The organism is Phycisphaeraceae bacterium, from assembly GCA_019636655.1.
Taxonomy (GTDB): domain Bacteria; phylum Planctomycetota; class Phycisphaerae; order Phycisphaerales; family UBA1924; genus JAHBXB01.
Map to the genome: position 1 here is coordinate 1,093,481 of JAHBXB010000001.1, position 57,671 is coordinate 1,151,151.

Sequence of the window (57,671 nt, forward strand, 5' to 3'; positions counted from 1 at the left end):
GCTCGCCCCGGGTGGGTGAGGCGACGGAGTAGAGACGCACCTTGTGCGGCCGGCCGTTCTCATCAACGCCGGGCGGGATCACGCCGAAGGACTGGCCGGGGATGAACGTGCCGACCAGCGGTGTGCCGGAGACGTCGAGCTCGATGTGCCGGACGACGCCCGCGGCCTTGCGGGAGGTGCAGAGTTCGGACTTGACGACCCTGGCCTGCACGGGTTCGACCGGGCGCACGATGTGCATGCTGACCTCGGGCAGGTCGATCTTCTCCGAGTGATCGCCGGCCGCGTGGGGCTTGGGGGACGGGGGGTTGGTCATGCGGCAAGCGTTGCGAGGCAAGGGGCCCGGGTCAATGCGGCGAGATCAGAATCGAGACAGGGCGAGTTCGAAGATCTTGATTCGCTGCGGTTCCTCGAGCGCTCCGTAGATCTCGCGGGCGAGGGCGGCCCGCTGCTCCTCGGTGGGCTGGAGCCTGGAGGTGGCGATGAAGCGGACGACGATCTTGAACAGGGCGGCACGCTGCTCTGGGGTCGGATCGACGGCCTGGTTCACGCGGTCGAGGCGGTCGCGGTAGGGACGGAGGGAGGAGTCGTACGCCGCGCGGAGTTCATCGAGCAGGAGCGACCGGATGAGGCGCTGCTCGACCTGGGCGGGAGTCTGGTTCGCCCGCTTCTCGGAGTCGATCCACGCGGTCCAGTAGTCGTCGGTGAGCGTCTTGAGCTCCGCGGTCTCGTCGGGAGAGAGGACGGCGGAGAGTGGTTCAAGGAGTGGATCGCGGACCGCATCGGGGTCGATGCGTTCGATGATCTCCGTCGAGACTTTCTGGATCGCCGCGCGGTCGCCGAGGATGAGGGTTTCGATGGTCTCCTCGCTGGCGGTGACGCTCTCGATGAGTCGAGTGCGGAGGGTGGCGGTGCGGTCGGCGATGACCTCGCGGGCTTTCTCGCGCCGGTCGGGATCGATCGACATCTGCACGAGGGCGGCGGACTCGGGCCGGCCCTCGATGCGGACCAGCCTGCCGCGGGCATCGCGGCGGACGAGGGTGTGGGTCATGTCGTCGGGGACATGGGGGCCGCGGAGGGCGTCCTGCATCTCCCCCACTTCTGTCGGGGATTGGGGGGTGGGCTGCGAGGGGCCGGAGGCAGCTCTATTCTCGGGCGGCTGTGGCCGGGCGACGGTGGGCAGAGTAAGAGCCGAGACAATCGAGAGAATACAGACGCCAGCAGACATACGAGACAGGTTTCTGGGACGCCAGTTGGTCGTCATGTGGCACATGTGGCAATAGTAATCAGGCGGCGGTAGTAGCCGCTGCTGCCACAAACGACCGCGGCGATTCGCCAAAAACGCGGGCCGCCCGTGAAGGCGGCCCGCATCAGTTGACACCGACTGCAGCGGGCTACTTCACCAGTTCGATCTCGCTGGGGCGCCACTGCTTCGTGAAGAAGGGCTCGAGGGGGCTGTACAGGCGCAGGATGATGAACCAGCCCTTTGACGGGTCGGTCTGGATCCAGTTGCCGCGGCTGACGCCCTGGGGCTGGGTGGGGCCGAAATAGACGGTTGTCGAGCCATCGGCGTTCGTCTCCGCCGCGGGGGAGGGGTAGCTCTGGCTGCCGGCGCGGGGGAACCGCTGCGGGGTGGCGAGCATCGAGCGGGTCATGTTGTCGTAGAGGGTGAACGACCAGAAGTTCTTCTCCGGGATGTCCCTGGGGAGCGTGCACTTGTAGGTCTTGGCGCCGTCGAAGTACCGCTTGTCCGCATCCAGGTAGGCGAGGAGGTACTGCGAGCCGATGCCGGGGAGGCGCATCGCCATGGCCGGGGTGATGCCGGTGACGCCGTAGAAGAAGGAGGTGCGCGCGTCGAGCTGGCGGTAGCCGGTGGGCGGGAAGGGCTTCACACCCTCCCTGGTGATGAGCGGGATGGGCGTCTCGAACTCGTACCCGCTCTGGAAGAGGAAGTTCATCCACGCCGAGCCGGGGTAGTAGAACCAGCTCGGGTCGCGGGGGCTCATGAAGATGTTGCGCGAGGCGGCGTTGGCCACCGCGACGGCATCGGTGAGGATCTTCTTCATCCGGGCATCGGGGGCAAACGGCTTGCCCTTGATGATGCCGATCGACGCAAGCGGGCCCATGAGTTCGGGGTCGAGCGATGTGGCGGGCTCCTGCTGCACGATCTCGTTGATCATCTCGTAGAAGGAGTAGTCGCTCGGCGGGACGGTGTTCATCACCTTGCCGCTGCCGTTGTGGAACACTGTCGCGGGTGGAGGCTCGATGCGTCCGAGCCGGGCCTTGCCGTCGAGGAAGTCGGCGATGGGCGTGCCATAGCCGCCCACCTCGTAGGGGTACACCTTGGTGAATTTCTTGATCGCCTCCGCGGCGGGCTTGGGGTCGTTCCGGTTCTCGAGGAACATGCGGCCGAACCAGGCGACGCGGTTGGTCCTGGAGCGGGAGATGAAGAAGCCGCCCTCGGGGACCGTCCCTTCGTAGCCCGGGGGAAGGACGAGGTACTTCCCGCCCTCGCCGCGATCGCCGCCGGGGAGGCCGAGGTCGGTCACCCAGCGGAACCAGTAGTCGTCGATGGCGCCGAGGAACCGCGGGGGCACCTCGAGGACCATCGGACCCTTGGTGAGATCGATGATGCCGATGGCGTAGACCGTGTCGGCGTTGGCCGTCAGGAACAGCGAGTTCGCATCCATCAACTCTTCAAAGACGATGACCTCGTTGTTCTTGACCCCCACGCTCTCCAGGCCCTTGTTGAGGGCGTGGATGCTGACACCGCAGAGGGTGTTCATGTACGCCTCGTAGGCGTGGGTGAAATCGATGTAGTCGTAGAGCCGAGCCGAGGTCGCCTCGGCCGGCACCCCGTCCTTGAACTGGAGCGTGCCGATCCGCGTCTCCACCGTGTCGGGCGTAACGAGGGAGAGCGGGATCGCGTTGGTCCCCTGGGCGTTTGCCGCGAGGGACGCGGCGAGCGATGCACAGACCGCGGTGGCCGCGGCCGGAAGAGTGGACAACTTCATCAAGAACATCATGCCTCCCATGCGCTTGGTGCGTGCGTCGGAGCGGCCGGCGTGAGGCCGCGGTGGAGAGGCATCGTACTGCTGTGGGCTGGTGGGAGCGCGGGGGGCCTTGGCTCGTGTGTGTCAGCGAGCGTGCGAGCTGGCGACGGCTCTTGGCAACTCCCCAGCTTCTGGTATGCTTCTCGACATGAGCACCGGGCGAAGTACGACTTCGCGGATCTGGGCATGTGTTGGCGCCGTCGGCAGCTTGGTGGCGATGGCCGGATTCGTTGTCGAGCCGTTCGTTTCGTGGCCCACGATTCCCTTTGTTTGCGGCTTATGCGGTCCACATTGCTCCCCCCGGAACCCGACCGCAACCGATGCGCAAGAAAACCAAACCACAAGAAGTGATGCGCCTGTCGTATCTGGAGACGGACGTTGATCGGTTGATCTGATGCGGCATCAGGCCGGGCTGACGCGCCGATCGATGAGTACTCCCGTTTCGCCCGATCCCCGGTCACGGCGGCGCGACATGGTCATGTAGAATCGGTGGCTCTCCCCACTACCACCCATCCTCGCGGGCCCGTGGCGGAACTGGCAGACGCAGCGGACTTAAAATCCGCGGCCGTGTCACAGCGGCGTGTGGGTTCGAGTCCCACCGGGCCCATTGATGACCTCAAACTGCCGGGGAGAGGACAGAGGGCTAAGGATGCAGCATGCTGCTCGCGGGTGACATTGGCGGGACGAAGACTGACCTGGCGGTGTTCGAGTCCGGTTCCGACCTGCGGACGCCGCTGTACCGGAAGGAGTTCGTCAGCGCCAAGTACGAGACGCTGGAGTCGATGGCGAAGGAGTTTCTGGATCAGGCGGGGGCGCGCGTGGAGAGGGCGTGCTTCGCGGTCGCGGGGCCGGTGATCGGCGGGCGGGCGTCGCTGACGAACCTGAAGTGGACGCCGGAGGAGCGGACGCTGGCCGCGGCGCTGGGTGTGCGGCAGGTGCGATTGATCAACGACCTGGAGGCGTTCGCGTGGGCGGTGCCGGCGCTGGGGCCGCGGGATGTGGCGGTGCTGAGCGAGGGGACGCCGGTCTCGGGGGGCGCGATCGCGGTGCTCGCGCCCGGGACGGGGCTGGGAGCGTCGTTCCTGACGTGGGAGGGGAACCGGTACGTGGCGCACGCCTCCGAGGGGGGGCACACGAGTTTTGCGCCGGCGGACCCGGACCAATGGAACCTGCTGCGGTTCCTGCAGGAACGGCACGGGCACGTGAGTTGGGAGCGGGTCTGCTCGGGGATGGGGATCCCGAACATCTATGACTACCTGCGTTCGGTGTCGCCGGAGAAAGAGGACGCGGAGGTGGAGCGGAGGCTCGCCGCGGGGGGCGACCGGGCGCCGGTGATCTCCAACGCAGCACTGGACCCGGCGCAGCCGAGCGTCCTGTGCCGAAAGACGATGGAGTTGTTCGTGTCGACGCTGGGTGCGAAGGCGGGGAACCTGGCGCTGGAGGTACTTGCGACGGGGGGCGTGATGCTCGCGGGGGGGATCCCGCAGCGGATCCTTCCGCTGCTGCAGACGGGGGCGTTTGTGGAGGCGATGCGCTCCAAGGGGCGGATGAGCGACCTGCTGACGAGAATTCCCGTGAAGGTGATCACCTCGCACCCGGCGATCACGGGGGCGGCCAGGTGCGGATTTGAGACGATCCGGTGAGCGATTCGCTCGCACAAGCGGGCGATTGAGGGTACAACACGGGTCGGCCCCACTTGCACGCGCTGGTGCGCTGGAAGGTGGCCGCCCCCGACGCGATCCAACACGCGGCAACGGCAGGAGTCCGCATCATGGCCAAGAGCACCCCGACGGTTCAGAATCCCGTTTCGGCTCCCAGCCCTGCGGGCGACCAGGCCCGAATGGACCAGTTGTGTATTAACACGATCCGCACACTGGCGATGGACGCGGTGCAGGCGGCGAACTCGGGTCACCCGGGGACGCCGATGGCGCTGGCGCCGGTGGCGTACTGCCTGTGGCAACGGTTCCTGCGGTTTGACCCTGCGGACCCGATCTGGCCGGACCGCGACCGGTTCGTGCTGAGCAACGGGCACGCCTCGATGCTGCTGTATTCGCTGCTCCACCTGACCGGTGTGAAGGCGGTGAACCCGCAGTACGAGACGCTCGGCGCGCCGTCGGTGACGCTGGAGGACATCAAGCGGTTCCGCGCGCTGGACAGCAAGTGCCCCGGGCACCCGGAGTACCGCTGGACGTCGGGGATCGAGACGACGACCGGGCCACTGGGGCAGGGGATCGCGACGAGCGTGGGCATGGCGATCGGCGGGCGATGGATGGGAGAGCGGTACAACAGGCCGGGGTTCGACGTGTTCGCGTACCGCGTGTACGCGATCTGCGGCGACGGGTGCCTGATGGAGGGGATCAGCCACGAGGCGGCCTCGCTCGCGGGGCACCTGCGGCTCGCCAACCTGTGCTGGATCTACGACAACAACCACATCACGATCGAGGGGCACACGAGCCTGACGTGCAGCGACGATGTCTCGGCTCGGTTCGAGGGGTACGGCTGGAACGTGCTGCGCGTGGGGGATGCGAACGACCTCGGGCTCATCTCGCGGGCGCTCGAAGAGGCCCGCGCATCGGATCGACCGACGCTGATCATCCTCGACAGCCATATCGGCTACGGATCGCCGCACAAGCAGGACACCGCCGAGGCCCACGGCGAGCCGCTGGGCGAGGAGGAGATCCGGCTGACGAAGGAGGCCTACGGGTGGCCGCCGGATGCGAAGTTCCTGGTGCCCGACGGCGTGTACGACCACTTCCGATCGGGGATGGGGCGTCGCGGCGGAGAACTTCGGTCGGCGTGGTTCTCGATGTTTGACGCCTACACGAAGGCGCATCCGGCCCTCGCCGACGAGGTGTTCCGCATGCAGCACCGTCAGCTGCCCGACGGGTGGGACAAGGACCTGCCGACGTTCCCCGCGGACGCGAAGGGGATGGCGTCGCGCGAGTCATCGGGGAAGGTGCTGAACGTGATCGCGAAGAACGTGCCGTGGCTGATCGGCGGGGCGGCGGACCTGTCGCCCTCCACGAAGACGCGGCTGGTGTTCGACGGAGCGGGGGATGTTGAGCCGGGAAGCCCTGGGGGGCGGAACTTCCACTTCGGGATTCGCGAGCACGCAATGGCCGCGGTGTGCAACGGGCTCTCGCTCTCGAAACTGCGGCCGTTCGGGTCGGGGTTCTTCATCTTCAGCGACTACGCGCGGGGGTCGATCCGCCTGAGCTCGCTGATGGAACTGCCGGTGATCTACATCTGGACGCACGACTCGATCGGGCTCGGCGAAGACGGGCCGACGCACCAGCCGGTGGAGCAGCTCGCCTCGTTCAGGGCGATGCCGGGCCTGGTCGTCCTCCGGCCGTGCGATGCGAACGAGGTGGTCGAGGCCTGGCGCGTCGTGATGCAGCAGCGGCACCGGCCGGCGATGCTCGTGCTCTCGCGCCAGGCGCTGCCGACGCTGGACCGATCGATGTTCGCGCCGGCCTCGGGCGTCGCGAAGGGCGGGTACGTGGTGACGGACGCGGCGGACGGAACCCCGGAGGTCATCCTGATCGGGACCGGAAGCGAGGTGCACGCGTGCCTCGCCGCGCACGGGCTGTTGCAGCGCGACGGTGTGAAGTCGCGGGTGGTGAGCATGCCCTCGTGGGAGCTGTTCGATTCCCAGCCGCAGGACTACCGGGACTCGGTACTGCCGCCGGGGGTCGGGGCGAGGATGTCGGTGGAGGCGGCCTCGACATTCGGCTGGGACCATTTCGTGGGCCCGCGCGGCGCGGTGGTCGGGATGCGCACGTTCGGCGCCTCGGCGCCGCTTAAGATGCTGCTCGACAAGTTCGGATTCGAACCCGAGCAGATCGCACGGACCGCGAAGGGCCTGCTCGGGCCGTCGAGGTAGGCGGCGGCGGCGCCGTGAGGCCGGCTGGGCTCCCTACCGTGCGGTGAACCGGTTCTCTCACGATTGAAGGAGGGTGTATGCAGCTTGGAATGATCGGCCTCGGCCGCATGGGCGCAAACATGGTCCGCCGGCTGATGAAGGCGGGCCACTCGTGCGTCGCGTACGACGTGTTCCCGCAGGCCGTCGCGGACCTGGCGAAGGACGGTGCAACCGCCGCCGCGTCACTCCAGGAGTTCGTGGGCAAGCTGGCCAAGCCTCGCGCGGTGTGCCTGATGGTGCCCGCCGCGGTGGTCGACACGACACTGGAGGGCCTCGTGCCGCTGCTGGAGCGGGACGACACGATCATCGACGGGGGCAACTCGCACTACCACGACGACCTGCGGCGCTCGAAGTCGCTCGCGGCAAAGGGCATCCACTACGTCGACATGGGCACCAGCGGCGGCGTGTGGGGTCTGGAGCGAGGCTACTGCCTGATGATCGGCGGGGACGACACCGCGGTGAAGCGGCTCGACCCGATCTTCTCGGCGCTGGCGCCGGGCAAGGGGGACGCCCCCCCCACTCCCGGGCGCGAAGCCGGCCGCGGGACCGCCGACCAGGGGTACCTGCACTGCGGCCCGAGCGGCGCGGGGCACTTCGTGAAGATGGTCCACAACGGAATCGAGTACGGCATCATGGCCGCGTACGCCGAGGGCCTGAACATCCTGCACCGCGCCAATGCCGGGAAGTCGAAGCGAGAGGCCGATGCCGAGACGGCGCCGCTGCGTCACCCGGAGCACTACCAGTACGACATCAACGTTTCCGAGGTGGCCGAGGTGTGGCGCCGGGGGAGCGTCATCGGGTCGTGGCTGCTGGACCTCACCGCGGCGGCCCTCGTCGAGGACCCGCAACTCAAGGACTACGCCGGGCGTGTCTCGGATTCGGGAGAGGGCCGCTGGACCGCGACCGCGGCGATCGACGTGTCCGTGCCGACGCCGGTGCTCTCGGCGGCGCTGTACGAGCGGTTCGCCAGCCGCGGCGAGGACGACTTTGCGAACAAGGTGATGTCGGCGATGCGCATGGAGTTCGGCGGTCACCACGAGAAGAAGGCCTGACGAACGCCGGGGATCGCCCGCACCGATTTCTCCGGAGGACCGACCCATGTCGCAGCCCGCCGCACCGTCGCATCAGGCCGCCGCGCCGTCCGATGCCCTTGTCTTCTTCGGCGCCACCGGCGACCTCGCGTTCAAGCAGATCATCCCCTCGCTGCAGTCGCTGATCCGGCGCGGCAAGCTCGACATACCGATCATCGGTGTCGCCAAGGCGGGATGGAACCTCGAGCAGATGCAGGCCCGGGTCAAGGAGAGCCTGCAGGCGCACTCCAAGATTGATCCCAAGGCGCTCGACAAGTTCCTGTCGCTGCTCTGCTATATCGACGGCGACTACCGCGACGTCGAAACGTTCAAGTCGCTCAAGCAGAAGCTCGGCGGCGCGAAGCGTCCGCTGCACTACCTGGCGATCCCGCCGAGTTTTTTCGGCACCGTTGTGGAGGGACTCGCCAAGGCCGGGTGCGCCGCCGACGCCCGAGTCGTCGTGGAGAAGCCCTTCGGGCGCGACCTGGCCTCGGCCCGGGCGCTGAACGCGACGCTGCAATCGGTGTTCCCCGAGGAGAGCATCTTCCGGATCGACCACTACCTGGGCAAGGAACCCTCGCAGAACCTGCTGTACTTCCGCTTCGCCAACCCGATCCTCGAACCGGTGTGGAACCGGCTCCACATCGCCAGCATCCAGATCACGATGGCCGAGTCGTTCGGGGTCAAGGGGCGGGGCAAGTTCTACGAGGAGGCCGGCGCCATCCGCGACGTCATTCAGAACCACATGCTGCAGGTGGCGGCGCTGCTCACGATGGACGCCCCCGTTCGGCCCGACCCCGCCGCGATCCGCGGCGAGCGCACCCGACTGTTTGAGGGCGTCCGCACGATGTCCGCCTCCGACGTCGTGCGGGGGCAGTTCCGCGGCTACCGCAGCGAAGACGGGGTAGCAACGGATTCCACTGTGGAGACGTACGCCGCGGTGCGGCTGTGGATCGACACGCTCCGATGGAGCGGCGTGCCGATCCTGATCCGAGCCGGGAAATGCCTGCCGGAGACCTCCACCGAGGTCATGGTGTTCTTCAAGCGGCCGCCGCCCACGGCGTTCGGTGATGGTGGGAAACTCGGGGCCAACAACTTCCGCTTCCGGCTGAGCCCCGACGTGGTCATCGGCATGGGCGCCCGGGCGAAGAAGCCCGGCGAAGGAATGGACGGCGAGGCGATCGAGCTGATCGCCAAGGACGAAACGCCCGACGAAATGCCGCCCTACGAGCGACTGCTCGGTGACGCCGCGAACGGGGATTCGGAGCTGTTCGCGAGCCAGAGCAACGTCGAGGAAGCGTGGCGGATCGTTGACCCGATCCTCGGCGATGCCTCGCCGGTCCATCAGTATGATCCGGGCACCTGGGGTCCGGCGGAGGCCTCGCGGCTCACCGAGGGGTTCGAGGCCTGGCACGCCCCGGCCGCGCACGGAGCCAACGCGTGAGCACACCGAGCGAGACGGTCTTCCTTCTCGACGTCGACAACACGCTGCTCGACAACGACATGGTGCAGCGCGACCTGCGGGACCACCTGGAGCGACAGTTCGGTGCCCGGCGTCGGGAGGAGTACTGGGCGGCCCTGGAGGATCTGCGGTCCGAACTGGGGTATGTCGACTACCTCGGGGCCCTGCAGCGGTACCGCCTGCGGCACATGGACGAGCCGCGCCTGCTGGATATCTCGGAATACCTGCTCGGCTACGCGTTCGCCTCCCGCCTGTACCCAAGGGTGCTGGAACTGATCGGTGCGCTCCGGACCATCGGACCGACCGTGATCCTGTCCGATGGAGACGTGGTCTTCCAGCCCCACAAGGTCCGCCGCAGCGGGCTCTGGGAGGCCGTCGACGGCAGCGTTCTCATCTATATACACAAGGAAACGCAGCTGCAGGATGTCGAGCGGCGGCACCCCGCCATGCGGTACATCATGATCGACGACAAGCTCCGGATCCTGACCGCCATGAAACACGTCTGGGGGGACCGCCTGACCACCGTCTGGCCGCGGCAGGGGCACTATGCGAACGACCCGGCGCACACCAAGGGCCTGCCCGCCCCGGATATCACAGTCGATACGATCGGCGACCTGCTTCACACAAGCCTTGTACAGCCCGTGGCGGGCCGGTAGGCCGCCACGCCGCTTGAGCCCCGCACCCGGCCCCACCGGCCCGCCTTCACTACACTGATCGAGAGTCGCACGCGGATAGACCCACGGAAGGAGACGCCGATGACCACCCCGACCCGCCAACTCCACGATGCCGGCCAGAGCCTGTGGATCGACAACATCACCCGGGCCATGCTCGCCAGCGGCACGCTCCGGAAGTACATCGATACGCTCTCGGTCACCGGCCTGACGTCGAACCCGACGATCTTCGACCAGGCGATCAGCAAGAGCAGCGACTACGACACCGCCATCCGCACCAAGTTGAAGCAGGGCCTCTCGGGCGAGACGCTCTTCTTCGATCTCGCAATCGAGGACCTCACGCAGGCGGCCGACCTGTTCCGCCCGGTCCACGACCGGACGGACGGGGTCGATGGCTTCGTCTCGCTCGAGGTCTCCCCGCTGCTGGCGTACGACACCGCCAAGACCATCGACGCGGCGAAGAGCCTCCACGCCAAGGCCGCACGCAAGAACCTGTTCATCAAGATCCCGGGGACGAAAGAGGGCCTCCCGGCCATCGAAGAGGCGATCTTCTCGGGCATCCCGATCAACGTCACGCTGCTGTTCTCCAGCGAGCACTACACGGCCGCCGCGGAGGCGTACATGCGGGGCGTCGAGCGTCGCATCGCTAAGGGCCTGAACCCCGATATCGCGTCGGTCGCATCGGTGTTCATCAGCCGGTGGGACAAGCCCGCCTCGGCGAAACTCCCCGGCGACCTCGCGGAGGGGATGGGCGTCGGCGTCGGCAAGCGCGTGTACAAGGCATACCGCGACCTGCTCAACTCCGACCGCTGGCACCGCCTCGCGAACAAGGGAGCCCGCCCCCAGCGGCTGCTGTGGGCCAGCACGGGGACGAAGGACCCGAAGTTCTCCGACACGCTCTACGTCGAGTCCCTGGTCTCCCCATTCACCGTCAACACCATGCCGGAGCAGACGCTGCTCGCCTTCGCTGATCACGGCAAGGTCGGGGCGCCGCTGGCCGCCGACGGCGGCAACTCCGAGGCCATCCTCGCGAAGTTCGCCAAGGCGGGCGTCGACTATGCCGCGCTGGCGGCGACCCTGCAGAAGGAAGGCGCCGAGTCGTTCACCAAGTCCTGGAACGACCTGATGGCGGTCCTGGCGAGCAAGAGCGAGAAGATCCTCCAGACGGCCTGACCACCCGATCACCACCAACCCCGCGCGAGTCGAGGGAGACTGCTGATGACGTCGACACCGCTGACCCAGCGGCCGCAATGGAAGGCCCTGACCTCCCACTACGAGTCCATCAAGTCCGAGCACCTGCGCACCCTCTTCGCCAACGACCCGTCGCGGGCGGACCGCTTCTCGGCCCAGGCCGCGGGCTGGTTCCTCGACTACTCCAAGAACCGCATCACCGATGAGACGATGCGGCTCCTGCTGGACCTCGCTTCGAGCGCCGGCCTGCGAGAGCGGATCGACGCGATGTTCCGCGGCGACAAGATCAACATCACCGAGCGCCGCGCCGTGCTCCACATCGCGCTGCGCGCGCCCAAGACCCAGCGCATCCTCGTCGACGGCCGCGACGTGGTCCCGGATGTCCACGCCGTTCTTGACCGGATGTCGGCGTTCGCCGCAAGGGTCCGCTCCGGCGAGCACACCGGGCACACCGGGAAGCGGCTGCGCAACATCGTCAACATCGGCATCGGCGGTTCCGACCTCGGGCCGGACATGGCCACCGAAGCGCTGCGGTTCTACAGCGACCGCTCCCTCACCTGCCGCTTTGTTTCCAACGTCGACGCGACCAACCTCGCGGAGGCCGTCCACGACCTGAACGCGGAGGAGACGCTGTTCATCGTTTCCTCCAAGACGTTCACCACGCTCGAAACCATGACCAACGCCCGATCGGCGCGCGAGTGGTGCCTCAAGTCCCTCGGCAGCGAGAAGGCGGTGGCCAGGCACTTCGTCGCGGTCTCGACCAACGCCAAGGAGGTCGCGGCCTTCGGAATCGACACGGCGAACATGTTCGAGTTCTGGGACTGGGTCGGCGGGCGCTACTCCTACGACTCGGCGATCGGCCTCTCGCTGATGATCGCGGTCGGGCCCGACAACTTCCGCCGCATGCTCGCCGGCTTCCACGAAATGGACGAGCACTTCCGCTCCGCCCCCTTCGAGAAGAACCTGCCGGTGATCCTCGGCCTGATGGGCGTGTGGTACAACAACTTCTTCGGCGCGCAGACCCACGCGGTGCTCCCCTACGAGCAGTATCTCTCCAAACTCAGCATGTACCTCCAGCAGCTGGACATGGAGAGCAACGGCAAGCACGTCGATCTTTCCGGCCGCGCGGTGGGCTACCAGACCGGGCCCATCATCTGGGGCACGCCCGGCACCAACGGCCAGCACGCGTACTACCAGCTCATCCACCAGGGGACCAAGCTCATCCCTGCGGACCTCATCGGCTTCCAGAGCTCGCTCAACCCCTGGGGCGACCATCACACGCTGCTCATGGCGAACATGATCGCGCAGTCCGAGGCGCTGGCGTTCGGCAAGACCGCCGACGAGGTGAACGCCTCCGGCGGCGACGCGTTCCAGACCCCGTGGCGCGTCTGCGAGGGCAACCGGCCGACCAACGTGCTGGTCGCCGACTCCCTCACGCCCGAGGCCCTCGGCCGGCTGATCGCCCTCTACGAGCACAAGGTGTTCGTGCAGGGGTGCATCTGGGACATCGATTCCTTCGACCAGTGGGGCGTCGAGCTGGGCAAGGTCCTGGCCATGAAGATCATCCCCGAACTCAAGGCCGCCGGGACCCCGGAACTCGGGCACGATGCCTCTACCAACGCACTGATCAGGCGATTCCGCGCCCACCGGGCCGGCGGAACGAAGGGGTAGTCCCCCCTCCCTCCGCTTCCCCCGAGCGGCTCCCCGCCTACACTCCGCGTCCCATGTCACCCCTCCGGCCCCGTTGTGGGGTCGGCTTTGGTCTGGTGGCCGTCGCCCGGTACGGCAATCTCACCGGTGCAGCCTTCCTCGGAGATCCGCTCAATGGTTCGTATCCGCATGCAGCGTCTTGGCCGCCGCCGCCGCCCGTTCTTCCGAATCAGCGCCATCGATATCGGCACGAAGCGCGACGGCAAGGTGCTCGAGCAACTCGGCTGGTACGACCCGCTCGCGGCCGAGGGCAAGCAGCTGCACCTGGAGGACGACCGCGTGAAGGACTGGCTCGCACGCGGCGCCCAGCCCAGCGATTCGCTGAAGGACGTCTTCGCGAAGCGCAACCTCATCAACGCCGACGAGTGGAACGCCGAGCGTGCCGCCCGCGTGGCGCGCAAGCAGAAGCTCGCCGCGGCCAAGCCCGCGCCGGCCGAGAAGAAGGCCTGAGTCGATTCCGCAGTGTACTGAATCACCCGACCGCGCCGGCTCACCCGGCGCGGTTTTTCGTTCCGTGCCACTACGGCTTCCGAAGCAGCGAGTGACGCAGGATCGCCATCGTCGGCATCGGCGGGTACTTCACGCGCATCCGGTAGCCCTGGAACTCATCGAGCGAGTACCCCAGGCTCTTCGTGGCCGCCTCCGCCATTTCCCGATAGTGCGGCAGTTCTGTCGTCGTCGTGTCGGGCGGCGACGAACCGAGGTCGGTGACTTCCACCGGCACGGGCAGGAGCCCGGCGTTCAGGCCGTGCTCAGGATACCGGGGCCCCCCGGGCAGTTGGCTGTAGAAGTGCGCCGTCGGGTTCATCGCAAAGTCGAGGCTGCGATGGACCAGCAGATCGTGCACGAGCGACTCGACCGGCGTCACGATCGTAACGACGTGCTCACCGAACTCGCCCGGATGAGACTCGTACTTCGACGCCACCGCCTCGTGCCGCCACCCGAACACCACGGTCGCCGCGGCGGTGTTGCCGACCGGCCCCTCCTCCAGAACAAACCGTACGGTGCCGTCACGCTCCCGCTCCTGACGCAGTTGGGGCAGCGGGTCTGAGCAGTACTGAGCCAGAAGCGGCGACTCATCCAGGCCGACCGACGGATCAATAGGGCCGAACGATTGTTGCTCCGGAGCAATCGAGCCCCATCGCCTCAGCGTCGCCGCCGACCAGGGCACATCCGGCCGTAGCCGCCGAAAGTCCGCGAGGCCGCAGATCGTCGCCATGCTGACCGCATCGCCGGGCCCGGCGCTCGGCGCCATCACGTGGAGGCTGACCTGGACGCGGGCCTGAACACCCCAGATCGCCGAGTTGGCCTGGAACCCCGACTTGCGAAAGGCCTCGATGCGCTTCGCCGTGGCGCGGCTGTTTCGGACCCCGAGCATCATCTCCAGCGTTTCGCGGTCGCCCGCATGAGCCTCGACCATCCGGTCGAACCCCGCCAGTGCATCCTGCACCGCGATCACCGATTCGTCCGGCGCTCCGGCATTACGGAGCGATTCCAGCACGATCTTCACGCCGCCCCGCCCCGGCAGCATCGCGATGGCGCCGCACGGATCCTCTTCCGTGACAATCCTGCAGAGTTTCCAAGCAAGCGTCTTGTCCAGCCCGAGTTGACGCGAAACCCCCGGCGGCTTCGCCGCGTCGCACCCGATCGCGGCCAGCGATTCGGCCAACGCGCGGCGAACCTGCTGGGCCACACTCCGGGCCTCGATCACAAATGCACCACCACCGCGGGTTGCGACGCTCATGAGATGATCCCGCCCAACCCCATCCAGAATCCGCACAAGCCGTGGGTGGGTATCGGGTTGAACCAGAGTATACCCAAAAAACTGACAGTTTGCACGTTACCAAAAATATCTCTAGAGATATCCTTGCAGGAATTGCCGACATCGTATAACATCGTGATCAGCCGCCCGAGTTCTCGGTGTCTACGTACATAACACGAACTCTCGGGCCCATCGGTTTGTTTCTGACCCCGATTGTCAACCTCTTGGAGAAAACCGCCGTGGCCCGACTGATCACCTCCATCTCGACAACCGCGATCCTCGCCGCCGCGAGTGCCGCTGTGGCCCAGCCGCAGATCACTTCGCTCGGCACGGGCACGCCCGCAAGCGTGAGCAACCCCGTTTCGGGGACCAACTACATCACCGGCACCTCGTCCTCCTCAATCGCCCGGTGGACACTGAGCGGCGGCACGTTGACCCTCGACAACCTCGGCGGCACGGGCAGCGGCGTCACCTCCGCCGACGGCTCTCTTGTTGCCGGCGCGGTGCTCAACGTAAGCCCTCAGGCTTCCGGCAACGCCGCCACTGGCGTCTCCCCCCCATTCAGCACCACGCCGACGCTCGTTCCCACGCTGATCGCCGCGACCGAATCCGCCGGCGCCCGCTGGGACTCCACCTCGATGACCTGGCAGCGGCTTGGAAGCCTGCCGATTGATCCGAGCCTGATGGTCTACGGCTCCGGCTCGAGCGGCAGCTCAAGCGGCAACTTCCTCATTACGACCGCCATGTCCCCCAACGGCCGGTTCATCGTCGGCCGGGGCTACATCTCGACGTACAACAGCGCCGCCGGCACCACTATCGCCGTGTCGTCTTCCCAGTGGCGGCCCTTCATCTGGGACGCCCAGGCCAACGGCGGCAACGGTGGTCTGACCGTCCTCCCCACACCCTTCCGCACGTCCTCCAACACGTACCGCCGCCGCACCGGCGTCGCCTACGCCGTCAGCAACGACGGGCTCGTCATTGCGGGGACACAGGAGCACAATGTCTCTGCAGCCGCCGCGCCCGACCCGGACGGCGCTCGGCCGGCCGTCTGGCGCTGGAACCCCGGCACCAGTTCCTACGACATGACCTATCTCCCCAACGGGGTCAACAGCAGCGGCTTCCCCTACACCTACAGCATCTCCTCGGGCATGCTGATGAACTCGGACGGCACGGTCGTCGTCTGCCGCGCCGTCGCCGACCTCACGGGCAACAGCTATGTCGCCAAGTGGACATGGAACAGTGGCACCTCGTCGTGGAGCGCCCCGGTCGTCATTGGTGCCGACCTCACAACCCCGGCATCTTGGCTTCCCCTGTCCGTCACCAGTTGTGGCATCCCGCCGACGCTGACACCGACGGGAATGTCCGATGACGGCAACACGGTGGTCGGCATGGCCGTCTACAGCACCTGCGGCAGCTTTATGTCCGGTGGCTTTATCTGGACCCAGTCCAGCGGCCTGGTCGTCGACTGGTACGACCATCTCGTCGCCCAGAACGTCCCCGGCATCACCGCTAACTATGGCCCGATCGGCGACAACGGCGACCCGGCCCGCGGCCTGCCCAAGCTCGGCTTCCCGGCCGCCATCTCACCCGACGGCAGCACGATCGTCGGCTTCCAGGGCGGCAACCAGCTCATCCCCGGTGCGGCGCCGTGGGCCCTCCGCAGCAGCGGCGCTCCCGGTTGCGTCGCGCCCGCCGTGGTCTCCAACCCCAATGCCCTCACCACCTTCTCCCGCTGCTCCTCGTTCGGCGTCATCCTGAACGCCGCCGCCAGCGGCTCGTCCCCCGCTTTCGCATGGTTCAAGGACAACGTCGAACTCGCCGACGGTCCCACCGCCAGCGGCTCGGTGCTCTCCGGGGTTAACACCGGCCAGCTCCGAATCACCGGCCCGAACCTCGGAGACGCCGGCAACTACCACTGCGTGGTGTCCAACGCGTGCGGCAGCGTCCAGACGACCACCGCCGTGGTCCAGCCCGACCCCTCCGTTACGACACCTCCGAACGACACCTGCGCCAACGCAACCAGCGTCGGCGAAGGAACCTTCGCCTTCAACCCCTGCGGGGCCTGGGTGGACGAGGCGGGCGCGATCTGCAACCTCAGCATCGGTCCGGGCACCTCGGATGTTTGGTACAGCTACACCCCTACCTTCACCGGTGAGGCCCGCTTCCAGACCTGCGGCGCCAACTACAACACCGTCATCGGCATCTGGAGCGAGTGCGGCGGCGTCGAACTGGCCTGCAACGACGATGTCGGCTCCGGCGTCAGCGGGTGCTCCTCGAACCGCAGCCGCATCTCCCGCTACAACGTCACCGCAGGTGTTCCGGTGCTGATCCGCGTCGCGGCGTCCACCTCCCCGGGCACCACCGGCAGCCTCCAGATCCTGCAGGCTCCGCCGATCCCGGCCAACGACGACTGCTCCAACCCCACCCCGGTCACGGTCGCCCCCGGCAACCTCCCCGTCACCACTACCTTCGATTGTGCGGAGGCCTCCGATGACTGGCTCGCCAGTTGCGTGACCGCCTCCTCCTACCGCGACCTGTGGTTCACCTTCAACCCGCCGCAGAATGGCACCGTCCGTCTCGCCACCTGCCCGGGCACCTCGTTCGACACCGTCCTGAGCGTCCACTCGGCGTGCCTCACTGGCGACTACGCCTGCAACGACAACGCGGGCATCTCGGGCTGCTCCACGCAGAGCATCATCGATAGCCTCGCCGTCACGCGCAACACGCCGCTGCTCATCCGCATCGCCCAGAAGTCGCTGAGCACCACCACCGCCGGCACGCTCACCCTCAAGTTCACCCCCGCCTGTCCGGCCGACTACGACAACGACGGCGTCTTCACGCCGACCGACATCGCCTCCTTCATCAACACGTGGTTCAACAGCATCTCCGCCGGCGGCCTCGCGGGCGACTACGACGGAAACGGCGTGGTGGATCCGACCGACATCGCCACCTTCATCAACGCCTGGCTGACCGGCGTTCAGTCCGGCTGCTAGTTCCGTGACCTCCCCCGGGGACCGCAGACCCGGAACCTGTTGACCGCGGAGCCGGTCAAAGCCAAGGCCGCACACGCCACGGAGCGTGTGCGGCTATTTTTTTCCCGGTCCGATTCCCGCATGGCACGCGGCGTCCGCACGCCCGGCACAATCCCCGCTTTCCTACCATCTCCCCGAGAGCCGCCCGCCAGCCGGAGCCGTCGTGCCCCCACTTCGCGTCGACATCCTCACCACGTTCCCCGAGATGTTCGGCTCCCAGCCCGGCGGGGCGCTCGCCTCCAGCATCCCCGCGCGGGCCCGGGCCGCCGGCCTCGTGGAATGGCACGCCACGAACATCCGTGACTTCGCCGGCAACAAGCACCAGAAGACCGACGACCGCCCCTTCGGCGGCGGACCGGGCATGGTCATGATGTGCCAGCCGCTGTGGGACGCCGTGCTCGCCGTCGAATCCGCCGATCCCCGCCCAGCGACCCGGATACTCCTCACGCCACAGGGCCGCCCGCTCACCCAATCGATCGTCGAGGACCTCGCCGCACGCCCGAGGCTCCTCCTCATCGCCGGCCACTACGAGGGCGTCGACGAGCGGGTCATCGCCCGCCTTGCCCCCATGGAACTCTCCCTGGGCGACTACGTCCTCTCCGGCGGGGAGCTCGCCGCGATCGTCCTGCTCGATGCCATCATCCGCCTGCTCCCCGGTGCCCTGGGGCACGAGGAGTCCGCGGCGGAGGATTCCTTCTCCGATCTCCCCGCCACCCCCAAGTCGGGGTTCCCGGGAGGCCGCCTGCTGGACTGTGCACACTTCACCAAGCCACGGGAGTGGATGGGGATGCCCGTCCCCGATGTCCTGCTCTCGGGGGACCACGGGGCCATCGCCCGCTGGCGGCTCGAGCAGCGTCTGGCCAGGACCCGCGAACGCCGGCCGGACCTTCTCCCGCCCACATAGAAGCCCGCCCAGGCCCCGCCTATGGTTTGGGCCCTTCCGGGCTCCCAAATCCCGGATCGGCGGTCACTTCGGAGTTCAACGCCATGGGCCTTCAGAGCATCATCGAGAACGTCAACAAGTCCGTCATCCGCACGGATATCCCGCGCATCGACATCGGCGACACGGTCAACGTGCACTGCCGCATCATCGAGGGCCAGAAGGAGCGCATCCAGGTCTTCCAGGGTGTGGTCCTCTCCCGCGCCGGCCGCGGCGTGACCGAGATGATCACGGTCCGCCGGATCGTTGACAACATGGGCGTCGAGCGCATCTTCCCCATCAACTCGCCCCGCATCGCCAAGTACGAGGTCATCCGCCGGGCCGACGCTCGCCGCTCCAAGCTCTACTTCCTCCGCGACCGCGCCGGCAAGTCCCGCCGCCTCCGCGACCGCCGCCGCGGCATGAAGCACGTGGCCGGCGAGGGCGCCCCGAAGGCCTGACCGGTCCTCCAGCAATCTCAACGCGACCCCGTCCGCATGGATGGGGTCGTTTTCAATTGGCGATCTCCACCGCACACCCCGGTATGCTCCATCCATGCTCGCCGTCACCATCATCGCCGCCGGCTCACCCGTCGCCCCCAACGTGAAGGTCGTCACCGACTGGCCCGAGCCGCCGTCTCCAGGCCCAGGCCAGGCCCTCATCAAGACCCTCGCCTCGGCCCTCAACCAACTTGATCTCTGGGTCGGCCGCGGCGTGCCCGGCCTCACCCTCACCTACCCGCGCATCTCCGGCTGCGATGCCTGCGGGGTGGTCGAAGCCGTCGGGCCCGGCGTGGACACGGCGTGGGTCGGACGGAAGGTCATCGTCAACGCGGCGAGCGTCAAGCCTCCGCCGGCGCGCCCCGGCGATCCTCCCACTTCAACGCTCGCCCCCGACTACGAACTCCAGGGCGAGCACCACAACGGCATGCACTGCGAGCGGTTCGTCTCGCCCGCGGCCAACCTCGCCGCAATAGACGATTCGGCGGACCCCGCCGAGGCCGCTGCATTCGGCCTCGTCACGCTGACGGCCTACTCGATGATGGTCACCAAGGCGCGGCTCGTCGCGGGGCAGTCGGTCCTCGTCACCGGCATCGGCGGCGGCGTCGCCCTCGCCGCCCTCTCCATCGCGAAGCACCTGGGCTGCCCCGTCGTCGTAACGAGCCGGCACCAGTGGAAGCTCGACCGCGCCAAACAGCTCGGCGCCGACGTGGGCGTCCTCGACTCCGGCCAGGACTGGTCCAAGGAAGTCCGCGCCTGGACCGGCAAGCGGGGCGTCGACCTCGCCGTGGATTCCTCCGGCAAGGCCACGCACCTCAACTGCATCAAGTCCCTCGCCCGCGGCGGAGCCTACGTCACTCCCGGCTGCACCAGCGGCCCCGATGCCGTGACCGACCTCGCACGCATCTTCTGGAACCAACTCCGCCTCCTCGGATCAACCATGGGGACCAACGCGGAGTTCGGCGAGATCGCCGCCCTCCACCGCGCCGGGAAACTCCGCGGCGTGATCGACAAGATCTTCCCGGCGAGAGAGGCCCCAGCCGCGTTCGCGCGATTGGAATCGGCTGATCAGTTCGGGAAGGTCGTCATCCGATGGGACTGATCGCACTGCGTCGATGGCGATGCGGGCTCAACCTGCCCTGATCTTCCTCACCACCCCCGTCGTGCTCTTCCCATCCACCATCGGAAGAAGTTCCACCCGCCCGCCGCGGGCCAGCACGGTCTCTGCCCCCGGCACCTGATCGATCGAGTACTCCCCGCCCTTGACCAGCACGTCGGGCTGAACCACGCCGATCAACTCCGCCGGCGTGTCCTGCTCGAACACCACCACCGCGTCGACGCACTCGAGCCCGCCGAGCAGTTCCGCGCGGTCCCGCTCGCTGTTGATCGGCCGCTCCGCCCCCTTGAGCCGCCGCACCGATGCATCGCTGTTCACCGCCACGACAAGGTACTCGCCCAGAGCCCCGGCCCGCTTCAGCAGCGACAGGTGCCCCGCGTGCAGGATGTCGAAGCAGCCGTTGGTGAACACCACCCGCTTCCCCTCGCGCCGCACCGCCGAAACCTCGACCGCCAGTTCCTCCCACGTCCGCAGTTTCTCCGCCCCCGAGTGGTGCTCGCCGGTCCGCTCTCGGAGCAGCACCTCCCGGTGGATCGTCTCGATCGGCATCGGAACGACCCCGAAGACCGCGACCTCCAGCCCCGCCGCCGCGTTCGCGAACTTCACCGCATCCGTCCACCCCATCTTGTTCACGCGGCCCGCGGCGAGCGCGGCCAGCACCATGTCGCCGGCTCCCGTCACGTCGTAGACCTGCCGCGCCACGGTCGGCACGACCACCGGCCCCTCCACGGCCCCTCGCTCCAGGAGCAGTGCCCCCTGCCGGTCCAGCGTGATCACCGCCGCATCCAGGTCGAGTTCCCGTTGCAACCGCTGCGCGATCTCCGCGTGCCCCATCGGCGGCGCATCGTCCGCGACCTTCACGCCCGCGGCGAGCGCCGCCTCCGTCCGGTTGGGCGTGATCGCCGTCGCGCCGCGGTACTTCGAGTAGTCCCTGATCGCCGCGGGATCAACCAGCACCTCGATCCCACGCCCCATCCTCTTGCATCGCTCGATGACGCCCTGGGTAAACCCCGGCGCGCACACGCCCTTGCCGTAGTCCTCGATGCACACCACATCCGCACCCTCGGCCGCCCGCTCGAACGCCTCCATCAGCCGCGCCGTCACCCCCTCGTCCACGGGCTCGCGCGACTCGTGGTCTTCACGGAACATCTTCTGCGGATGCCGGTGCTGCGCCAGGCCGATCATCGACCGCTTCCGCGTCGTCGGCCGCGTTGGGTCCTCGACGAGCCCGGTCGCATCCACCCCGGCCTCCTCGAGCAGCCGCCGGAGCGATCTGCCCGCCTCATCCGCCCCCACCACCCCCACCGCCCGCACGCGCCCTTTCATCGCCACCAAGTCCAGGCACACGTTCGCCGCCCCCCCGGGCCGGTCCTCTTCCTTCACAACATGGAGCACCGGCACCGGCGCCTCGGGCGACAGCCGCTCGGCATTGCCGTGAACCAGTTGGTCCAGCATGAAATCCCCGACCACCACCGCCGTAAACGGCCTCCACGCGGCCAACGTTTCCAGAAGCGTGCTCATGCGTCGGGAGGGTAGGAGCGTCCGGTAGACTGCGGTCATGCCACAGCGACGGCGCCGACGAGCCCGCTGGATCAAGTGGGCCTGTCTCGCGGCCACGATCATCGTTTGGGCTGTTTGCTTGGCCAGTACGAAGTGGCGAGTTGAATACCGCTGGGGAGCCCGGTACGTAGGGCTGCTCCACTTTGGGATCAGTTTCGGCACCTACTCATCGCCTGCGCTTCAGCGAGAGGCATCCGGGTGGCACATCGAGACCCAATCCGGTGGGTACCTCTACCCAACCAGTTGGCAGAGGCGTGGCCCCGGCTGGTGGTTCGGCAACATCTCACTGGGCTGGCCGTTTCTGCTGATGCCAGCTCTCACGCTCGCGCTTTTCGTTCATGCAGTGTGGCGCCGCTTCCGCGTTCCACCCGGTCACTGTGCGGCCTGCCACTACGACCTCACGGGCAACACCACCGGCATTTGCCCGGAGTGCGGCGCTTCGGCTGTCCCTCCCACGCCTGATCCCTGAACCGTCAGCGGCCTGCACCGCGGGCTCGCGTCGATTCCTTCCTGTTCTAACAAGCCCAGCGATCACCGCACCAACGAACAGTTGTTGTTAGACTGCCGCACCAGCCCCCTGGATACGGCGATCTCTTGTTGCCGGCTCCCTCACCTTCCGAAGGGATGATTCATGTTCAAGGTGTTCAAGAGCCTCGACGACCTGCTCCGCGGCAAGCGCATCGGCGACATGACAGTCGGCGATGATCCGCTGATCGAGATCCCGCTGCGCACCTTCGTCCCGCTCGCGATCGGCCTCGGCGCCACCTACGGCTTCTTCATGGGCTGGTACCGCGTCGCGATGTGGTGGGGCCAGGATGTGTCCGATGGCTACCTCCAGACGCTCTCTTCGATGATCAAGATCCCGGCGCTCTTCCTGCTCACGCTCGCCGTCACCTTCCCTTCCCTCTACGTCTTCAGCGCCCTGCTCGGCGGACGGCTGCGCTTCGGCTCGCTCCTCCGGTTGCTGCTGGGCACAACGGTCGTGAGCCTCACGGTCGCGGCGTCGTTCGGGCCGATCCTGGCGTTCTTCACCCTCAGCACGACCAGCTACCCGTTCATGGTGATCCTCAACGTTGCGCTGCTCGCGATCAGCGGGTTCGTCGGGCTCGGATTCCTGATCAAGGCGCTGCGACGCCTGTCGCCGCCCCTCACCCCCCCGGCCCCGCCGACGTCAGCCCCCGCAGCCGCGAACTCGCATCCAACCTCCGCGGACGAGGGCTCCACGCTCATCTTCGCGGTCTGGATCTTGATCTACGGCGCGGTGGGCGTGCAGATGGCGTGGCTGCTCCGGCCGTTCATCGGGCACCCGAGCGTGCCCTTCTCATGGTTCCGTCTGCGGGTCGACAACTTCCTCGTCGGCCTCTTCGAGAACCTCCGCAATCTTGTGGGCAACTAGCGTGGACACCGCGCACCCCACCCCGCGCACGCCCGCCCTCACCGATCGCTTTGAGGATCTGTGCGCCCGCATCGGCCGCCCCGGGCGCGACGCCGCGGGCCCGCCCGTGGGCATCCGCGCGCTCCTCGCGGCGATCGCCGTGGGCGGGGCCGTCTTCGGCGCGGTGATGGGCACCTACCTCGTCGGGGAAGCGGGTCGGTGGCCGCTCGTGGCCTACTCCGCGATCAAGGTGCCGTCGCTGCTGATGGTGACGACGGCCGTGTGCCTGCCGGCGTTCTTCGTCCTCAACACCGTGCTGGGTCTGCGGGACGACTTCGGCCACGCCGTCCGCGCCGTGCTCGCCGGCCAGGCCGGGCTCGCGCTCGCACTGGCCTCTCTCTCGCCGCTGACGCGTGTCGCCTACGAGAGCGGCGTCTCGCACGGAACCGCCCAGTTGTTCAACGCCGGCCTCTTTGTCATCGCCACCGGCGTCGCGCAGATCGTCATGTTCCGCCACTACCGCGCGATCATCGACTCGAACCCCGCGGCGGCCACCAAGCACCGCACCATGCTCTGGGCCTGGGTGGCGATGTACGCGTTCACCGGGATCCAGACCGGATGGATCCTGCGGCCGTACATCGGCGTCCCCGACATGGACGTCCGCTTCTTCCGGGCCGATGCGTTCAGCAACGCCTACATCTACTTCCTGCAGCTCGTGCTGAGGCGCGGGCTCTAGCGCCGCACGCAGGCGCTCTCCGCGTCGCCGGGCGGCCCGATGCGGGCCGAAGTCGGGCCCACCGCACCGACCACCAGCGCATCCAGCGCCCCCTCCCCCTCAACGAAGGCCATCTCCAGCTGCGCCCGCGCCACCGGGCACGGCCACATCGGCACCTCCCGCAGCTTGGCCCAGTCCTTCTCCGTCGTCACGATCACCCCCGCCCGCCGCAGCCGCACCGTCTCCATGATCCGGTTCACCGTCCACGCCCGGTACGGGTCGTGGTCCGGCAGCACAACCTCCCCGACCAGCTCCGTCCCGGTCTCGACCACTCCCCTCAGGAATCCAGCCGGGTTGCCGATCGCGCACACCCCCACCGCCCGCTGACCGGCGAGCCACTCCACCGGCTCCGTCACATCCGCCCCGGCGCCCGGCCGCGCCACCAGCAGCCCGGTCCACTCGTGCCGCGCCGTCGCGACCATCGCGCCGGGATTCGTCTCGCGCACGCTCATCTCGATCGCCCGCAGCCGGTCCTCACCTACCATCTCCGCGTGGGTGATTACCACCGCGCCCGCCCGCCGCAGCGAGCCCGCAGGCTCCCGCAGCCACCCCGCCGGCAGCAGCCGGTCCTCGAACGGCGACCGCGAGGCATCGATCAGCACGATGTCGAGATCCCGCGCCAGCCGCCGGTGCTGGAACCCATCATCGAGCACCACGCAGTCGACCATCACGCCCCGCTCAAGCAGCCCCCGCACCCCGGCAATCCGGTCCGGCTGTGCAACCACCGGCACCCCCGGCAGCAACTCCGCGTACATCCGCGCCTCATCGGACCGCACCGTCTCCCCCGGCGCCGCCCCGGAGAGCCTGAAACTCCGCATGTACCCTCGCATTGCGACGCACGGCCGGCGACCCGCCGCGAGCAGCGTCCGCGTCACGTGCACCACCATCGGCGTCTTGCCCGTCCCGCCGACCGACAGGTTGCCGACGCTCACCACCGGCACGGGCAGCCTCGTCACCCCGACGCCGTCATCCCACTTCCGATTCCGGCGCGCCACCGCCCGCGCGTACACCCCCTCCAGCGGACGGCCGAGCCACGCCGGCACAGGGCCGCTGCCGGGATCGCCCAGGCCCTTACGGCGCGCCATCCCCACCCGTCCTGCCGGCCTTGGCCCCCGGCATGCGCTGCGCCAGTTCCTGCCTCAGCCTCCGGCGCGCCGCGGCGGCGATCCGCCACGTGTTCATCACGTCCAGCAGCGCCAGGCAGACCACCACCCCCAGCAGGAACACGATCGACGTCCACACGATGACGAAGACCTGCGGCTGCGACGTCGTCACCACGCACAGGGCGTAGCCCATCAGCGCCGTCACGAACATCATCACCAGGCCGTTGGTCGTCCGGAGCCGCCGCCGGCTCGCCGGCATGTCCGACTTGGGCAGCACCAGCACGTGCGCCGCGATCGCCATCATCAGCGCGCACGCCAAGGGCACCACCAGCAGCGCCGGAAGCAGCGGCGTCGTGCTCGCCGCCATCGTGTTCAGAATCGGGACCGGCATCCGGTGACCGCGCCTCCAGCGCTACACCCGGGTTAGGCCCCATCGGTCCCCCGCGCGGCCGGCCGCGACCCGTTGGGAAAACCGCTCGAGCCGCCCGGGCAGCGACTCCATCGGCAATCCCATGATCGTGGTGGGGTCGCCAACGAAGTCAATCGGCCACCCGTCCTCGATGCGCTCATAGAGGTTGTACGCCCCGGCCTTCCCCAGCCACTGACCGGACGCCACGTACGCCCCGATCCGCTCCCCGCCGATCTCGCCGACCCGGACCGTCGACTGATCTGAGTACATCTCCCGCGCCCCGGTCGCCAGGTCGATCATCGCCACCCCTGTCACCACCCGGTGCTCGCCGTTCTCCAGCGAGCGGATGATCTCCAGCGCATGCTCGGAGTTCCGGGCCTGCCCGATCAGCCGCGTCCCCTTCACAACGACCGTATCCGCCCCGAGAACCACCGCCGCCCCCGGCACAGCGTCGCCGCAGGTCATCGCCTCGCGCGCGACCGCCGCCTTGAGGTACGCCAGCGCCTTCACCCAGTGCTCCGGCGCCACGGCGCCGGACTCAAGCCCGCCGTCGTCGATGATCGCCGCGATGACATCGTGATCGATGCCGTGCTCCGCGAGGAGCCGGCGCCGCCGCGGCGACCTGCTCGCCAGGTATACCTTCGGCATCTGGAGGCCCCGGGCCAGCGCACCGTCCAACGGCCGCGGCGTGGGGCCGCACGAACCGCCCCGGATTGTGCTCTGATGGAGAACCATGCAACAATCTCATTCGGATCCAACCGGCAATCGTTGCACGGGTTGCGAACCCCCTCTGCCCACCCGGCCAGGAACACGGCCTCTATGACACATACGCGCGCCCACCTCGTTCAGTTCGACATCTCGTGGGAAAACAAGCAGGCGAACTACGCCAAGGTCCGCACACTGCTGGAATCCTCGGGTATCGCCCCGGGCGACCTGGTCGTGCTCCCCGAACTGTTCGATACCGGGTTTTCACTCAACCTGAACATCACCGCCGATTCCGACGGCCGCACGCTCGCATTTCTCCGGGAACTTTCCGCCGGACTGCGCATCACTCTCCAGGGAGCACGCACCGTCATCGGTTCCGACGGGCGTGGACGCAACCGCGCCACGATCACGGGGCCCGATGGCGCGGTTCTTGCCGAATACGACAAAGTCCACCCATTTACCTTCGGGCGCGAGGCCGAGTTCTTCACCGGCGGCGACGAGGTCATCACGTTCCCATGGACGCCGGCACCCGCCGGACCCGTCGCCGATTCCACGATCATCTGCCCCGCCATCTGCTACGACCTCCGCTTTCCCGAACTCTTCCGCATCGGCCTCGCCCGCGGCGCCGAGATCTTCACCATCGGCGCCAACTGGCCCGCCGCACGCGCCGAACACCGCCGAGCCCTCTGTATTGCACGCGCCATCGAGAATCAGGCCTGCGTTCTCGCCGTCAACCGCATCGGCAGCGATCCGAACCTCGCCTACGCCGGCGGCACCCTGGTCGTCGGCCCCAAGGGCGAGGTCGTCGCCGAAATGGGGGAGGAGCAGGGCGTCCTCAGCGTTGACCTCGACCTCGCTGCCCTGCGACAATGGCGTGCGACATTCCCCGCGTGGCGAGATCGGCGGCTGACCTCGATCTCATAATCGCCCCGCGACTCGCCCCCTTCGCCCGCCCCGGGCCCGGAGCTCCCACTGATGCGACCCGCCCTGCTCGCCCTCGTCCTGCTCGCCGCGGCCGTCTTCGTCCCCGCATGCCAGAAGGAGAAGCCACCGCCCCCCGGCCAGTTGTTCCTCAGCGGAACCGTCACCTACGCCGACAAGATGGCGATCTCCAAGGACGCCATCGTCGACATTGCCCTCCGCGACGTCACCCAGGCCGACGCCCCATCCAAGACCGTGGCCATCGAGCGTTTCGCCGCGAAGGACCAAGTCCCGATCCCCTTCCAACTCGCCTACGACCCCGGCCGAATCGACCCGCTCCGCCGCTACGCGCTCGAGGCGACCATCTCCGTCAACGCGAAGGTCCTCTTCAGCACCACATCACCAGTTCCCGTGCTGACCCAGGGCGCGCGGGATTCGGACGTAGTCGTCACGGTCACGCGGACGCCCTGATCACCCCCACTCCCCTTTCCCCGCCGCCCGGCTCACCGCACCGTTGCGACCCGGTCGACCTCTTCCAGAGTGGTCACGCCGCGCGCCACCAGCTGCCAGCCGCTCTGCACGAGCGTCGTGAACAGACCGCTCTCGATCACCTTCTTCATCGACTGGATCGTCGCCCCTCCCAGGACCACGTCCCGCAGTTCATCCGTGAAATCCAGCAGTTCGAAGATCGCCCGCCGGCCGCGATAACCCGTCCGCAGGCACTGCTGGCACCCCGTCGCCACGTACACCTGCTTCTGGTTCTCCAGATACCGCCCCATCCGCGTCGCCTGCGCCGGCGACACCGGCACCGCGCGCTTGCAGTTCTCGCAGAGCAGCCGCACCAGCCGCTGTGCAAGGATCACCTCCAGCGAGTTCGCCACCAGGTACGCCTCGACCTTCAGGTCCAGCAGCCGGAACACGCTGCTCATCGTGTCCTTCGCGTGAACCGTCGAGAAGACCAGGTGCCCCGTCATCGCGGCCTGCATCGCCGTCCGCGCCGTCTCCTCGTCGCGGATCTCGCCAACCAGGATCACGTCCGGGTCCTGCCGCAGCACGCTGCGCAGCAGGCTGCCGAACGTGTTCCCCCGCCGCTCATCGATCGGGATCTGCGTCACCCCCTCGATGTGGTACTCCACCGGGTCCTCGATCGTCACCACGTTCTTTGTCGCCCGGTCGATCTCGCGCAGGGCGTTGTACAGCGTCGTCGTCTTGCCGCTCCCCGTCGGCCCGCACACCATCAGCATCCCGGCGTCCTGCTGGCACACCTTCCGGATGCGGTCGTACATGTACGGCGGCAGGTCCACCTCGCCGAGGTTCTTCGGAGCATCCCGCGCATCGAGGATCCGCACCACCAGTTTCTGCCCGTGCATGCTCGGCGTGAACGAGATCCGATAGTCCACCCGCCGCCCGCCCGCGGCCCCGTTCGATCCGGTGCTCTGGATCCGCGTCGAAATATGCCCGTCGAGCACCGCCTCCTTCCCCGCCGCCTGGAACTGGCACGCGTTCTTGATCAGCCCGTACGCCAGTTCGCACACCTGGTTGGGCAGGTCCAGGATGCTCACCATCTGCCCGTCCACGCGCAGCCTCACGTGCGCCGTATCTCCCTTGGGCTCGATATGGATATCCGTCGCGCGGCTCTTGCTCGCCGCCAGCAGCAGCAGCCGCACCGCAACCGGCCCGGCGTTCTCCGCGTGCAACGCCTCGCTGGGCTTCCCGCGACCGTCGATCATCGTGACCTTGTCGTCCAGCCCTCCCTTGGGGGGCAGCATGTCGATCAGTTCCCGCAGATCGCTCATCCACGGCGCATCGCTCAGCGGCGCCTTCAGCCGCGCCTCCGCCTGCCGCTCCTTCAGTGTCGCCTCCGCCTCCACCGTGAACTCGTGGCTCCCCAGTTTCAGCACGTCCCCAGTCGTCAGCGGCGCATCGGTCACGCGCAGCCCGTTGACCTTCGTCCCGTTCCTCGACCCCAGGTCCCGCACCCGGATGCCCCCCTCACCATCGGGCTCCACGATGCAATGAAACCGGCTCAGCCGCTCGTCGTTCAGGCAGACCGCGTTGTCCGCGTGCCGGCCGAAGGTCACCGGCTTTCCCTCCGGCGACACCGTCACGCTCGTCCCGTTTGATCCAGTTAACTGAAAGGTTGGCATCGCTACTCCGCGCCCTCGCCCCTGGCCCTGAACCCATCGCCCGGTCCCCCGCCGCGGTATCTTAACCGCCCGCTGGTCCGCTGCGCCTCAGACGCTTCCCCGACCGCCGGTGTGATCCTCCAGCCGCTTTTTTCCGCAAACCGCTCTCCCCTCCCATTCCATCGTCCCCCCGGCCTCCCGCCCCCGATTCCCGCCACCCCCCGCCTACGCTGCCCCCCGATGATCGACCTCAAGCAACTCCGCGAAAACCCCGACCGATTCCGCGACGGCGCGGCGAAGAAATCCATCCCGGTCGACTTCGACCGTCTCCTCAGCCTCGATGAGCAGCGCCGGGCCCTGATGACCCGCCAGGAATCGCTCCGGGCCGAGCAGAAGAAGATCGAGAAGGACCTCGGCCCGCAGATCGGCAAACTCTCGGGCGCCCTCAAGTCGGCCGCCCCCGACGACAAGCCTCGCCTCGAGGCCGAACTCGCCGAACTCAAGGCCAAACCCGCCCGCCTCAAGACCGAGATCCAGGCCCTCGACGCCCAGATCGCCGAGGTCGATCCCCTGCTCAACGCCATCCTCCTCACCGTCCCCCAGCCCCCCGACGCCGATGTCCCCGTCGGCACCTCCGCCGAGGACAACAAGGAACTCCGCCGCTGGAACCCCGCGCCCACCGCGGCCGGTCCCGGCTTCGACACCGCCAGGTCCTTCGAGCAGAACAGGGGCTTCAAGCCCAAGTCCCACATCCAGCTCGTCCGCGACCTCGGCCTCGCCGATTTCGAACGCGGCGTCAAACTCGCCGGCACCCGCTCCTACGTCCTCACCGGCGACGGCTTCCTCCTCCACAACGCCATCCTCCGCTACGCCTTCGACTTCATGACCCTCAAGCAGGGCTTCAAGGCGATGTCCGTTCCCGTCCTCGTCCGCGAGGAGGCCATGGTCGGCACCGGCTTCTTTCCCGCCGGCCGCGAGCAGGCGTACCACATCGAGGAGTCCCGTCGCGGCGGCGGCTACGACCAGTTCCTCACCGGCACCGGCGAGGTCGGCCTCATGGGCCTGCACGCCGACGAGATCCTCAGCGAGGATCAACTCCCGCTGAAGTACACCACCGTCTCCACCTGCTTCCGGCGAGAGGCCGGCGCCGCGGGCAAGGATACCGCGGGCCTCTACCGCATCCACCAGTTCGACAAGGTCGAGCAGGTCGTCATCTGCCGCGCCGACGAGGCCGAGTCGCGCCAGTGGCACAAGACCATGCTCGGCTACGTCGAGCAGATCCTGCAATCCCTCTCCCTCCCCTACCGCCTGCTCCAGTGCTGCACCGGTGACCTCGGACCCAAGAACGCCGACATGGTCGACGTCGAATGCTGGATGCCCGGTCGCGATGCCGCCGAGACGCCCGCGGGCGCCGACCCCGCATCCCCCGCCGGCGCCTACGGCGAGACCCACTCTGCCTCCCGCCTCTACGACTTCCAGTGCCGCCGCCTCAACATGCGCTACAAGCCCGCGGCGGGCGGCCCCAACGTCTTCTGCCACTCCCTCAACAACACCGTCGCGGCCTCGCCCCGGATCCTCATCCCCCTCCTTGAGATCCACCAGAACAAGGACGGCTCGGTCACCATCCCCGAGCCCCTCCGCCCCTACATGGGCGGCAAGGACCGCATCGGCTGACCGCGCGGGGAGCCTCTCCGCAGCGCGAGTGACGCCGTTGTGCGCCAAATTCAGTCAATGCTGGCATCCGCGCCCGCCGCGTGCCATCATCCCCCATCGCGCCCAGGCATGTCGCCAAGGGCACTCTCCGGGGGACTCATGACCACCGCCACGCTCGACCTCGCCGCCGTCCGATCCCGCGCCATCCTCACCCTTGACCGCATCGTCCGTGCGATCGACCAGCCGATGCGGGACGCCGCCGGCGATGTCATCCCCGCGCCGATCATCGCGCAGGCCCGCCTCGCCGCCGCCGCGATCCTCCGGCTCCCCGAGCCCGACGCTGCCGACAGCCCCGAGACGCCCGATCCCCGTTACGGCGACTCCCGCTCCAGCCCCGCCGGCGCCCTCCCGTGCCGCCCTCCGGAGATCGGCCTCGCCCCATCCTTAATCCGCGGTCAATCGAGCAGCTCCCCAGCGGCCCTCCTCGCCCGCGTCGGCGCCGCCGCCGCCACCAACTCGGAACTGGCCAGGGCCTTCGTCACACTCGGCGCTCTCACGCAACGCTCATCCGCATCGCCAGCAACACCGGCCACCCCACGTACCGCGCCGCCCGCGGCATCCGCCTCGCCAACTCCTCATCCACCGTGTGCTCCGACATCGCCTCGATCCGGAGCCCCGCCCCAACCGCCGCCATCACATAGTCGCTCACCAGGTTCGGCGCACTCGCGAGCCGTACCTCCCGCCCCGTCGCCGGGTCCGTGAATCTCGCCTGCACCCCCTTGAGCATCATCGCGGGGTGCATCACCGACACCACCACCGCCCCATCCCCACGGCACAGCCGCACGAACTCCCGGAAGAGCGCCCCCACCTCGTGCACGTGGTCCAGCACCAGGCAGCAGATCACCCGGTCCGCGCACCGGTCCGCCAGCGGCGACGGCCGCCCGATGTCATGCCGCACCCACGTCACCCTCTCGGCGCCCGCCTTCGTCCTCGCCCGCGCCAGCATCCCCTCCGAAAAGTCCACCGCCGTCACCCTCGCCCCCGCCGCCGCAAGCCGCACCGCGTGACGCCCCGTGCCGCACCCAAGGTCCACCACCTCGAGCCCTCGCACCTCACCAAGAAGCCCCGTCACGACAGGCTCCTCGAGCGCAATCAGCGGATTCCCCTCCCCGTCATAGATCTCCGCCCAGCGGTCGTACCCCTGCTGCGTGTCGACATGTTCCGCCTCGGCGCCTCCGGCCCTTTCGTCCACCGCCATATCGATCAATCTCCTTCCAGCACCTTCAGGTACACCCCCGCGAGCCGCTCCACCGAGGCCCGCAGGCTGAACCGCTCCTCCACGATTCTCCGTCCCCGCTCCCCCATCGTCTTCATCCTCGCTCCATCGCGCAGGATCTCCACCGCCCGATCCCCCATCGCCGCCGCGTCCCCCAGGCCCACCAGCACCCCGCTCTCGCGCCTCCGATCCGTCTCGACAAACTCCCGCAGCGCCGGCAGATCGAACGCCACCACGGCCTTCCCCGCCGCCATCGCCTCCAGCACCGCAAGCCCGAACCCCTCCGAGAGGCTCGGGAACACGAACAGGTCGCACGACGCCAGCAGCAGCGGCACATCGTGCCGGTCCCCCAGCAGCCGCAGGCACCCCCCAAGCCCAGCCGCGCGGAACGCCCCTTCGATCTCTCCGCGCCGCTCGCCGTCCCCGACCAGCGCGAGCACTGCACCGGGTGACGCGGCGACCACGCTCCGCATCACCTCGGTAAGGTGCTCGTGCCCCTTCCCCGCTACCAGCCTCGCCACGTACATCAGCACCGGCCCTGTTCGTTCCCCGAGGATCTCGCGCCGAAGGGCGCCGACCGTCGCCGGCTCGGCGCGGAACCGCCGCGTGTCCAGCCCCGACGTCACCACGCTCACCCGATCCTCCCCCTTGCCGATCTGCCGCAGGTACGCCGCCCACGCCTCCCTCACCCGCTCCGACACCGCGACGAAGTGCCGCGTCGTCATCGCGGTCAGCCGGTCCCGCCCGGTCACTTTCAAGCGGTCCTTGAACCCCAGCGTGGCCACCGCCGCGGCGTCCCCGGTGCAGGTGGGCGGCGGCTCCGCGTGCAGCGTGTTCACCACCGGCAGCCCGCACGCCAGCGCACAGAGCTGCCCGAAGAACCGGTCCGCGCCGGTGTTGTTCGTGTGGACCAGGTCGATCCCCCGTTCGCGCACCACCCTCCGCAGCCTGCGGAGCCCCCCCATCACCCCGGCCACGCCCGCGACCCCGAGAAACTCCACCTCCACCCCGCCCGCCTCGTACTGCGCCAGCATCCCGCGCCCATCCCTGATGCTGCACACCACGTGCGAGAACCTCGATGCCGGGCTCGTCCCCACGCCGCGAAGGTCCTGCATTCCCACGATGTTCCGCAGCACCACCTGCTGCCCGCCGCCGACCTCCAGATCCGGCAGGACGTGCAGGATCGTGTACTCCCGCTTCACGCCCCACCCCCGTTCCGGACCACGAAGAACATCTCCCACCGCCCGAAGAAGTGCCGCAGGAACGCCCGCGGCAGCACGCCCCACCCCGGCTCCCCCGTCAGGTTCTCCATCTGCGATCGGTGCGCCGCGATCGCCGCACGCTTCCGGTCAAGCAGCCCGTCTGTGCTCACCAGTCTCACCCGCAGCGTCACCATCGCCGCCAGCGGCCGCCACGCGAGCCGCACCACCGAACCCACACCCACTCGCCCCGGGCCCATCCACGTGCGAAACGTCCAGAACCACACCGGGTACTCCAGCAGATCGCCCGCAAAGCGCCCCGCCGCCGCGAGGTCTCGCACGATCGCCGCGATGTCGCGGTGGTCCGCGTTGCGGTCAATCCCGCTCGGCGAGTACACCTCCTCCGCCCCTCCCGCCGCTGCCTCCGCCTCGATCACCGCACGCAGCCGCCGAGTGGTTTCCTCCCGCCGCGCTCCCACCTCCTGGTCCGGACACCCGATGAACACCACCGCATCATCCCCCACCCCCATCACGCGGCAGGCCTCGATCGCCTCACGCCGCCGCATCGCCACCAACTCCTCGGCCGTCACCGACTTCGAATCATGCGACCGCCGCCCATCCGTCACGATCACCACCCGCACCCGCTTCCCGGCGCCGACCTTCCGCATGATCACCGCGCCGCACCCCAAGGTCTCGTCGTCCGGGTGCGGCGCGATCACTACAGCCGAACGCTCCGCGGCCCGCAGCGTCGCGTCCCGCCCGCGCAGCGTCAGCACCGCCCGCATCAGGCCGAACTTGAACGCCTCGAATCGCTCGACCACTCGCCTCATGCCGGCCGCACTGCTCCCTTCGCCTTCTCCCATCGCGACACACCCTGATCGGTCCGCCGGGACGATACTCTTGCCCGTCGGGCCCGCGCCGACCGCCACCACCATGCCCCCAATCGTCCCACGCCTGATCGCCCGCGCCAAACGCATGTCCTGGTCGGTGCGCACACTGACCATCCGCTCCGGCCCCGCGGCGGGCCTGCGCTTCCGCCAGCCCGGCAGCCACATCGACTTCTCCTCCGGCCGCGTCGAGCCTGCCGTCCAGGCCCAGTTCCAGCATCTCCTGAGACCCGGCGACGTCGTCTACGACATCGGCTCCAACTACGGGTTCCTCGCGATCCTGGCGGCACGGTGCGTGGGCCCCGGCGGAAAAGTCATCGCCTTCGAGCCCGTCCCCGCCAACGCCGGGCACATCCGGCACAACGCCGCGATCAACGCGATGCCGAACATCCGCGTCATCCAGGCCGCCGCCGCTTCGCAGCCAGGACACCTGGACCTGATCCTCGCCCACCACCCCGGCGGAGCCGTCCTCTCTTCCGCCCAGGCCCCGCCGGATGCCTCCGGCCGCTTGCGGGTCGAGACGGTCACCATCGACGACCTCGTTGCAAACTCGCAGGTTCCCCCGCCTTCGCTCGTGAAAGTCGACGTCGAGGGCGCGGAGTTCGAGGTTCTCGCCGGGATGGAGCAGACCCTCGCCCGCCACGCCCCCAGGCTCATCGTCGAGTTCGACGCCGCCACCGAGCCCGAGGTTCAGACCAAGCGGGACCGCTTCGAATCCTGGGCCCGCGAGCGCGGCTACACGACCGAACTGCTGGAGCGCTCCTACGAGGACTCCAACTGGTGCGTCGTCCACATCCTCGCCACGCAATCGCAATGAACGCCGTTCGGTTACACCGTCTCGCCGCGCCGCGCCCGCGCGATGAACCGGTGAAAGCGCGTCCCGGTGTCGTTCCCGAACTCCCAGTTCACGCACACCCCGACCCGGTTGATCTCCAGCCGTCTCGCCCCCGGGTACACATCTTCCAGCGACCTCCACAGGACCGGCTCATCATCCACGAACGCCAGGTACCGCATCCCGTCGAACGCCACGCGGAGCCGGAACCGCTTCCCCCACGTGACCCGCGCTCCCACGTTGGTCCACACCGCGTCGTACACATCCTCGTGCCCGTTGAGGTAGAAGAAGGAAGAGATCGACGAACCCGCGAACATGTCGTCGAGCCACAGGTTGACGACGATGTAGTTGTCCTCATCCTGCCACAGCACCACCCCGCCGCGGCCCCGCTCCCCCTGCCCCCGCGCCGTGCCGGGCGGGGTCATCTCGACCTCGACATCGGCAAACGCCGGGTCCCCCCACGCCACGGTGTGCAGCAGCCGCCCCGGATTCGGCCTGCTCGTGCTGGCGTCAACACGCGCCCCGACCCCGGCCAGCCCGTCGCTCCCGGCGACCTCGATCCGCCCCGCCCCGAGATCCCGCCGCCACACCACGCCCGCGGCCTCGCGCCCGTGCAGGTCGCCGCCGCCGCCGGCCTCGAAGTCATCTTCGACAACAACAGCCTCCCCCCGCTCGCACCACGCCGCCTCGAAGCCCAACTCTTCGGGGATCGGGATCTCCCGCGGGTGCGCCTCGAACTGCCGCAGCCGCCACCCGCCATCGGCAACGGTGAGCCGGACACCGACCGCCGTGCCCTCGGACAGGCGGGAGTCCCACACCGCCTCGCCGAACACCGGCGCCCCATCGAGCCACACCCGGATCTCCTCGCCGTCGTCGCTGATCTGAAGCGACTGCACAGTGCCGACCTTGATCTTGACCTCCTCCGACGTCGCCACGGTCGACCACAGGCCGTCCCGTCGGATCAGCAGTTCCGACCGGTCGGCCCCCAGCATCACCGACCAGCAGTCCCCCCCTCCACCCCCACTCCCCCCGCCACCTGCGGCGGCACTTCCAACATCGTTCTTCACACCTCGGAAGAGGACGCCCGCGCGACCCTCCGCTCCTCCCTGCACCAGCACGTGGATGAGCCCCGTGGCCCCGCGCGGCGTGAGCGTGAGCACCGACTCGGACATGATCGATCTCGCGCCACCCTCAAGCCGCTGGAGGCTCCCTCGCTCGGCGCGCCACGTGCCTCCGCTCGACGCCTCGGTCCCCTCGACCGCGCCGCCGCCTTCCAGCGCATCCGCGGCGTGCGCTGTGCCCCACCAGTTCGCCAGCGACGGCAGCGGCAGCACCCGCACGCGCGACACCCGTGTGTCCACGCTGAACCCGATCTCGCCCAACACACTCTGGTGCACCCCCGCGTACAACCTCCGCTCCGAGGCCGCGGCATCGATGGCGATCGGCCGCATCGCGGGCCACGAGCCGACCGCGTGGGCTCCGTTCAGCGAGGCCGCGTAGTACGCCGCGCCACGGTCCCGCAGCACGATGACGTACCACATCGGCAGGTTCTGGACGTTCCGCGAGACGCTGACCGATCCCCCGGCCGCGCGGACGCACAACTCGCCGTTCTCGTGGTTGGCCGCGCGCATGACCATGGCCTGCCCCTCGGCGCCGGCGTCGAGGGGGATCTCCGTCGGGAACAGTCCGACGCTGAGGTTGTCCACCAGCCCCGGCTTCCCGTGCCCGCGCCGGCTCTTCCACCAGCACTCAAGCCGCCGCCGCGCCGACTCCCGCGCCATGCGGCCGCGCCAGCGAACCAGCCGCCACAGCAGCGAATCGGTCCCGGGGCACCCGAGCACCCAGCGTGCGACCCGCTTGGGGAACCGGTCGGTCAGCGAGTAACTCTGCGAGGTGTTGTGACCATTCAGGATCTGGACCGCGAACGCGAGCCCCGGCCGGCGCTGGAACGGCCCGTAGACCACCCCCGCCCGGCCCCAGCCCGGCTGGGCGAGCATGCCGATCCGCAGCGCCCCGTGATCGATCGAGATGACCCCTTCGGCGTCGATTCCGCGCCGGCGCAGGCCCGTACCGGCCACGCTGCCGATCACACGGCCCGGCGGCTGGTCGTCCGTAAAGTCATCGCTGAAGCCGACTTCGGCGTCGGGCGCGGCCTGGTGCGCCGGCGTCGTGGCCATCGGGCCCCAATCCCGAGTATGGGAGGCAGAGCGTGTCACGACCCGCAGAATAGCAGACCTCGCGGGACCCATGCGGCGTCCACGCGATCTGTTCCTCCGCCATCCGGCGGCCGATATCTTCACCGGTCACCTATGCCACCCAGCACCGAACAGTTCGACATCGCCGTCATCGGCGGCGGCATCGTCGGCCTCGCGACCGCCATGGCCCTGAGTGAGTCCGCCTCCGTGATCGTCCTCGAGGCCGAGGCCGCGCTCGCGACACACCAGACCGGGCACAACTCCGGCGTGATCCACTCCGGCCTCTACTACAAGCCGGGCTCGCTCAAGGCCACGCTCTGCGCCGCCGGGCGCGACGCCATGTACGAATTCTGCGCCCGCCACAACGTGCCGCACGACCGGTGCGGCAAGATCGTCGTCGCGACCGATCCATCGGAGATCCCGCGCCTCGACGAACTGGAGCGGCGCGGCCGGGCGAACGGGCTCCAAGACATCCGGCGGCTGACGCCCTCTCAGATCCGCGACCTCGAGCCCGCCGGCGCCGGGATCGACGGCCTCCACGTGCCCATTACCGGAATCGTCGACTTCCCCGCCGCGGCCCGCGCGATGGCGGCGGTGGTCTGCACCCGCGGCGGACAGGTCCGCACCGGCGCCCCGCTGATGCACGTCCACCGGACCTCCGGGACCGGCGGCGGCTTCGTGCTCGACACGCCCCTCGGCGAGATCGGCGCGCGGTCGCTCGTGAACTGCGCCGGGCTGCAGTGCGACCGCGTCGCCATGCTCTGCGGATCGGATCCCGGTGTGCGGATCGTGCCATTCCGAGGCGAGTACTACGACCTCAAGCCGCACGCCGTCGGCCTGGTCAAGAACCTGATCTACCCGGTCCCCGACCCGAGATTCCCGTTCCTGGGCGTGCACTTCACGCGGATGATCCACGGCGGAGTCGAGGCGGGGCCCAACGCCGTGCTCGCCCTGGCGCGGCACGGGTACGGCTGGCAGGACGTCTCGCTGCAGGACACGGCCCGCATGCTCGCGTTCCCCGGATTCTGGAAGATGTCGATGGCCCAGTGGCGCACGGGCATGATGGAGTTGCGGCGGTCCTGGTCCAAGCGCCGCTTCGTTGCCGACCTGAGGCGATTGATCCCGGTTCTGACCACCGACGACGTGGTCGCCGCGCGCTCGGGTGTGCGGGCCCAGGCAGTGGACGCAAACGGAAAGCTCCTTGACGATTTTCACGTGGTGACCGGTGATCGGATGGTGCACGTGCTCAACGCGCCTTCGCCGGCCGCCACGGCGTCGATCGCCATCGGCAGGTCGATCGCTGACACTGCTCGCAAGGCGTTCGCCCTCCCCAGGATCGCCGAACCGTCGCTGATCTGATCTGGCTCGCCGGTCTGCAACGGCCCATGCTCGGATCTGTACGAGCGGGATCGGACAATCGTGGCGGCCGGCGCTTTTTGCAGACCTATACGTCAGGAACAGGTCCGCGGCGGTCAGCAGGGCCGTCTCACTCTCAGATCATGCTCGTTTGTTTATTGTTGCGCAAGAACCGCGCAGCGGTGAGCAGCGAAGAGTTGTTCTCCATCTCGCCCAAAGCGCCGAAACGGCTTGCCTTTCGGACCAGTTCTGCTACGGTGACATCACGCGCGTCAGGAGCGGGGTCATCCCCGGAACACGGTTGGGCCGATGTGTAGCGAGAGCCTGTGACTCGTGCATGGAGCGCTCCAGAATGATCAGCAGCGGCACCCGTTGGACGTGGGGATTGGCTGTCAGCGTGCTGCTGGCAGGGCAAGGTCAGGCTCAGACCGTTCTGCATGTCAACGCCGCGGCCCCGCCGGGGGGCGACGGGCTGTCGTGGGTCACGGCGATGAGCTCGCTCGAATCCGCGCTGGAGGCGGCGGCGCTCATCCCGGAGTTGAGCCGCGACGTCGAGGTGTGGATCGCCGCCGGAACGTACAAGCCGACGAACGAGTTGACGCCGGGAACGCCGCAGACGGCGACGTTCTCCATGCTCAACAAGGTCCGCGTGTACGGCGGGTTTGCCGGGAACGAGACGCTGCTCGGCGAGCGGCTCCCGGCCGTGCACGTCGTCACGCTCAGCGGCGACCTCGCGGGGGACGATCTTCCGAACTTCTCCTACGGGCCCGACAACGCGTACCACGTCGTCACCGCGGATGGGGTTGACGCCACGAGCGTGCTCGACGGGGTGACGATCTCCGGCGGCGCGGCGGTGGCCTCCCCCTTTCTCAATCAGCGCGGCGGGGGAATGCGGGTCAACGCCTCGACCTGCGCGGTGACCGGGTGCACCTTCCGTGGGAACACCTCGAACCGCAGTTCCGACATGTCCGGCGGCGCCGTGTACATCTTCGACGGGGCGCCCGTGTTCACCGGCTGCGTGTTCGACACGAACCGGTGCACGAACTTCGGCTTCGGCGGGGCGGTCGCCTCCGAGGGGGCCGCCACGGTCATGAATCAGTGCGCGTTCACGGCGAACCGCGCCTCGGTCGGAAACGGCGGTGCGATCGCGCTCAGCGGCGGCACGCTGCTGCTCTTCGAGTGCAGTTTCGATGGCAACCTGGCGTCGGTCGCCGGCGCCGTCCAGAACTTCGCGGGGGACATGCTGGCACGCCGGTGCACCTTCGCGTCCAACGTGGGCGGCGAGTCCACCGCCGGCGTGGTGACCAGCCCGGGTGCGGCGAGCGACTTCCTGGGCTGCACGTTCAGCGGGCACTCCTCGCCGGCCGGGCCGGGTGCGGTCTCGGGCGGGCGCAACTTTGTTAACTGCGGTTTTTTCGGCAACGGGGCGGTCTTCGGCCCCGGCGCCGTCGGCGGGGGCGAGTTGTTCGTCGACTGCGTGTTCAGCGGGAACTCGGCGGTCGCGTTCCAGGGCGGGAGCGCGCTGAACTGCAACGCGGCGCTGGTCCGCGTCGTCGGGTGCACGTTTGTCGAGAACTGGAGCACGTCGTCCGCCCCCCAGGCCGCGGCGCTGCGGTACTCCGGGGTCGGCTCGCTCGCCGTGGACAACAGCATCTTCTGGCGCAACAGCGCGGGCCCACTCCAACGGACCGATGAGGCGACGCAGGTCGGCTCGTCGGGGCCCGGGCTTGCGGTGAACTCCTGTTTCGTGCACGGGCTCACCGGGTCGCTCGGCGGGACGGGGAACATCGGCGGCGGGCCGAACCCCGATCCGGGGCTGGTCAACCTCGCCGGGGCGGACGGGATCATCGGGACGGTCGATGACGACGTCCGCCTCAGTTCGTGTTCGCCGTGCATCGACGCCGGCTCAAACACCCTGCTCGCGGCGGATGTGCTGGACCTCGACAACGACCTGGACCTCCTCGAGCCGACGCCGTTTGACCACTCCGGGCTCGGACGCCGGCAGGACGACCCCGCGACGCCCGACACCGGCGCTGGAACGGCCCCGATCGTGGACATCGGCGCGTACGAGTACCAGCCCGCCGATCATGCCGTGTGGACGGCGGCCGCGGGCGGCGCGTACTCGAACAGCGGCAACTGGATCAACGGCCCGACGACGGTGGCGACGAGCGGCGCGTTCAAACTGGCCTCGGCCTACAGCGTTACGGTCGCGAGCGACCAGTCGGCGCGGTCGCTCGAGGCCTGCGCCGGGGCGGTGACGCTGCAGATCGCCCCGGGCGTGGTGGTCACCACGGGAGTCGCAGCGGATTACGGCCTGTGCGTGGGTGCTCATCCCAGCGCGGGGGCCTCGGTCCTGGTGAACGGCGGCAGCCTCGCGGCGACGAGGTCGCTGGTGGGCGACTTCGGCACGCTCGGCGGCAACGGTGTTGTCCTGGGTGATGTCGCCTGCGTCGGCACCATCGCGCCCGGCGCCGACGCGGCGTCGACCGGGAAACTCGAGATCGATGGCTCGCTGGCGATGACCGGGCCGAGCACGTTGAACGGGTTCGCACGCTCGGGGCGGGTGCGGGCGAGGATCGGGGGCAAGGGCGCGGGGCAGTTCGACTCCCTGAGCATCACCGGCGGGGCCTCGCTCGGCGGCCTGCTCGACATCACGCTCGTCGGCGGGTTTCAGCCGGGCCCGGGCGTACTGAACCTGCCGATCCTGACCGCCGATGCGCGCCAGGGCATGTTCGACGTCGCCCTGATGCCGGCGCTGTCAGACGGGCGGTACCTCGGCGTGGCGTACCAGACGCTGCGCGGCACGAGCGAGGTGGCCGCGCTGACCACCGCGACGCTCCCCGCGACGATCGCGTTTGTCGGCCCGAAGACCCGGCAGGTTGCCGGCCGGCCGACCGCGATAGCGATCGGCGACCTCAACGGCGACGGTCGGCCGGATCTTGTGATCGCGGTGCCCAACCCGGCCAACCCGACAGGGCTGCCGGGCTCGATCCACATCCTCTACAACGGCGGCAACGGACCGAGCGGGTGGAACGGCTTTGACACCTCGGTCGAGGTGCCGCTCGATTTCGGCCCGTCCGACCAGGGGATGGAGCCGGCGGGGCTCGCGCTTGCCGACTTCAACCAGGACCTGCGGGTGGATATCGCGGTCGCGTGCGCTTCGAGCCACAACGTGATGGTGCTCCAAAACACGAACAACATGGGCGCGTTCTCGCTGGCGACGAGCATCGGCGACGTGGGCGAGGAGCCGCGGGCGATCGTGGCCGGCGACATCGATCAGTTCGAGGGGATCGATCTGGTCGTGGCCAGTGCGGCGTCGGATGTGGTCACCGCCCTGCTCGGCGCTTCGCCGCCGGCGATCTCGTTCACCGCGGCGACCCCGGCGGCGACCGGGCGTCGGCCGGTGTCGATGTGCCTGCTCGATGCGGATGGGGACGGCGATCTGGACCTGATCGTGGGAAACGAAGTGGACTCGTCGCTGACGGTGCTGCTCAAGCAGTCCAAGCCGACGCTGCCGTACCGGACCGAGCGGCGGCTGCCGATGGCGGGACCGGCGGTGCGGCTCGCCGCGGCGGACATTGACGGTGATGGCGCGCCGGATGTGGTCGTGTCGGATGGGACGGGGAACGCCGTGTCGGTGGTGCTGAACCGGACGGTGTCGCTCAACACGCTCGAGTTCGCCCCGCGAGTTGATCTGCCGGCAAGCGGCGCCACCTCTGGGCTGGTGATCACGGACCTGGACAAGGAGTCAGACCGGGACGTGGTGGTGCTGGCGGGCGGCCAGATGCGGGTGCTCCGCAACGACTTGAACTCGGGGGAACAGCTCCAGTTCGCTCCCCTGGCGGGCCTGCCGATGGGCGCCGCGCCGACGCTGCTCGGCACGGCGGACGTCGACCTGAACGGCCTGCCGGACCTGATCGCGGTGAGCGACGCGGCCGCGCCGATGAACGACGTGGTCGTCCGGAGGAACATCTCGACGCTGACGTGTCCAGCAGACCTGGACCGCAACGGCGCGGTGGAGCCGCTGGACATCGCGGTGTTTGTGCAGATCTGGCTCGCCAGCATCCAGAACGGGACCCTGATGGGCGACTTTGACCACAGCGGCGTGGTCGACCCGCAGGACATCTCGGCGTACGTCACGGCGTGGTTGAGCGGGGCGGGCGGAGGGTGCTAAAGGCGGTCGTCAGACCGGCCCATCTGAGGCCGATCGCGGCCCATCCGCGGGCGGAGAAACGCGGGCGGAAGGAGTCGAACCTTCAACCTCCTGATCCGTAGTCAGGTGCTCTATCCAATTGAGCTACGCCCGCAACGCCCTCCGGCAAGGAGGACGGTAACACTAAGCGGGCCGGGGGCAATCGGCAAGGCGGGGACGGCGGGCCGGGCCTTGATTCGACGCGCCGGGGTGCGATACTTCCCTTCCGCCGGAGCGGTCGGTGTCGGCCCAGGGGCGAGGTCCTCGCTTTGACGGTTTTTCGGAGTTCTCATGGCTCACTCAGCGTCCGCAAAGAAGCGCATCCGCCAGAACGAGAAGCACCGCGCCCGCAACCGCTGGCGTCTGAAGACGATGCGGACCGCCATCAAGGAGCTGCAGGACAAACTCCTTCACGGCACCCCGGCGGACGCCGAGGCCGCGTACGCGGTCGCCGCGAAGATCATCGATCGCACGGCGGCCAAGGGCGTGATCCACAAGAACCAGGCCGCCCGCCGCAAGAGCCGGCTGACGGCCAAGGTCAAGAGCAAGAAGGCCGCCAAGGCCTAAGGCCCGTTCGCCGAAATCCCAGTTCACTCCCGCCCCGTTCGGACGCACCCGGACGGGGCGATTTGCTTTTGGCGGGCGCGCCGCACTCCCCCCATCGGGGCCCCCAACTCGCCGGATTATCGTTCCGTTGCCGATATGCATGGCGGATGATGCCGACCCGTAGACCACCGCCCCGCCGATCGCGATCCGCCTCGCCAGCACGGAAGCCTGCCCCTGCGCCCGAATCGGCCGCCCCCAGGCCGCTTCCCCGCCTGGAGCCGAAGGGGTACTGGGCGCTCTCGACGCGGCCGCTGCACATCCTGGCGTTCCTGGCGCCGCTGATCGCGGCGTACGAACTGGGGTCGGCGCTGTACCTTGTTTCGGGGCCGGAGGGGGCCCATCGCACCATTCAGGCCCAGAGGCTGCTGGGGGACTTCTTCCACCTCTTCGGGGTCGTGGGGCTCTTTCTGCCCGGGATCGCCCTGGTGACCGTGTTGCTGGTCTGGCACGTGCTCCTGCGGGACCGGTGGCGGTTGGAGTTGCCGGTCCTGATCGGGATGTTCATCGAATCGGCGGGGTGGACGCTGCCCTTGCTGGTGCTGGCCGCGGTCATGGGGAGGGCCTCGATGGTGCAGATAGGGGTCCCCCCCCCACACCTCCCTCCCCTCCCCCTCGCCGGCGGGGGGGCGGGCGTGGACCTGTACACGCTCCCGTGGCAGGCGCGGCTGACGATTTCGATCGGCGCCGGGCTGTACGAGGAGATGCTCTTCCGGCTGGTGCTGATCGCGTTCCTGCACCTGGTGCTGGCGGACCTGGCGCGGCTGCCGGGGAAGATGGCGTACGCCCTGTGCATCGCAGGCTCGGCGTTGACCTTCGCCCTGTATCACGACACGACGCTGGCGACCGGGGGGACGGACTGGATGAAACTGGGGTTCTTCGCCGCGTCGGGGGCGTACCTGGCGACGGTGTACGTGATGCGGGGGTTCGGGATCGCGGTGGGCGCGCACGCGATGTACGACACGCTGGTGCTGGTGCTGCTGAGGCAGTAGCCGGGCTGTCTATTCGTCGTCGTCGCGGTCCTGGGCTTCGCCCATCCAGAGCATCTGTATGGTCTCGAGGATCTTTTCGTTGACCGGGTGACCGGCCTCCTCGCGGAAATCCGGGAGCGCCTCGACCATTGCTCGCAGTTCGGTGAACCGGAGGGCCACGGGGCTGACGCCGGGGTGGGCGTCGGCGAGTTCCTCGGCGATGCGGTGAACATCGAGCCAGCCGAATGTCTTGGAGAGGGCCATGGCGAAGGGCTGGGGAGGCGGCCGATCCTGCGCTAGTGCGGGACTTCTTTCACGGCGTTGCGGTTCCACGAGGGGACCTTGACGGTGATCGCGCCGGCGCGGCGGATCTCGCACTGGCACGAGAGGCGGCTGTCGCGCTGCAGACCCGGGGCCTCCTCGACGCGGTCCTCCTCGGCCTCGGTGGGCTCGGAGAGGTTGGACATGCCCGCGGTTACGTGGACGTGGCAGGTGGAGCAGGCGCAGACGCCGCCGCAGGCGTGCTCGATGTTGATGCCGGCGCCGAGGGCTACCTCGAGGAGATTCTGGCCTGGGGCGGCCATGACGATCTGCTGGGATGCGCCGTCCTTGCCGGTGAGGGCGGCCGGGTCCTCCATGATGAAGGTGACCGGGATGGTCGCGGTCTTGGGGTCGATGGGACGGACGTGCATGACCAAGTCTAGGAGGATTTCGTTGGGATTGAAGCGTCCGGAGAGGGGGAATCTCGCGGCCCAGAGAGGCCCGGCGTCTACACTTTCGGTCCATGGGATCGGACGCCAAAGCCCTGCCGGAGATCGAACTGAGCGTTGTCGCCCCGGCGCACAACGAGGAGGACAATGTCGCCGCGCTGGCGGATGAGGTGGCGCGGAGCCTGGAGCCCCTTGGAATCCCCTTCGAACTCGTGGTCGTGGACGACGGGTCGACCGACTCCACGCGCCTGCGGCTGGTGGACCTGATGCGATCCCGCCCGTGGCTGCGCTGCGTGGCGATGACCCAGACCCCCGCGGGGTCGGGGAACGGGCAATCGGCGGCGTTTCACGCGGGGTTCCGCGCGTGCCGCGGCCGGCTGATCGGAACACTCGACGCCGACCTGCAGAACAACCCGGCGGACTTCCCCAAGATGCTCGACCTGCTGCGGCGCGAAGGGGCGGACATGGTGCAGGGCGACCGCTCGCACGCGAGGCGCGACAACGCGGTGCGGAGGGTCGGGTCCGTCGTGGGGCGCGTGTTCCGGAGGATGCTGCTGGGGGACACGATCCGTGATACCGGGTGCTCGCTGCGGGTGATGAAGCGTGAGATCGCCGTGAGGCTGCCGCTGGAGTTCAAGGGGATGCACCGGTTCATCCCGGTGTCGGCGCGGCACATGGGGTACACGGTGGTCGAGATGCCGGTGAACCACCGGGCGCGAATGGCCGGGACGACCAAGTACGGCTTCGGGATCACCAAGCGCGCGATCCCGGGGCTGATCGACTGCTTCGCAGTGCGGTGGATGCGCGGCCGGCGGCGGCCTGTGGAGTCGGCGGAGATCGGGCGCGGCGGGCAGATCGAGGCCGATTCCGCGAACGGCATGGTCGAGGTGCGCAGCCCGGCCGGGGTCGGGGCCCAGAGGGTCGGCGCGTGAAGTGGGAGCCGGCGGCGCTGATGGCGATCGTGCTGGCGCTGGGGCTGTGGATCGCGTTCGGCCCGCCGAGCCAGCCGCGGGTCGCGCTCCGCGATGGGGCGATGACGCAGGACGTGCGGATCGGGCACAAGCGCGGCGTTCTGGAGGCGGTGCGGGATCCGAAGACCGGCGAGTTCACGTTTCGCGTGCTGATCGGCGACTCGACCGCGGGCGGCGAGGTCATGAGCCGGGAACTGGCGGAGCGGGTGCTCGATCCCGAGATCGTGGCCGAGGCGATGCAGCCGCGGACGAACTGGCTGTTTCGCCTGCTGAACATCACGTCGTGGGTGAACGTCGTGTGGGTGTGCATCGGGCTCGGGGGGCAGCTGGCGTTCTCGGGGCGGATGGTGCTGCAGTGGCTCGTCAGCGAGCGGCGGCGGGAGAGCGTCATCACGGAGTCGTTCTGGTGGTTCAGCCTGCTGGGAGCGGTGCTGTTGTTTGCCTACTTCGTGTGGCGACAGGATCCTGTGGGGATCCTGGGGCAGGCATCCGGGCTGGTGATCTACGCCCGCAACATCCGGCTCATCCGCAAGAAGAAGAGAAGGGAAGTGCGGGCCGGGGAGCTGGTGCGCCTGGAGGGCGAAGGGAACGGAGCGCACATCGCCGCGGACCCGGCGCCGGAGCCGATGCTGACCCTGGGCAACCCCGCCAAACCAGGCGATCACACCCGAAGGTAGATTCGCCGGCGGTGCAGCAGCCAGGCGACAGCGAACCACGCGGCGGTGACAACCGCGGCATAGAGCAGCGACGCGATCTCCGGGCCGATCGTGAGCGATGAGGGCATTCGTGGCAGCAGGAGGTGCTCGTACAGGACCTGCTGCGGGGTTGTCTTCTCGCCGCGGAACGTGACCGGTAGTTTCGTGAGGACCTTGGCGAGGAGCAGGGAACCGACGTAGATGAGGATGGCGTTGCGGCCGAGGATGGTGAACGCGCCGGTGCGGGGCGCAGAAGGCTGGTCAGAGCCCTGTTGAGGTGGCTCGCGATCCGGCGCTCGGTCGAGGAGCGCGGAGCACGCGACGAGCACGACCGCCGCGAGGCCGCCGGTGAAGAGCACGTACGCCGGTGTCCAGAGCTGCTTGTTGATCGGGATCCCGCCGAAGCGGCCGAGTCCGAGCCCGGCGAGGGCGAGCATCATGCCCGATGCGAGCACGCGCCGACCCAGCGTCCGCCGTACACGGGGTGCGATGCCCGGCGACACGGAAGCCCGCAGGGCCAACCCCGCGACAAGGCCGAGGCAGGTTGTCGCGATCGCGGGGATCGTCGAGAGGAGCCCCTCGGGATCGAATGGCTGCTGCCCGAGCATGTGCGCCTGTCCAAGGACAATGCGGTCAACAGAGCCGACCAGGTTGCCGGCCACCGAGAGGTCCGGCGCGACCGAGCCCGGCGGTGACACCAGCAGCAGCACGGCCTGGTACGCCACGAGCAGGGCGAACGCCAGACCGAGTTGAACCCCCGGCGAGAGCCACAGGGCGCCCAGCGCAACCGCGGCGTAGCAGATGCCGATGCGCTGCAGCACACCGAGATACCGGAGCGACGAGAGTTCGAAGCGGGGGAAGGCCGAGATGAACAGCCCCAGCGCGATGATGATCGCCGCGCGCTGGAGAACCACGCGTGTCGCGGCGCTCCGCCCGGCGCCGGCGAGGCGGCGTGAGAACGCGATCGCGGCCCCCATGATGAACAGGAAGAACGGGAAGACCAGGTCGGCGAGCGTCCAGCCGTTCCAGTCGGCGTGCGCGAGAGGCGGGAAGGTGTGCTCGAACGAACCGGGGTTGTTGACCAGCAGCATCGCCGCGACGGTCGCGCCGCGGAAGACATCAAGAGATCGCACGCGCCCGGCGGGTTGCGGCATGCACGACGGTAGGTGACGCATCCGCCCGACCTGCCGCTGGGCCCCGCACGGCTCAGGCCATCGCCCGGGTCCGGCGCAGCAGCACGATGAACGCCGGACCGCCCAGCAGCGCGGTCAGCACGCCGATGGGCAGGCGCCCGGACGCCAGGTCCAGCGACTTGACCAGCGCATCGGCAGCGACAATCAGCGAAGCGCCCAGGAGCGCCGAGGCGAGGACCAGCACGCGGTGGCCGGCCGAAGCGCCGCGGCGGCCGGTCAGCAGGCGGGCCAGGTGCGGGCAGATGAGCCCGACGAATCCGATCGGGCCCGCGATCACGACCGCCCCCGCAGTCATGGCGCCGGCGAGGATGAACAGCGCCAGGCGCAGTCGCGACAGGGGGACACCGACGGAGACGGCCTCGTCGTCGCCCATGGCCGCCGCGTCCATCGCCGGGCCCGCCCAGAGGCCGGCGCCGAGGCCGATGACCGCGATCCCCCCCACCGCGGCGAGTTGCGGCCACGTGACATCGTCGGAGATCGCGCCCATGAGCAGGCGGGCGGCGCCGATGCCGCGGTCGGGCATGAGGTGCTGCAGCAGCATCGTTGCCGCGCCGCACATGATGGAGACGATGACGCCGATGAGCACGAGCGTCGGCGGGTCGACGAGCCCCCGGCGCTGGGAGAGGGCGTACACCAGTGCGAGGGCGGCGATCGACCCGAGCAGGGCCGGACCGGCGTGCCATCCGGCGACCGAGTACGGGGCCGACTCGGTCGACGATCCCGTCCACGTCGCCGCGAGGTACATCGCGAGCATCACCGCGAGCGCCGCGCCGGAACTCAGGCCGAGCAGGTCCGGGGAGGCGAGCGGGTTGCGCAGGAGCGACTGCAGCATGACGCCGCCGATCGCGAGGGACATGCCGACGACGATCGCGGCGAGGGCCCGCTGCTCGCGGAGGATCCAGACTTGGCCGCGGGCGGCCTCGGGGAGCGAATCCAGCGATCCGCCGACGCCGAGGCGCAGCGCCACGGCCCCGATCAGGACCAGCACGAGCACCCCGATGGCAATTGCGGCACGGCTCGACACGCCGACAGGCTACGGGAATCCACCGCGGAACGCCGCCGCCCCGGCGGGGGGTAACGGCGTAGACTTGGGGCCCCGAATCCGGCTCTTTCAGTTCGGGGTCTTTCAGGAGTCGGCTCGACATGGCCCAGAAGAACTTCGAGTGCCGTCTGATCACGCCCGAGGCCAAGGTGTTCGACCAGGCCGCGACCGCTGCGGTGCTGCCGGCGTGGGACGGCTCGATGGGGATCCTGCCGAACCGGGCTCCGATCGTCGCCAAACTGGGCGCCGGGGAGATGCGGCTGGATTTCCCCGATCAGGGCGACTCGAAGGGTGGGAGCCGCTCGTTCTACGTCGAGGGCGGCTTCATCCGCATGGCGGGCAACACGCTGACGATCCTGGCGACCAAGGCGATCCCAGCCGAGAAGATGTCCGAGAGCACGGCCCAGGCCGAGCTCGCCGAGGCCGAGGCTCGCAGGGCGGACCCATCCGATCAGGCGGCCGTTGCGAAGGTTCGGCTGGAGCGTGAGCGGGCGCGTCACAAGTTGCGTGTTGCCCGCGGCTTCCGCAACCGGGGCGGCGGAATCTAGGCACAGCCTTCCTCGATACGGCACAGCCGCTGAACCCGACCGGATTTCGGGCCGATATCTCTCCGCGGCCGGTGTGTGGCGGCCGCGATGCTCCGCTGGAAGAGAGGCATTGGATCCGAAGCGGGTCGGGGTCTAGCGCGCGATGGGCGGCGAGCCGTCCTTCGCCCCCGGGCCTAGACCCGCTTTGACATCGCGCGGTCGATGTCGCGCCGCGATTCGCGCTCGGCGATCGACTGCCGCTTGTCGTGCCGCGCCTTGCCCTCGGCGACGCCGACGAGCACCTTGGCGAAGCCGTTCTTGAAGTACATCTTCAGGGGGACGAGCGTCATCCCGCGCTTGGACGTTTCCTTGGCAAGGCGCAGGATCTCGCGCTTGTGGGCCAGGAGCCGGCGGGGCCGCACGGGCCGGTGCTGCTGCGCGCCGGCGGGGGGAAACTCGGCGATGTTGATCGAGTAGAGCACCAGATCGGGCGGCTCGTCGGTGGCGCGCACGTATCCCTCGGCCAGCGAGACCTTGCCGTCGCGGACGGACTTGACCTCCGATCCGACGAGCACCACCCCGCATTCGAGTGTGTCGTGGATGAAGTAGTCGAACCGGGCGCGACGGTTCTCGATCATCGGGTCCTGCCGTTTTTTGAGTTTCTTGCCCGCCTTGGCCATGCGTGTCCGGGAAAACTGAAACCCCCGGTCCCCGCCGGGTGTAGACGGTATCCTGCCCGATTCAGGCCCGCAGGCGCGGGCGGGGCAGGTCGAGCAAGAGGAAGTGCCATGTCGAAACTACGTGTGATCCGCGGTGCGATGCGAGGTGCGGTGCGAGCGGGGGTCTGGGTCGGGCCCATGGCGGCGGCGATGCTGACCGCCTCGTGCACCGCGTCGCCGGCGCCAAGCCGCCAGGGATCCGCCGAGAAGCCCGACGGCGCGGCGGTGCGCCAACCGGGGGCGATCCACCCTCACGCCACGATGCTGCGGTTCCCGGCGGTCAGCGCGACGCACATCGCGTTCGTCTACGCCAACGACGTCTGGCTCGTGCCCCGCTCCGGCGGCACGGCGACGCCGCTCGCCGGTCCGCCGGGGATGGAGATGTACCCCAAGTTCAGCCCGGACGGGGCGACGCTCGCGTTCATCGGCAACTACGACGGCAACCGGGATATCTACACCGTGCCCGCCGCGGGCGGCATCGCCACGCGCGTGACCCACCACCCTGCGGGGGAGGAGCTGTGCGGGTGGACGCCCGACGGCAAGGTGCTGTTTCTCACCAACGGCGTGGCCGGGCTGTCGCGCCAGACGCAGCTCTTCACCGTTCCTCCGACGGGCGGATTGCCCGAGCAGGTCGGGGTGCCGTACAGCGGGTTCGCGGCGATCAGCGACGACGGCCAGTGGCTCGCGATGACGCCGTACTCGATCGACAACCGCACGTGGAAGCGGTACCGCGGCGGGATGGCGACCGACCTGTGGCTGGTCAACCTGAAGACGCACGAATCGAAGCGGATCACCGACTGGGAGGGGACCGACACGCTGCCGATGTGGCACGGCACGGATGTGTACTACCTCAGCGACGCCGGGCCGCAGCACCGGCTGAACATCTGGAAGTACGACACCAAGACGGGGAAGAACGAGCAGGTCACGACCTTCGCCGACGACGATGTGCGGTGGCCGTCGATCGGCCCGGGCAACGGCGGGCAGGGCGAGATCGTGTTCCAACTCGGTTCGCAGATCCGCCTGCTGGACCTCGGGACGCGGCAGGTCGCGAGCGTCGATATCGCGATCCCTGGGGACCGGCCCACGCTGCGTCAGCGGAACGTCGATGCGGCGGACACCATCCGCGGCGCGAGCCTCTCGCCGGGCGGAAAACGCGTCGCGATCGAGGCCCGCGGCGACCTCTGGTCCAACCCCGCCAGGGAGGGCGCCGTCCAGAACCTGACCCGCACGGACAACATCTTCGAGCGGGATCCGTCGTGGTCGCCGGACGGGAAGTCGATCGCCTACTTCTCCGATCGCACGGGGGAGTACGAACTCTGGGTGATGCCCGCCAGCGGGCGCGGCGAGGCCCGCAAACTGACGGACCTGGGGCCTGGCTTCCGGTACAACCCGGTCTGGTCGCCGGACTCGAAGCTGATCACGTTCACCGACAAGGCCGGCGGGCTGTGGCTGTGCACCGTCGAGTCGGGCGAGCTCAAGCAGATCGACACCGATCCGTGGGCGAACCGCATGTCCACCTCGTGGTCGCACGACTCGGCGTGGCTCGCGTACGCCCGGGCGGATGATGAGAACGCCCAGGGGTGCATGTGGCTCTACAACGTGGCATCGGGGGAGAAAACCCGCGTCACCAGCCCGATGTTCGACTCCGACGGACCGGCGTTCGACCGCAAGGGCGAGATGCTCTACTTCCGCACGACGCGGGAGTTTGAGTCTCCGATCTACGGGGAGACCGATGCGTCGTTCGTGTACGCGGGCACGCAGATCCTGGCTGCGGCCCCGCTGCGGGCGGATGTGAAGTCGCCCTTCGCCCCCAAGAACGATTCCGACGATTCCAAGGACAAGGAGAAGAAGGACAAGAAGGGCGACAAGGACGGTGACGGCAAGAAGAAGGACGACGAGGGGAAGAAGGACGATGGAGCCGCGAACGGCGACCAGCCCGCCGGCGATGCGAAGGGCGGCGAAGAGAAGAAGGACGAGGGCAAGGAGGACGACAAGGACAAGAAGAAGGACGAGAAGAAGAAGGAGCCCATCACCATCGACCTCGATGGCTTCGAGGGGCGGTGCATCAAGGTCCCCGTTCCGGCCGGGGTGTTCGGCGGGATCGGGGTCAGCGATTCGGGCAAGCTTGTCTACGTCCGCCGCACGCCCCGAGGCATCAGCGGCGACCCGTCGGTCATGATCTTCGACCCCGGTGCGGAGAAGAAGGAAGAGAAGACCGTCGTTGCGGGCGTGGGCGCCTTCGACCTGAGCGCCGACGGCAAGAAACTGCTCGCCTACAAGGGCGGCAAGACCATGGCCGTGATCGATCCCGCTGCGGGGCAGGACCTGAGCAAGCCGGTGGTCACCGGCGGCATGCTCTCGGCGGTCGACCCCCGGGCCGAGTGGAACCAGATCTTTGCGGATGCGTGGCGGCTGGAGCGGGACTTCTTTTACGACCCCAACATGCACGGCGTGAACTGGCCGAAAATGCGTGACCACTACGGGCCGATGATCGACGACTGTGCGTCGCGCCAGGACGTCGGCTACGTCATCGGCGAGCTGATCTCGGAACTCAACGTCGGCCACGCGTACGTCACCTCGCTGGGCGACACGGAGGACGAGCCGCGGACGCCGACGGGCCTGCTGGGCTGCGACTTCGAGCTCGGGCAGAAGGACGGGGCGACCGCGTACCGCATCAGCCGCATCTACGGCGGGGCGCCGTGGGACATCGATTCCAGGGGTCCGCTCGCCGAGCCTGGGCTGGGCGTCAAAGTCGGCGATTTCCTGCTCGCCGTCGACGGCGAGCCCGTCGACACCGCCAAGGACCCGTGGGCGGCGCTGGTCGGAACAGCGGGCAGGACCGTCGTCATCACCGTCAGTGAGAACGCGGCGATCGACGACACGGCGCGGGATGTGGTCGTCAAGCCGATCTCGAACGAGGCCGCGATCCGGTACCGCAGTTGGGTCGAGCAGAACCGCCAGCACGTGTTCGAGGCCTCCGGCGGCAAGGTCGGGTACATCCACGTCCCGGACACGGGCGTCAACGGTCAGAACGAACTCGTCCGGCAGTTCTACGGCCAGCGGATGATGGATGCGCTCATCATCGACGACCGCTGGAACGGCGGCGGGCAGATCCCCACCCGCTTCATCGAACTGCTCAACCGCCCCGCGAGCAACTACTGGGCCCGGCGCGATGGGAACGACTGGCCCTGGCCCAATGACGCCCACTTCGGGCCCAAGTGCATGCTGATCAACGGCAGGGCCGGGTCGGGCGGGGATGCGTTCCCGGCGTACTTCAAGGCCCGCGGCCTGGGCAAGCTCATCGGGCTCCGGACCTGGGGCGGGCTCGTCGGGATCAGCGGCAACCCCGGCCTGATCGACGGCGGCACCATCACCGTGCCCACCTTCGGCTACTACAAGCTCAACAGCACCTGGGGCATCGAGGGCCACGGAGTGGACCCTGACATCCAGGTCTTCGACGACCCGGGCAAGATGGCCTCGGGCGCCGATCCGCAGCTGGATGCCGGCGTGGCGCAGATGCTCAAGGAACTCAGCGAGCGCCCGTTCGTGAAGCCCAAGCGACCTGCCTACCCCGACCGGTCGGGCATGGGGATCCCGGACCAGGACAAGTAGCCGCCGCGGGGGAACCCGCGAGTCCTCAAGTGAGTCCTATAACGCTGCGATCGCGGCCCGGTGCGGTTTCCCCGCATCGGGCCGCGTCAATTCTGGGACGTTCGGCGCCCCAGACTGGCTCGCGCAACTACGGGAAAATACTGGACTTGTGGGCGAATCACCTTGCTGAGCCCCAGCGGGGATATACACTCAAAGTGAGATCCGTGCCGTGCCTGCCCGGATCGTCTGGAGTCGAGATCGAGAGATGCACCGGCGTTGTTGTTGTGTTGCCCCCGCGTTGCTCTTGCATCGCGTTGGCGCACCGACACGTGGACCGGGGCGGGTGGAGCCGCCGGAAAGGCAGGAGAGCGATGCGAGGGCAGAAACGCGCAGCAGTAGTCGGGTTGATCGCCTCAGCGGCCTTGGGGGCCACCTCGAGGGCGGATGTCATCAACTCCGCGGCGTACGGCAACGATCTTGCCGGTGCCAGGGTGACCGTTGACTTTCAGATCATGACACCCGATGGCCTCGTGCCGGGGCCGAGCCTGACCACCATCTGGGTAGCCAACGGCCCCGACTCGGGCGAGGCCTACCTGAGCGATTCGTTCCGCCTGTCGCTGTACGGCCACAGCTACCACGACTTCTGGGTGCTCGACAACCTCGCGCCCTCAATGTTCATCAAGCAGGTCTTGATCGACCTGACCACCTCGTACTCGCTGTTCGACAACAACTCGTCGCCGTCCTCTCCCGGCAGCAACGAGGGCCTGGCGGGCGTCGAGTACTCGGACGGGCTCTCCACCGCCCCGGCGCCGATCGCGGCGTACGAGGCGCTCCCCTGGGCCTCGCCGACCAACCTCGGCGACATGTTCCAGAAGGAGTACATCGTCTGGAACGACGGCGCCTTCGCCTACGGCCAGACGTTCTGGTTCCGTGACGATACCGACACGACCGATGTGCTCCTCCCCGCTCCCGGCAGCGCCGCCGTGGTGGGCGGCCTGATGCTCCTCGGCGCCCGTCGCCGCCGGCGAGCCTAATCCTCCAGCACGATCACTCTCGGGGGCCCTCGCCATGCGGCGCAGGGTTCCTTTTTCATTGCAACGGCACGGGTGTCATTCCACTGTCACGCGGCTGGAGAGCACGCCCAGGTGCTCGATCTCCACTTCGACCCGGTCGCCGTGGCGCAGGAAGACCGGCGGCGTCATCCCCGTCCCGACGCCGGCAGGGGTTCCGGTCAGGACCACCGTGCCGCGGCCGAGCGTCATCCCCTGCGAGAGTTCGCTGATCAGCGCCGCGACCGAGAAGATCATCGACCGCGTGGTGGCGTCCTGCCGCGTCTCGCCGTTGACGCGGCACCGGATGCGGAGCGACTGTGGATCCGGCACCTCGCTCGCCGGCACCACCGTCGGCCCCAGCGGGCAGAAGGTGTCGAACGACTTGCCGCGGCACCACTGCCCCCCCGAGCCGGACTTCTGCCACCAGCGGGCGCTCACATCGTTCGCGCAGCAGTAGCCGAGCACATGCGAGAGCGCCGCGGCGATCGGCACATCACGCACGGAAGTGCCGATGACCACCGCGAGTTCCGCCTCGTAGTCCACCTGCTCCTGGTCCTGGCAGATGCGCGGGATAATGATCTCTTCGCCGCTCAAACCGAGGCTGAACGGGCTCTTGGTGAAGACAACGGGACGATCGGGCACGGCGTTGCCGAGTTCCTTGGCGTGCTCCGCGTAGTTGCGGCCGATGGCCAGAACATACCGGAGCAGGACCGGGTCGCCGGCGCCCGTGTCCACCGCCACGCCGTGATCTGTGCGGACGAGGTTCATGGCCCCAGTCTACTGCGCGCACGGCGGGGGAAGGGAGGGCCCCCCACTCACCAGGCCCTACCCCCGCCGCCCTGACGCGGCCCCTTGGGCTTGGCCTCGTTGACGGTCAGCGCCCTCCCGCCGTGGTCCTGCCCGTTGAGCGCCTCGATCGCCTTCATCCCCTCATCGGGGCTGGGCATCTCGACAAACCCGAACCCGCGCGACCGGCCGGTCTCACGATCCATCACGATGCGGGCCGAGGCGACCGTTCCGAAGGGCGCGAAAAGAGCCTGGAGTTCCGCATCGGTCATCCGGAAGGGCAGGTTTCCGACGTAGATGTTCACGCTCGGGGCCTCCTCGCCCGTCAGGCAACGAGGGATGCCGGGCACGCAGCGTCCGGGCTCCCGCTGCGGGCCCGTGGGCGCCGCCCCGCTGCTCGCCGGGGTCGGCGACGCTCCACTCTAGCACACGGCGCAAGTGCACAGGCTCCGGGTCACAACCCCCGGGCGTCGAGCTCGCCACGCTGGCGGTGGCCGTCACGGCCGCGTATTGATGATGTAGTCCGACCCTTCGCCCCCGCTCTTCAAGGCCTCGGTATTCGCTCGGGTGCTAGGCGTTCCCCGGTCGTCCTGACCATCGAGGCCCACGCTGTACAGCAGGTAGCCGCGGCCGAACCGATCGCTCGCGGGATCATCGACCAGTCGGTAGCCGAACGGTGCGCCGCTGAAGGGATCAATCGGCAGCGACGGCAGGATCTCCGGGACCAGAGCGCTGAGTGTCTGTGGCAATCGGCCGTACCTGGCCCGGTACATCTCGACCGCGATCATCGTGCGGACCCCGGCGATGTCAGTGAGATACATGTCGTTCGCGGCGATCACGAGATCGATGCTCGCAAGCAGGTTCTTGACCAAGACGTAGCGGCCTGGGAGGTTGTCGACAAACGCGCCGACCTTGAACGGGTGCGCGTCCCGCTGCGACCGCGGAAGGTCCGCCGACACCATCGCATTGTCAAAGAACTCGTTTACCTTCGCTGTCGAGTCGGCCTTGGACGGATACAACAGGCCAATGACATTGACGATCCGGTGAGATCCCAGCCAACCGGTCCGCGGAACTGCCGGGATCAACATCCCGCCCACCTTGGAGTAGATCATCGTTCCGTCGCCGTGCCCGTTGTCGGTGTGGGTCCACTGGATCGTGTCGAGGGAGAGGAGCCGCTCCCCGTTGAGCATCACCGACAGCGGCGGAACAGGCCCGAGGTGGTGGTCCATTGCATCGAGGAGTTCGGCCAGTTCATCCGCCGAGAACCGTGCCGATGTCATCTCGGACCTCAGTTCACCCAGCGTAAGCGACGCGATGGAAATGCCAACGAGCCGGCTGACCATGATCGGCTGCGAAGCAAGCGCCCGCACTATGACCAGGTTCTGCTCGAACGCGGCAAGCCTCTCAGCCCGATCGCCTGCGCGGTTTGCGAGGTGCATCCGCGCGACGTTCATCTTCGCGATGTCGCGGAGGGGACCGAAATCCAGCGTGATCGACTCGAGCAAGTCTCCATCGTGCTTGGGTTGGACGAATCGCTCGCTCCGGGCGAGCTGCGCGAGTTTGTCGAAAAGGCCGCACTGCTTCATGTACGCCATGGCATCAATCGACGACTCCAGCACTTCGGGCGGCGAGGCCGGGTCTGTGGTCGACAAAAAGTCTGGCGGATACGCTGCCTTGGCAATCTCATCGTTCAGCGTGTTTCGCAGTTGAGCGATTTCCATGAGCAGCGGCCACGCGTTTTCCTTGCCCTCCGTCGCCGCCTGGGCCGCCTCGCTGATCTCGACCATCCTTGCCCCGTAGTCGACCGATCGCCCCGGCTGCGCCGTGTAGGCCCAGCACGC

The 57,671-nt window shown here is 68.5% G+C and carries 48 protein-coding genes and 2 tRNA genes (2 of these 50 running past the window's edge); 28 read left to right on the plus strand and 22 right to left on the minus strand.

The features are described from left to right. From KF745_04630 to KF745_04640, 3 genes are all read right to left on the minus strand, one after another. Window positions 1-313: the 5' portion of a hypothetical protein gene (locus KF745_04630; GenBank protein MBX3357696.1), read on the minus strand. The gene continues 704 nt to the left of window position 1, outside the view; the window shows 313 of its 1,017 coding nt (coding positions 1-313); the start codon lies at window positions 311-313; its stop codon lies beyond the left edge, outside the window. A 45-nt stretch (window positions 314-358) separates the two neighbouring features. Beyond that, entirely contained in the window at window positions 359-1,087 is a 729-nt protein-coding gene (locus KF745_04635) for a hypothetical protein (GenBank protein ID MBX3357697.1), read from the minus strand. A 304-nt stretch (window positions 1,088-1,391) separates the two neighbouring features. Next, window positions 1,392-3,011 (minus strand): DUF1254 domain-containing protein, encoded by a 1,620-nt coding sequence (locus tag KF745_04640; protein MBX3357698.1) that lies wholly within the window; start codon window positions 3,009-3,011, stop codon window positions 1,392-1,394. Between the two features lie 558 nt (window positions 3,012-3,569). Here KF745_04640 and KF745_04645 point away from each other — a divergent pair. The 9 genes from KF745_04645 (at window position 3,570) to rpsP (ending at window position 13,526) form a co-directional block, all read left to right on the plus strand. Continuing rightward, a tRNA-Leu gene (locus KF745_04645) sits at window positions 3,570-3,657 on the plus strand. A gap of 49 nt (window positions 3,658-3,706) precedes the next feature. Then, window positions 3,707-4,693, plus strand: coding sequence for a glucokinase (gene glk, locus KF745_04650; protein ID MBX3357699.1), 987 nt, complete (start codon window positions 3,707-3,709; stop codon window positions 4,691-4,693). Window positions 4,694-4,821: 128 nt separating this feature from the next. Next, entirely contained in the window at window positions 4,822-6,933 is a 2,112-nt protein-coding gene (tkt, locus tag KF745_04655) for a transketolase (GenBank protein MBX3357700.1), read from the plus strand. A gap of 77 nt (window positions 6,934-7,010) precedes the next feature. Beyond that, window positions 7,011-8,024, plus strand: coding sequence for a decarboxylating 6-phosphogluconate dehydrogenase (gene gnd / locus KF745_04660; protein MBX3357701.1), 1,014 nt, complete (start codon window positions 7,011-7,013; stop codon window positions 8,022-8,024). 46 nt (window positions 8,025-8,070) lie between these two features. Then, window positions 8,071-9,486, plus strand: a complete 1,416-nt coding sequence (gene zwf / locus KF745_04665) for a glucose-6-phosphate dehydrogenase (GenBank protein ID MBX3357702.1) — start codon at window positions 8,071-8,073, stop codon at window positions 9,484-9,486. Next, window positions 9,483-10,160 (plus strand): HAD family hydrolase, encoded by a 678-nt coding sequence (locus tag KF745_04670; GenBank protein MBX3357703.1) that lies wholly within the window; start codon window positions 9,483-9,485, stop codon window positions 10,158-10,160. The genes zwf and KF745_04670 overlap by 4 nt, the downstream gene beginning before the upstream one ends. Window positions 10,161-10,259: 99 nt before the next feature. Further along, window positions 10,260-11,348, plus strand: coding sequence for a transaldolase (gene tal / locus KF745_04675; protein ID MBX3357704.1), 1,089 nt, complete (start codon window positions 10,260-10,262; stop codon window positions 11,346-11,348). Window positions 11,349-11,393: 45 nt separating this feature from the next. Further along, entirely contained in the window at window positions 11,394-13,037 is a 1,644-nt protein-coding gene (gene pgi, locus KF745_04680; GenBank protein ID MBX3357705.1) for a glucose-6-phosphate isomerase, read from the plus strand. A gap of 153 nt (window positions 13,038-13,190) precedes the next feature. Next, entirely contained in the window at window positions 13,191-13,526 is a 336-nt protein-coding gene (rpsP, locus tag KF745_04685) for a 30S ribosomal protein S16 (protein ID MBX3357706.1), read from the plus strand. 70 nt (window positions 13,527-13,596) lie between these two features. Here the strand turns inward: rpsP and KF745_04690 are convergent, their stop codons facing one another. After that, window positions 13,597-14,820, minus strand: a complete 1,224-nt coding sequence (locus KF745_04690; GenBank protein ID MBX3357707.1) for a hypothetical protein — start codon at window positions 14,818-14,820, stop codon at window positions 13,597-13,599. 257 nt (window positions 14,821-15,077) lie between these two features. Between KF745_04690 and KF745_04695 the strand changes: the two genes are divergently transcribed. The 4 genes from KF745_04695 (at window position 15,078) to KF745_04710 (ending at window position 20,391) form a co-directional block, all read left to right on the plus strand. After that, window positions 15,078-17,831, plus strand: a complete 2,754-nt coding sequence (locus tag KF745_04695) for a hypothetical protein (protein MBX3357708.1) — start codon at window positions 15,078-15,080, stop codon at window positions 17,829-17,831. A gap of 202 nt (window positions 17,832-18,033) precedes the next feature. Continuing rightward, entirely contained in the window at window positions 18,034-18,774 is a 741-nt protein-coding gene (gene trmD / locus KF745_04700; GenBank protein ID MBX3357709.1) for a tRNA (guanosine(37)-N1)-methyltransferase TrmD, read from the plus strand. Window positions 18,775-18,857: 83 nt separating this feature from the next. Continuing rightward, window positions 18,858-19,250 (plus strand): 50S ribosomal protein L19, encoded by a 393-nt coding sequence (gene rplS, locus KF745_04705; protein MBX3357710.1) that lies wholly within the window; start codon window positions 18,858-18,860, stop codon window positions 19,248-19,250. A gap of 94 nt (window positions 19,251-19,344) precedes the next feature. Continuing rightward, the gene (locus tag KF745_04710; protein MBX3357711.1) at window positions 19,345-20,391 is read left to right on the plus strand and encodes a zinc-binding dehydrogenase; all 1,047 of its coding nucleotides are present in this window, start codon (window positions 19,345-19,347) and stop codon (window positions 20,389-20,391) included. Between the two features lie 27 nt (window positions 20,392-20,418). Here the strand turns inward: KF745_04710 and rfaE2 are convergent, their stop codons facing one another. Next, entirely contained in the window at window positions 20,419-21,927 is a 1,509-nt protein-coding gene (gene rfaE2, locus KF745_04715; GenBank protein ID MBX3357712.1) for a D-glycero-beta-D-manno-heptose 1-phosphate adenylyltransferase, read from the minus strand. Window positions 21,928-22,597: 670 nt separating this feature from the next. Between rfaE2 and KF745_04720 the strand changes: the two genes are divergently transcribed. Both KF745_04720 and KF745_04725 read left to right on the plus strand, forming a co-directional pair. Continuing rightward, window positions 22,598-23,362 (plus strand): hypothetical protein, encoded by a 765-nt coding sequence (locus tag KF745_04720; GenBank protein MBX3357713.1) that lies wholly within the window; start codon window positions 22,598-22,600, stop codon window positions 23,360-23,362. A gap of 1 nt (window position 23,363) precedes the next feature. After that, window positions 23,364-24,077: a hypothetical protein gene (locus KF745_04725; protein ID MBX3357714.1), complete on the plus strand. Its 714-nt coding sequence runs from the start codon at window positions 23,364-23,366 to the stop codon at window positions 24,075-24,077. Here the strand turns inward: KF745_04725 and lpxK are convergent. Genes lpxK through KF745_04740 form a run of 3 tightly spaced genes read right to left on the minus strand, consistent with a single transcriptional unit; the run spans window position 24,074 to window position 26,276 of the window. Next, complete coding sequence (gene lpxK / locus KF745_04730) at window positions 24,074-25,201, minus strand: tetraacyldisaccharide 4'-kinase (protein MBX3357715.1); 1,128 nt, start codon at window positions 25,199-25,201, stop codon at window positions 24,074-24,076. The two genes, KF745_04725 and lpxK, sit on opposite strands and share 4 nt — an antisense overlap. Continuing rightward, a complete protein-coding gene (locus tag KF745_04735; GenBank protein ID MBX3357716.1) occupies window positions 25,188-25,610 on the minus strand; it encodes a hypothetical protein in 423 nt (140 codons plus the stop codon). Before KF745_04735 ends, lpxK begins: the two co-directional genes overlap by 14 nt. A gap of 21 nt (window positions 25,611-25,631) precedes the next feature. Then, the gene (locus KF745_04740; GenBank protein MBX3357717.1) at window positions 25,632-26,276 is read right to left on the minus strand and encodes a Maf family protein; all 645 of its coding nucleotides are present in this window, start codon (window positions 26,274-26,276) and stop codon (window positions 25,632-25,634) included. Between the two features lie 171 nt (window positions 26,277-26,447). Between KF745_04740 and KF745_04745 the strand changes: the two genes are divergently transcribed. Together KF745_04745 and KF745_04750 are read left to right on the plus strand one after the other, a co-directional pair. After that, window positions 26,448-27,257, plus strand: a complete 810-nt coding sequence (locus KF745_04745) for a hypothetical protein (protein MBX3357718.1) — start codon at window positions 26,448-26,450, stop codon at window positions 27,255-27,257. 51 nt (window positions 27,258-27,308) lie between these two features. After that, window positions 27,309-27,725, plus strand: coding sequence for a YbaY family lipoprotein (locus KF745_04750; GenBank protein MBX3357719.1), 417 nt, complete (start codon window positions 27,309-27,311; stop codon window positions 27,723-27,725). Between the two features lie 32 nt (window positions 27,726-27,757). On the opposite strand, the gene tadA is transcribed toward KF745_04750, so the two are convergent. Continuing rightward, window positions 27,758-29,401 carry a Flp pilus assembly complex ATPase component TadA gene (gene tadA / locus KF745_04755; protein MBX3357720.1) on the minus strand — a complete coding sequence of 548 codons (1,644 nt, stop codon included), beginning with the start codon at window positions 29,399-29,401 and terminating at the stop codon, window positions 27,758-27,760. Between the two features lie 219 nt (window positions 29,402-29,620). Between tadA and serS the strand changes: the two genes are divergently transcribed. Next, window positions 29,621-31,054, plus strand: coding sequence for a serine--tRNA ligase (gene serS / locus KF745_04760; protein MBX3357721.1), 1,434 nt, complete (start codon window positions 29,621-29,623; stop codon window positions 31,052-31,054). A gap of 532 nt (window positions 31,055-31,586) precedes the next feature. Here serS and KF745_04765 read toward each other — a convergent pair. From KF745_04765 to KF745_04775, 3 genes are read right to left on the minus strand one after another with little or no spacing between them, the layout of a single operon-like run. Further along, complete coding sequence (locus tag KF745_04765) at window positions 31,587-32,291, minus strand: methyltransferase domain-containing protein (protein ID MBX3357722.1); 705 nt, start codon at window positions 32,289-32,291, stop codon at window positions 31,587-31,589. Between the two features lie 5 nt (window positions 32,292-32,296). Beyond that, window positions 32,297-33,511, minus strand: a complete 1,215-nt coding sequence (locus tag KF745_04770; protein MBX3357723.1) for a glycosyltransferase family 4 protein — start codon at window positions 33,509-33,511, stop codon at window positions 32,297-32,299. After that, window positions 33,508-34,338 (minus strand): PIG-L family deacetylase, encoded by an 831-nt coding sequence (locus KF745_04775; GenBank protein ID MBX3357724.1) that lies wholly within the window; start codon window positions 34,336-34,338, stop codon window positions 33,508-33,510. The genes KF745_04770 and KF745_04775 overlap by 4 nt, the downstream gene beginning before the upstream one ends. A gap of 103 nt (window positions 34,339-34,441) precedes the next feature. Here KF745_04775 and KF745_04780 point away from each other — a divergent pair, with 103 nt between their 5' ends. Beyond that, on the plus strand, window positions 34,442-35,212 hold the full coding sequence (locus KF745_04780) for an FkbM family methyltransferase (GenBank protein ID MBX3357725.1): 771 nt from the start codon (window positions 34,442-34,444) through the stop codon (window positions 35,210-35,212). Window positions 35,213-35,223: 11 nt separating this feature from the next. Here KF745_04780 and KF745_04785 read toward each other — a convergent pair whose 3' ends face one another. Then, window positions 35,224-37,404 (minus strand): hypothetical protein, encoded by a 2,181-nt coding sequence (locus KF745_04785; protein ID MBX3357726.1) that lies wholly within the window; start codon window positions 37,402-37,404, stop codon window positions 35,224-35,226. 132 nt (window positions 37,405-37,536) lie between these two features. Here KF745_04785 and lhgO point away from each other — a divergent pair, with 132 nt between their 5' ends. Both lhgO and KF745_04795 read left to right on the plus strand, forming a co-directional pair. Then, window positions 37,537-38,781, plus strand: coding sequence for an L-2-hydroxyglutarate oxidase (gene lhgO, locus KF745_04790; GenBank protein ID MBX3357727.1), 1,245 nt, complete (start codon window positions 37,537-37,539; stop codon window positions 38,779-38,781). A gap of 349 nt (window positions 38,782-39,130) precedes the next feature. Beyond that, window positions 39,131-42,952 (plus strand): VCBS repeat-containing protein, encoded by a 3,822-nt coding sequence (locus KF745_04795; GenBank protein ID MBX3357728.1) that lies wholly within the window; start codon window positions 39,131-39,133, stop codon window positions 42,950-42,952. Window positions 42,953-43,011: 59 nt separating this feature from the next. On the opposite strand, the gene KF745_04800 is transcribed toward KF745_04795, so the two are convergent. Beyond that, a tRNA-Arg gene (locus KF745_04800) sits at window positions 43,012-43,085 on the minus strand. 176 nt (window positions 43,086-43,261) lie between these two features. On the opposite strand from KF745_04800, the gene rpsT reads away from it, so the two are divergent. Further along, entirely contained in the window at window positions 43,262-43,537 is a 276-nt protein-coding gene (gene rpsT / locus KF745_04805; GenBank protein ID MBX3357729.1) for a 30S ribosomal protein S20, read from the plus strand. 146 nt (window positions 43,538-43,683) lie between these two features. Next, window positions 43,684-44,565, plus strand: a complete 882-nt coding sequence (locus tag KF745_04810; protein MBX3357730.1) for a CPBP family intramembrane metalloprotease — start codon at window positions 43,684-43,686, stop codon at window positions 44,563-44,565. A gap of 9 nt (window positions 44,566-44,574) precedes the next feature. Here the strand turns inward: KF745_04810 and iscX are convergent, their stop codons facing one another. Together iscX and KF745_04820 are read right to left on the minus strand one after the other, a co-directional pair. Further along, window positions 44,575-44,808 carry a Fe-S cluster assembly protein IscX gene (iscX, locus tag KF745_04815; GenBank protein MBX3357731.1) on the minus strand — a complete coding sequence of 78 codons (234 nt, stop codon included), beginning with the start codon at window positions 44,806-44,808 and terminating at the stop codon, window positions 44,575-44,577. A gap of 32 nt (window positions 44,809-44,840) precedes the next feature. Continuing rightward, window positions 44,841-45,236: a 2Fe-2S iron-sulfur cluster binding domain-containing protein gene (locus KF745_04820; GenBank protein ID MBX3357732.1), complete on the minus strand. Its 396-nt coding sequence runs from the start codon at window positions 45,234-45,236 to the stop codon at window positions 44,841-44,843. Window positions 45,237-45,328: 92 nt separating this feature from the next. Here KF745_04820 and KF745_04825 point away from each other — a divergent pair, with 92 nt between their 5' ends. After that, a complete protein-coding gene (locus KF745_04825; protein MBX3357733.1) occupies window positions 45,329-46,186 on the plus strand; it encodes a glycosyltransferase in 858 nt (285 codons plus the stop codon). Next, the gene (locus KF745_04830) at window positions 46,183-46,902 is read left to right on the plus strand and encodes a lipid-A-disaccharide synthase N-terminal domain-containing protein (GenBank protein ID MBX3357734.1); all 720 of its coding nucleotides are present in this window, start codon (window positions 46,183-46,185) and stop codon (window positions 46,900-46,902) included. The genes KF745_04825 and KF745_04830 overlap by 4 nt, the downstream gene beginning before the upstream one ends. On the opposite strand, the gene KF745_04835 is transcribed toward KF745_04830, so the two are convergent. Together KF745_04835 and KF745_04840 are read right to left on the minus strand one after the other, a co-directional pair. Continuing rightward, window positions 46,887-48,074 (minus strand): DUF5009 domain-containing protein, encoded by a 1,188-nt coding sequence (locus KF745_04835; protein ID MBX3357735.1) that lies wholly within the window; start codon window positions 48,072-48,074, stop codon window positions 46,887-46,889. The genes KF745_04830 and KF745_04835 overlap by 16 nt on opposite strands. A 52-nt stretch (window positions 48,075-48,126) precedes the next feature. Next, the gene (locus tag KF745_04840; protein ID MBX3357736.1) at window positions 48,127-49,137 is read right to left on the minus strand and encodes an iron ABC transporter permease; all 1,011 of its coding nucleotides are present in this window, start codon (window positions 49,135-49,137) and stop codon (window positions 48,127-48,129) included. 119 nt (window positions 49,138-49,256) lie between these two features. Here KF745_04840 and atpC point away from each other — a divergent pair, with 119 nt between their 5' ends. Further along, window positions 49,257-49,703: an ATP synthase F1 subunit epsilon gene (gene atpC, locus KF745_04845; GenBank protein ID MBX3357737.1), complete on the plus strand. Its 447-nt coding sequence runs from the start codon at window positions 49,257-49,259 to the stop codon at window positions 49,701-49,703. 173 nt (window positions 49,704-49,876) lie between these two features. Here the strand turns inward: atpC and smpB are convergent, their stop codons facing one another. Next, on the minus strand, window positions 49,877-50,362 hold the full coding sequence (gene smpB, locus KF745_04850; protein ID MBX3357738.1) for an SsrA-binding protein SmpB: 486 nt from the start codon (window positions 50,360-50,362) through the stop codon (window positions 49,877-49,879). Between the two features lie 108 nt (window positions 50,363-50,470). Between smpB and KF745_04855 the strand changes: the two genes are divergently transcribed. Together KF745_04855 and KF745_04860 are read left to right on the plus strand one after the other, a co-directional pair. Beyond that, a complete protein-coding gene (locus KF745_04855; protein ID MBX3357739.1) occupies window positions 50,471-54,013 on the plus strand; it encodes a PDZ domain-containing protein in 3,543 nt (1,180 codons plus the stop codon). Between the two features lie 383 nt (window positions 54,014-54,396). After that, window positions 54,397-55,026, plus strand: a complete 630-nt coding sequence (locus KF745_04860) for a hypothetical protein (GenBank protein MBX3357740.1) — start codon at window positions 54,397-54,399, stop codon at window positions 55,024-55,026. Between the two features lie 75 nt (window positions 55,027-55,101). On the opposite strand, the gene KF745_04865 is transcribed toward KF745_04860, so the two are convergent. From KF745_04865 to KF745_04875, 3 genes are all read right to left on the minus strand, one after another. Next, window positions 55,102-55,812 (minus strand): fumarylacetoacetate hydrolase family protein, encoded by a 711-nt coding sequence (locus tag KF745_04865; GenBank protein MBX3357741.1) that lies wholly within the window; start codon window positions 55,810-55,812, stop codon window positions 55,102-55,104. 47 nt (window positions 55,813-55,859) lie between these two features. Then, a complete protein-coding gene (locus tag KF745_04870) occupies window positions 55,860-56,180 on the minus strand; it encodes an RNA-binding protein (protein ID MBX3357742.1) in 321 nt (106 codons plus the stop codon). A 147-nt stretch (window positions 56,181-56,327) separates the two neighbouring features. Next, window positions 56,328-57,671, minus strand: the 3' portion of a protein-coding gene (locus tag KF745_04875) for a hypothetical protein (GenBank protein ID MBX3357743.1). It continues 84 nt past the right edge of the window; 1,344 of the gene's 1,428 nt are visible here — the last part of the coding sequence; its start codon lies beyond the right edge, outside the window; it ends in the stop codon at window positions 56,328-56,330.

Excerpts from the sequence above, each read along its gene's own strand:
- KF745_04635 (MBX3357697.1), bottom strand. The coding sequence starts at position 1,087 with ATGCAGGACGCCCTCCGCGGCCCCCATGTCCCCGACGACATGACCCAC.
- KF745_04640 (MBX3357698.1), bottom strand. The coding sequence starts at position 3,011 with ATGAAGTTGTCCACTCTTCCGGCCGCGGCCACCGCGGTCTGTGCATCG.
- glk (MBX3357699.1), top strand. The coding sequence starts at position 3,707 with ATGCTGCTCGCGGGTGACATTGGCGGGACGAAGACTGACCTGGCGGTG.
- tkt (MBX3357700.1), top strand. The coding sequence starts at position 4,822 with ATGGCCAAGAGCACCCCGACGGTTCAGAATCCCGTTTCGGCTCCCAGC.
- gnd (MBX3357701.1), top strand. The coding sequence starts at position 7,011 with ATGCAGCTTGGAATGATCGGCCTCGGCCGCATGGGCGCAAACATGGTC.
- zwf (MBX3357702.1), top strand. The coding sequence starts at position 8,071 with ATGTCGCAGCCCGCCGCACCGTCGCATCAGGCCGCCGCGCCGTCCGAT.
- tal (MBX3357704.1), top strand. The coding sequence starts at position 10,260 with ATGACCACCCCGACCCGCCAACTCCACGATGCCGGCCAGAGCCTGTGG.
- pgi (MBX3357705.1), top strand. The coding sequence starts at position 11,394 with ATGACGTCGACACCGCTGACCCAGCGGCCGCAATGGAAGGCCCTGACC.
- rpsP (MBX3357706.1), top strand. The coding sequence starts at position 13,191 with ATGGTTCGTATCCGCATGCAGCGTCTTGGCCGCCGCCGCCGCCCGTTC.
- KF745_04690 (MBX3357707.1), bottom strand. The coding sequence starts at position 14,820 with ATGAGCGTCGCAACCCGCGGTGGTGGTGCATTTGTGATCGAGGCCCGG.
- rplS (MBX3357710.1), top strand. The coding sequence starts at position 18,858 with ATGGGCCTTCAGAGCATCATCGAGAACGTCAACAAGTCCGTCATCCGC.
- KF745_04710 (MBX3357711.1), top strand. The coding sequence starts at position 19,345 with ATGCTCGCCGTCACCATCATCGCCGCCGGCTCACCCGTCGCCCCCAAC.
- rfaE2 (MBX3357712.1), bottom strand. The coding sequence starts at position 21,927 with ATGAGCACGCTTCTGGAAACGTTGGCCGCGTGGAGGCCGTTTACGGCG.
- KF745_04720 (MBX3357713.1), top strand. The coding sequence starts at position 22,598 with ATGTTCAAGGTGTTCAAGAGCCTCGACGACCTGCTCCGCGGCAAGCGC.
- lpxK (MBX3357715.1), bottom strand. The coding sequence starts at position 25,201 with ATGGCGCGCCGTAAGGGCCTGGGCGATCCCGGCAGCGGCCCTGTGCCG.
- KF745_04735 (MBX3357716.1), bottom strand. The coding sequence starts at position 25,610 with ATGCCGGTCCCGATTCTGAACACGATGGCGGCGAGCACGACGCCGCTG.
- KF745_04740 (MBX3357717.1), bottom strand. The coding sequence starts at position 26,276 with ATGCCGAAGGTATACCTGGCGAGCAGGTCGCCGCGGCGGCGCCGGCTC.
- KF745_04745 (MBX3357718.1), top strand. The coding sequence starts at position 26,448 with ATGACACATACGCGCGCCCACCTCGTTCAGTTCGACATCTCGTGGGAA.
- KF745_04750 (MBX3357719.1), top strand. The coding sequence starts at position 27,309 with ATGCGACCCGCCCTGCTCGCCCTCGTCCTGCTCGCCGCGGCCGTCTTC.
- tadA (MBX3357720.1), bottom strand. The coding sequence starts at position 29,401 with ATGCCAACCTTTCAGTTAACTGGATCAAACGGGACGAGCGTGACGGTG.
- serS (MBX3357721.1), top strand. The coding sequence starts at position 29,621 with ATGATCGACCTCAAGCAACTCCGCGAAAACCCCGACCGATTCCGCGAC.
- KF745_04765 (MBX3357722.1), bottom strand. The coding sequence starts at position 32,291 with ATGGCGGTGGACGAAAGGGCCGGAGGCGCCGAGGCGGAACATGTCGAC.
- KF745_04775 (MBX3357724.1), bottom strand. The coding sequence starts at position 34,338 with ATGAGGCGAGTGGTCGAGCGATTCGAGGCGTTCAAGTTCGGCCTGATG.
- KF745_04780 (MBX3357725.1), top strand. The coding sequence starts at position 34,442 with ATGCCCCCAATCGTCCCACGCCTGATCGCCCGCGCCAAACGCATGTCC.
- KF745_04785 (MBX3357726.1), bottom strand. The coding sequence starts at position 37,404 with ATGGCCACGACGCCGGCGCACCAGGCCGCGCCCGACGCCGAAGTCGGC.
- lhgO (MBX3357727.1), top strand. The coding sequence starts at position 37,537 with ATGCCACCCAGCACCGAACAGTTCGACATCGCCGTCATCGGCGGCGGC.
- KF745_04795 (MBX3357728.1), top strand. The coding sequence starts at position 39,131 with ATGATCAGCAGCGGCACCCGTTGGACGTGGGGATTGGCTGTCAGCGTG.
- rpsT (MBX3357729.1), top strand. The coding sequence starts at position 43,262 with ATGGCTCACTCAGCGTCCGCAAAGAAGCGCATCCGCCAGAACGAGAAG.
- KF745_04810 (MBX3357730.1), top strand. The coding sequence starts at position 43,684 with ATGATGCCGACCCGTAGACCACCGCCCCGCCGATCGCGATCCGCCTCG.
- iscX (MBX3357731.1), bottom strand. The coding sequence starts at position 44,808 with ATGGCCCTCTCCAAGACATTCGGCTGGCTCGATGTTCACCGCATCGCC.
- KF745_04820 (MBX3357732.1), bottom strand. The coding sequence starts at position 45,236 with ATGCACGTCCGTCCCATCGACCCCAAGACCGCGACCATCCCGGTCACC.
- KF745_04825 (MBX3357733.1), top strand. The coding sequence starts at position 45,329 with ATGGGATCGGACGCCAAAGCCCTGCCGGAGATCGAACTGAGCGTTGTC.
- KF745_04835 (MBX3357735.1), bottom strand. The coding sequence starts at position 48,074 with ATGCCGCAACCCGCCGGGCGCGTGCGATCTCTTGATGTCTTCCGCGGC.
- atpC (MBX3357737.1), top strand. The coding sequence starts at position 49,257 with ATGGCCCAGAAGAACTTCGAGTGCCGTCTGATCACGCCCGAGGCCAAG.
- smpB (MBX3357738.1), bottom strand. The coding sequence starts at position 50,362 with ATGGCCAAGGCGGGCAAGAAACTCAAAAAACGGCAGGACCCGATGATC.
- KF745_04855 (MBX3357739.1), top strand. The coding sequence starts at position 50,471 with ATGTCGAAACTACGTGTGATCCGCGGTGCGATGCGAGGTGCGGTGCGA.
- KF745_04865 (MBX3357741.1), bottom strand. The coding sequence starts at position 55,812 with ATGAACCTCGTCCGCACAGATCACGGCGTGGCGGTGGACACGGGCGCC.